Genomic DNA, 57,671 nt, shown 5'->3' on the forward strand with positions numbered 1-57,671 from the left:
AGGAGCTGTCCTTAGTACGAGAGGACCGGGATGGACGGACCGCTGGTGTATCAGCTGCACCGCCAGGTGCATAAGGCTGGGTAGCCACGTCCGGAAGGGATAAACGCTGAAGGCATCTAAGCGTGAAGCCCCCCTCAAGATGAGATATCCCTCCTTTATGGAGTAAGACCCCTTGGAGAGTACGAGGTTAGATAGGCACAAGGTGTAAGCACGGTAACGTGTTCAGCTGATGTGTACTAATAGGTCGAGGGCTTATCCAAAAAGCAAAGGTTAGAGACGGATCTAAGAGATTTCAGTGTTCGGTTTTGAAGGTACAATTTTTTATTGCATTTTTAAACGAAAAGCAAAATTTATAAAAAACTTATAAATCAAATCTTAAAAGACGGACAAATGCCCGTCTTTTTTGTTTTTTTGTATTTATTTGTAAAAAATTATGCTATACTAAATGAGGATATTTAAATAATTTTCAATCGGTTTTATGTTAAATAACTTATTCTTTTTTACGTGAGGTGAGCGAATGGAATCTAAGATCCTGCTTGAAAGTGGTAACAATGAGTTAGAAGTACTTGAGTTTAAAATCGATGATCACTGCTATGGCATCAATGTTGCTAAGATTAAAGAAATTATCGTTTATCAGGAAGTGACGCCGGTTCCCAACGCCCACCCTAGTATAGAAGGCATATTTATGCCCCGTGATACTATGATCACTGCAATTGATCTTAGGAACTGTCTGCAGCGCGGAGCTTCAAAGGCCGGTGGATTATTTATTATCACAAACTTTAATAAGCTGGATATCGCTTTCCATGTAGATTCTGTTGTTGGTATCCACAGAGTATCATGGGCAGATATTATAAAACCAAATGCTACTATCTCAAAAGCTGAAGAGAGTATATCTACAGGTATTATCAAATTTGAGAATCAGCTTATAATTATTCTCGATTTTGAGAAGATTGTATCTGATATCAATCCAAATACCGGTCTTAATATGGATGCTCTCGGAGATATCGGATCACGTCCTCGTAACGAGGTTCCTATTGTTCTTGCTGAGGATTCACAGCTTCTTAATAAGCTTATTGTTGATTCTCTTAACAAGGCAGGATATAACAATGTAAGACATTTCGAAAACGGAAAGCTTGCTTACGATTATATCAAGGCTTGCAAGGATAGAAATGAGCTTGATAAGATCAAATGTATCATAACTGATATTGAGATGCCTATCATGGATGGTCACAGGCTTACTAAGCTGGTTAAGAGCGATGATGCTACCAAGGACATACCGCTTATCATTTTCTCATCCCTTGTTAATGAGGAAATGCGTAGAAAGGGAGAATCCCTTGGAGCTGACAGACAGTTATCAAAACCTGAGATTGGAAATCTCGTATCTGTAATTGATGAACTAGTTAATGCAACGGATGGCTGATATTAACTGATCCCAACTCCCTTTGCTAACTCAGTTATGAAAACATGTTTTCAATGACTGCTGTGGTAAAGGGAGATTTTTTTATTAGACGGGGTGAGAATTATGGAGAAGAGCCTTTCAGAATATATAAATGATAGTGATAAACTGGTCATCGGAATTGGCCGTGAGTGGGATTGGATATCTAAGGGGATTCAACGGGACTTAAGATATCAGGGGTTGAAAGAATACTGTGAGGAAGAAGCTAACAACTGGCTATGGCCCATAGTTGAGTTTGAGTACGGCTATTATAATAATGATGAGAGAATAGATGAAGCATATAAGGCTTTGAGGAGTCTTATAGGTAATAAGAGTTATTTCCTGGTTTCTGATCTTTTCCTTCAGGATGCGCTTTTGAACGGCTTTGAAGAAGAAAACTGTGTATACCCCTGCGGAAATTACAGATATCTTCAAAGCGGAGACCCGGAAGATGAGCTTATAGAAGTTACTAAATCAGAGGATTTCCAGGGAATAGTATCAAGGATACACAAGATAATTACTGAAAGAAATGGTCAGTTGGGAGAGGAAGAAACCTTTTATAAGCCATTTTTTGACGGAAAATTATTATATCTTAACCAAAAACGCGAAGAATATAGTAAAATTAAATATAACGAGAGAGCATATTTATATAATTGGGATAAATATCAGAAATATCTTTCAAATACCCTGGGAAAGAACCTGCTGATTCTTGAGCTGGGTGTTTCCCTTGATTATCCCACTGTTATCAGATGGCCTTTTGAAAAAGTTACATTTATAAATAAAAAGGCTCATCTTATCAGAGTGCACGAAAAGCTTTATCATCATACCCCCGAAATAAAAGTAAAAACGGATTCGATACAGATGAATTCGGTTAATTATATTTTGCAGGAGAGAGAAGGGCTATGAATTCGAACAACGAGGAGTATCTCGACAGTCTATTGAATTCCGCTCAAAAATCGAATAGCAACAACCCTCAATCTGCACTCAGCAGAATGTCTTCTATGCATAACACCTCGGGTTCACAGAGTGGATCTGGGGATATTAGTGCGCTTGTAAATAATTCAAACGGTAATCAGGATCTTGATGAAATAGGAAGTCTTTTAAGTAAACTTGATTCTGATGAAATCGTAGATGATAAGCTGGCAGCTCTTTTGGATGACATTGAAGAGCCTACAGACCCCGGTATACCTAAGTTTAGAGTTGGCGATGCTCCTTCAATAGAGGATGTAAGAGATCCGGAGGAGATTGCTCTTGATGAAGCCATAGCCGATGCTGAGAGAATGGATGCCGAGATGCAAAGCGGCAAATTTGACGGAATGCCGGCCAATACAGGAGCGCCTCTTGTTGATACTTCGGAGGGAGATGACGCTCTTTTAGAGATGGCTCCGGAGGTTTCGCTTCCGGAGGATAATCAGGTAGTTCTGGAAAATGAGGCAGGATCTGATGCAGATCAGACACCTGAGGAAATATTAACAGATCTTTTGGATGACATGCCTGATGGCGGGCTTACGAATCCTGAAGGAGAGGCTTTACAGGAGAGCCTTAGCGACGTCCTCGACAATATGAAGGATGAAGCTGATGAAGAACCTGCGCCTGACCTTTCCATTGATATGCCTGAGGAGGCACCGCAGGAAACAGCAGAACAGATTACAGAGACTTCTTCTGCAGAAGATGACATAAATCTTGATGAATTATCACTTGATGATCTTGAAAGCCAGATGGATGAAATAGCCGGATCGGGAGAAGCACAAGAAGCTGCTTCAGAAGCGGCACCTGAGGCAGATGTATCCGGTGCTGTAACAGAGGATGCCATAGAAGAACTGGATATGTCAGGGTTTACTATGGATGGCGGTGAACCGGAAGAACATGATACCAATGGCTCTGATCAGGCTCCGGCAGATGAAGCGTCTGCAGAAGCAGCAGAAGATGCTCCTCCTATTGAAATACCGCTTGATTCGTTTTTGGAATCCGATGAGCAGGGTGAAGCAGAAAAAAAGGAAGAAACATCAGAGTCTTTGGATGCCATATCAGAAGAAGATTTTAACCTGGAATCACTTGAAGCCAGCCTTGACAATCTTCTTGGGTCAGAAGAAGGAGATTCGGGTTCTACTGAAGGTGAAGTAGCAGCTCTCGCAGAAGTGGCTGAAGAAAATGCTGCTTCCGGAGATGAAGCCGGTGGCGATGAAGTATCAATGCAGGATCTTGATGCTCTTATGAATTCTCTTGCCAATGATGAGATCGAGGATATTGAGAGCACGGCTGCGCAGGACGAAGAAACCGGCCATGCTGAAGAATCGGAGATTCCCAAGGAAGATATCCTGGATGCTTTGACAGAGGACGGATTTGGCGATGAAGGTGCAGGAGAGCCATCTCTTGATGAGCTTGCCTCAATTCCTGAAAAAGGTGCCGATGAATCCGATGATGGAGATGAAGCACCTGCCAAGGGTAAGAAAAAGAAAGGCAAAAAAGAAGGTAAAGAGAAAAAGCCGGGATTATTGGCCAGACTGTTCCAGGCTCTTACAAAAGAAGATGAAGAGACCGAAAATGAAGGCCTTGCCAGCCTGACCGATGAGAACCAGCAGGTTCTTGATGAGCTTGGTGAAGGCGGAGCTCCTAAAGGCAAGAAAAAGAAAGAAAAGAAAGAGAAGAAGCCTAAGGAGAAAAAGCCTAAGAAGGAGAAACCACCGAAGGAGAAGAAGCCTCCGAAACCCAAGAAGGAGAAAAAACCAAAACCTCCTAAGGATCCCGGAGTTCCGGAAAAGGCAATATCACCCAAGAAGATTGCAATATCAGGAATATTTGCAGCGAGCCTTGGTATTCTTGTCATGATACCTGCTCTTGTACTTCCTGACAGAATAGCCTCTGAGAGAGCTGAAACAGCGTATACTCACAAAGAATATACAACTGCTTATAAGATGCTCTATGGCAAGGATATGAACGAAAACGAGACTGTGATCTATGAGCAGTCAAGAGTTCTGGCCTGGGCTCAGAGATATCTTGACGGGTACGATAATTACACAGCCATGAACATGAAGGAAGAAGCCCTTGATATGCTGCTTATGGCTAAGCGCAACAAGAGCAAGCTTTTGGAAGAGGCTGAAAAGTATAGTGTTGAAATTGAAGTTAATAGCGTGTACGATAGTATAGAATCGTTGCTTGCGGAGAGTTATGGCCTGTCAGAGGCTGATGTTGAAGAGATTAACTCAATCAAGAAGGATAGAGATTATACTATCAGGCTCATGGAGATAGTTGGAACTTTTGAATCATAACTACTGCGTGGCATCGATACCGGGGAAGGGAGAAGATGCCAAGTGGTTGCAATTATCGACTATGATGCAGGTAACATAAAGAGTGTTGAGAAGGTTTTCCAGTATCTTGGAGCCGACACAGCAGTTACCAGAGATCCTGAAGTTATCTTCAGGGCAGACCGCGTTGTTCTTCCGGGAGTAGGTGCATTTGGCGATGCCATGAACCGAATCAGGGAGTACGGTCTTGAAAACATAATTAATGAAGTTGTTAAAAAGGAAGTGCCCTTTTTGGGAATATGCCTGGGTCAGCAGCTTTTATTTGAGTCCAGTAAGGAGTCAGATGGAGTTCGCGGCCTGGGCATTTTGCGTGGAGAGATAATAGATATTCCGGACAGAGATACAGAGGGTAATTACTACAAGATTCCGCAGATAGGCTGGAATAACCTTAAGATAAGAGAAGGAGCAAGACTATATAAAGGTATCTCGGGAGAACCCTATGTTTACTTTGTTCATTCATATTATCTGAAGGCTGCTGACAGATCAATTGTTGCAGCAACTACGGATTATTCAGTTACTATAGACGCCTCTGTGGAGTGCGGAAATGTCTTTGCCTGCCAGTTCCATCCGGAAAAGAGTGCGGATGTCGGAATGCAGATACTGGATAACTTTTTACATATATAGGAGCAAACAGGATGCTTACAAAGAGAATCATTCCCTGTCTGGATGTAAATAACGGCAGGGTTGTCAAAGGAATAAATTTCGTGAATTTAAAAGATGCGGGAGATCCGGTTTCTGTTGGTGAAGCTTATTCAAAGGCAGGGGCAGATGAGCTTGTTTTCCTTGATATCACAGCTTCAAACGAGAGAAGAGCAACAGTTGCCGATATGGTAAGGGAAGTGGCCAAAAAGGTATTTATTCCCTTTACAGTTGGCGGAGGAATCAGAACCGTAGATGACGTCAGAGCAATCCTCAGAGAGGGTGCAGATAAGGTGGCTGTGAATTCAGCAGCTATCGACCGACCTGAACTCATTGCAGAAGCTGCTGAGAAGTTCGGAAGTCAGTGCGTTGTTCTTGCGATAGATGCCAAGAAACGTGAGGATGGAAGCGGCTGGAGCGTATATAAGTTCGGCGGAAGAATAGATATGGGACTTGATGCTGTAGAATGGGCCAAAAAAGGAGTTGAACTGGGGGCAGGAGAGATACTTCTTACAAGCATGGACTGCGACGGCACCAAGAACGGATATGATATAGAGCTCACAAGGGCTGTTGCTGATGCGGTTTCCGTACCTGTAATAGCTTCCGGCGGAGCAGGGGAGCTGTCTCACTTCTATGATGCACTTACAGAAGGCGGAGCAGATGCGGCTCTTGCGGCTTCTCTTTTCCATTATAAAGAGCTTGAGATTAATCAGGTAAAAGAGTATCTGAAAGGGAAAGGAGTTCCGGTAAGATGGGGATGATAACCGGCGATTGGCTTGAAGCAGTAGGAGACGAGTTTAAAAAGCCATATTATAAGAACTTATACGAATTTGTGAAAAAGGAATACAGCACACAGGTGGTATATCCTCCGTCAGAGGATATCTTTAATGCTCTCCATTTCACAGCTCTTAAGGATGTGAAGGTGCTGATCCTTGGACAGGACCCATATCACGAACCGGGGCAGGCTCACGGCCTGTCTTTTTCGGTACTTCCGGGCAAAGCAGATACGCCTCCTTCACTTCAGAACATATACAAGGAACTAAGTGATGATCTGGGATGCTATATTCCCAATAACGGTTATCTTAAGAAATGGGCTGATCAGGGTGTTCTGATGCTTAACACAGTTCTGACAGTAAGAGCTCACGCTGCCAATTCCCATCAGGGGAAGGGCTGGGAACAGTTTACGGATGCAATTATTCAGGCCGTCAACAAGAAAGATGAGCCTGTGGTCTATATGCTATGGGGAAGACCTGCTCAGATGAAGAGGTCCATGCTGGATAACCCCAAGCATTTGGTGCTCACAGCGCCTCATCCAAGTCCTTTGTCGGCATACAGAGGATTCTTTGGCTGCAAGCATTTCAGCAAAGCCAACGAATTTTTGAAGGCGAACGGTATAACGCCAATTGACTGGCAGATTGAAAATATTTAAGTTTACTCTTGCAATATAGTGCGCTGACGTGTTAAAGTTTGAGGTAAGTTTTTATTGTTAGAGTACCGGAGGATCATTATGAAAAAACCTTTTGTAACCCTGGAAAAAGTCCAGGAGATCGTTAAAACCTACCCAACACCTTTCCATATCTATGATGAGGAGGGCTTTTCCCAAAACGCCAAGGCAGTATATGATGCTTTTTCCTGGAATAAGGGATTTAAGGAATATTTCGCTGTAAAGGCAACACCGAATCCAAGACTTATGGAGATATTAAAGAGCTTTGGATGTGGTTTTGACTGTTCTTCAATGACAGAGCTCATGCTCAGTAATGCAATCGGAGCAAGCGGAGAGGACATAATGTTCTCATCCAATGACACTCCTCCGGAGGAATTTGTTTATGCGGACAAGCTGGGCGCTATCATAAATCTTGATGATTTTACTCACATCGATTTTCTTGAAAAAACCATAGGCAAGATTCCTGAGACTATCTCATGCAGATACAATCCAGGCGGAGTATTCACCATGGCCAATCAGATCATGGATAACCCCGGAGATTCCAAGTATGGTATGACCAAGGAGCAGTTATTTGATGCATTCAAGATACTCAAAGAGAAAGGTGCAAAGAGATTCGGCATCCATGCTTTTCTTGCCAGCAATACCGTAACAAATGACTATTATCCCGAGCTTGCAGGACAGCTCTTTGAACTTGCCGTAGAGCTGCAGAACAAGACCGGCGCCAAAGTTGCGTTTATCAATCTCTCCGGCGGTGTTGGAGTTGCATATCGTCCGGATCAGGAGAGCAATGATATTGCAGCAATCGGAAGAGGCGTTCACGAGCAGTATGATAAGATCCTTGTTCCGGCAGGAATGGGTGATGTAGCTATCTTCACAGAGATGGGAAGATATATGATGGCTCCATACGGAGGACTGGTAACTAAGGCTATTCACGAGAAGCACATATATAAGGAATATATCGGTGTTGACGCATGTGCTGTTAACCTCATGAGACCGGCTATGTACGGCGCATATCACCACATTACCGTTTTAGGCAAAGAGGATGCACCTCTCGACCATGTATATGATGTTACAGGATCTCTTTGCGAGAACAACGATAAATTTGCAATTGAGAGACAGCTCCCCAAGATCGACAAGGGAGACTATCTGTTCATACATGACACCGGAGCCCACGGATATTCTATGGGCTACAATTACAACGGCAAGCTTAAGAGCGCTGAGCTTCTTCTCAGGAAGGATGGAAGCGTAGAGCTTATAAGACGTGCCGAGACTCCTAGAGATTATTTTGCGACCTTTGACGGACTCAAGGTTTATGATAAGTTAAAAGAAATCATGGATAGCGAAGGCGTTTAAAAGGGTGTAAAAGCTATGATGGACGCTCTGATACAGGAATTTACCGAATATCTTAAAGGTGTCAAGAAGACCTCTGAGAACACTGTGATCTCATATAAAAGAGATCTTGAGAGAATGCTCTCATATATGGAGAGAAGGGGAATTACTGACGTTAAGGATATTACTCAGGATCGCCTGCTGGACTATGCAGGGAGCCTTCATGATGAACATTTTGCTGCTTCATCCATTACAAGGCATTATACTTCAATAAAAGCTTTTTTCCGTTATATGTTGGAAAATGGCAATATTGAGGATAACCCTGCTGAAACGTTAAAAAGTCCACAGATTGAGAAGAAGGGGCCAAGGGTTCTTACAACTGTTGAGATTGAGGATCTTTTAAGCCAGAAATTCTCTAATGATGCAAAGGGCATGAGGGATAAGGCTATTTTAGAGCTTATGTATGCCACCGGACTCAAGACGTCTGAAGTTATAGGGCTGAAGCTATCCAACGTCGACTTAAGTCTTAGCTGTATCAGAATAACCGGAAGCGGAAGGAATGCAAAAGAAAGGCTGGTGCCATACGGCAAAAAAGCCAAGGATGCTCTTAGCAGCTATCTGCTTAAGGCAAGAGGAGAGCTGCTTACTGAGAATGAGGACGATGAGACAGTGTTCCTTAATTGCAGCGGGCTGCCCATGAGCAGGCAGGGGTTATGGAAGCTTATCAAGACTTATGTTAAAAAAGCAGGTATCAATTCGGATATTACACCATTTACATTAAGACATTCATTTGCGGTGCATCTTGTGGACAATGGAGCGGATGTATCATCGGTTCAGGAACTGATGGGGTACTCTGAGAGCAATACCATTTCCAGATACATCAAAAAGAGAGATGACTCAAAGGACCCATTTGCCTGGGCAAGGATTCGAAATTAAAAAGAAGCCAACAAACTATATTAAGTTTGTTGGCTTTTATTATACTTGAATGATCAGGATCTGACGGTTACGCAAGTTCTGCAATTTCAAGAAGGAGTCTCTCTGTGTCCTCCCATCCAAGGCAGGGATCAGTGATTGATTTGCCGTAGATGCCTTCGCCGATCTTCTGGCAGCCTTCTTCGATGTAACTCTCGATCATTACGCCCTTGACGAGATTCTTGATGTCAGAGTTGAGATTTCTTGAATGGAGTACCTCTTTTACAATTCTTATCTGTTCTTTGAACTGTTTGTTTGAATTGTTGTGGTTGGCATCAATGATGGCAGCCGGGTTAACAATTTCTCTCTGCTCGTAGAGCTTAAGAAGTAGGCTAAGATCCTCATAGTGGTAGTTTGGAAGTGACTGACCGTGCTTATTGTTGGAGCCTCTGAGTACACAGTGAGCAAGAGGATTGCCGTTGGTATTGACTTCATAACCTCTGTAAACAAAGGTGTGTGGCTGCTGAGCAGCATATACGGAATTAAGCATTACGCTTAAGGTTCCGCTGGTTGGATTCTTCATTCCGGCAGGAACATCAAAGCCGCTGGCGGTCATTCTGTGCTCCTGGTCCTCGACGCTTCTGGCACCGATAGCCACATAGGAGAGGATATCAGCGACGTAACCCCAGTTCTCGGGGTAGAGCATTTCGTCTGCGGCTGTAAGACCGGACTCCTCGATGGCCTTGATCTGCATGTGTCTCATAGCTACGAGACCTGCTCTGAAATCAGTCTTGCCTTCAGGATCAGGCTGTGATGTGATTCCCTTGTAGCCGTCACCTGTTGTACGAGGTTTGTTGGTATATATTCTGGGGATAAGGATAAGCTTGTCCTTAACTTTCTCATTGACTTTGCCAAGACGTGATACATAATCGCAGACAGCATCTTCATTGTCGGCAGAGCATGGACCTACGACAACAAGAAACTTGTCACTCTTACCTGTGAAGACGTCAGCAATCATGGCATCTCTTTCTTTTTTGAGGGCTGTGAGCTCCTTGCCAAGAGGGTACTCCTGTCTGATCTCTTCAGGAGTAGGGAGCTTCTGTATATATTCAAAAGACATTTCTATTCCTCCGATTCTAAATAGTCCGTGTTTCACTATAGCACTTTAAACTGGAAAAGTAAATAGTGATCTTACCTTTTTATTTAAAGCATCATAATCTTTGTTTTTAACAAGTGCTTCAACGATTTCCCTGTCCTGTACCGAACACTCCGGAATAGGAAGCTGTTCAAGGCAGGAGCGCAGTACTTTGAAGTTTCTGAACCTGTTTTTGTAGTAGAAACTGATTATATCAGAATTAAGTACAGCCATGATATATGCCGGGCTGTATCCATCTATTTCCGGAATCATGATATTGGCACTGTTAAGAGAAAGTAGCCCATCCACATCCATGGCGACTATCGGTTCATCAGCAATGAAGCGGTAAAAGAGCTTGCCCTTTGCACGATAAAATCTTTCGGGGGCGCATTGCTGGAATCTCTCCGGCGCAAATTGTATGTAGCGCCTGGCAGCTGAAATAGAGTACTTCTCAATATCTTTTCCCGTAACAATAGGTTCATAGCCCGGAAGCGGCATGTCTGATATCAGAGTCTTATTGGAGCCGGTGACTATTCCAAGTGCAAATTCTGCATTGCCCTTTAAAGTAAAGTGAGGAACAGACTCAATCTTCCTGATAAGAGAGTAGTCTTTATCATCACAAAGGATGTGAAAACTGCTGGGCCTTAGTCTTTCTGAAGCAGCTTCAAAGCTTTTTTTTATGATGAGCTCAGATTTTACTGTTTTTGAAAAAGAGACTTTCGTAGTATCTTCCTGGTTCTTGGAGCATTTCTTTTTCAACGTCAGAATAATGCATGGGCACTGTACTTTATCAAATACTTCTCCAAGATAGCTTATAGAGCAGATCTGTGCTTTATCAAGCATGAGAGAACGGATTGCAGCGTGCATCCTGACATCCAGGATGGATTCCGGAAGGAGAAAAGACATCACTCCGTTATCAGAAAGCATTTGAAGGCTCTTTTCTATAAATAATGAAAATGATTCGGGGGTACCTGTTCCGTTATAGGAAACAAAGTGCTCTTTTAAGACTTTCTGCTCATCCTTTGGGTACACATAACCCCAGGGAGGATTACCGATTATATAGTCAAAAGATTCTTTTGAAAAAAATTTCAATGAATCCTGCAACATAATATTCTGTTTGATTGTATCTAAAGTAGAAGAGGTCCTGATGGAGTATTTCAGGACTAAATTGATCCTTGCTATGGCTACTGCCATCGGGTCGATGTCCGAGCCATAAACGTTCTCGGGTGGAAACTCATCCGGCAGCCGCAGGAGAAAATTACCTGTGCCACAGGAAGGGTCAATTATCTTCACACCAAAAGGCATGGTTTCAGGGAGCGCCTCATGGACAATCCTGTCCACCACGAAGAAAGGAGTATAGTAGGAACCGGTGGATTTCTTTTCCCCAAGACGGCGGAGCGAAATATAGAGCATTCCCAAAGTATCCTCCCCCTCAACGAACATCAGAGGATACTCGTCCAAAAGACTTATGGGAAGGGGTGACGGCTCTTTTCCCAAAAGGGAACATGCAACGCCCGCCGGGATGTCTTTTGCTTTACAAAAAGAACGTGCATAGGTGGAGATGATATCCCAAACAGGGATCTGAGTGCTCTCGAGATTCCTTATAAGGGATTTTATTATTGGATAATTTGGAGATGAGCTGTCGATGTAGGACCCCGGCAAATAGTTACTGTTTATTCTGGTCTTGTTGCGACGGCTTTTTAGATAAACGGAATCATCCAGTTTTTTATGGACTTCCATTATTTTTTCTTTTGAAAATATATAGGGAGATTTGGAGATGCATGGAAGTTTTCCAAGTTTGACCCAGTTCTTGACTGTGGCCTTAGAAATTCCCAGAATCTCAGAGACCTCCGATAAGTTGAAGTTTTCGTTAAGTGCTGCATTTTTGTTCATATTTACATTATTAATTGGAAAATACCAAAATGCAAGTGCAAAACCAAAGCTGATGCTGTATAATGCAATAGTTTGAGTGCATTTTTAAATAAAAAAATATAAGTGTAGGGAATGGAAATTTATGAAAAAGAAAGATGGCGGAAAACTGATAATAATTATAGCTTTGGCTGCAGTAATTACTTTGGCTCTTGTTTTGGGATACAGGTTCCTGAAATTTACAAACGGACCGGCTGCAAACAAGATGAAAGATATTGTCAGATACACATTTGGACTTGGTGATGATTCTGATCTTAATAAGGAACCTTACGAGTATAAGCAGCAGAGCAGCAGAACGTATAAAGGTAAGAAACTCTATCAGAGCTGCGGATATATTTATAACGACAGTGGCGTGGTTCTTGCTGATTACCAGGTGGGAAACAGTTACGGACTTCAGATCTCTTTTGACATAGACAGAAAAAGAGGTGTGTTCATAAATGACTCTAAAGGTTACATAATAAATGCAGATCTTGGGATTGAGAAAACCATTGATAATTGTAACTATATCACTATCTGCTACGAAGGTGATTATGTCTGCTACAGTCAGGAAGGAACTCTGTATATTTATGACGTTATGACAAGAGAGGAGAGTCGTATAACTGACGAGGAAACGGCAGGATTCAATCCTACATTATCGCCGGATGGAAGAACTGTTCTCTTTACAAGTTTAAAAAAGGGTACCGATGTATTGTATATCGGCGGACTTGACAGGGATGTTACCGAGATTGCAACTGCAGATGAAAATACATCATTTTATACAAGAGCAGTCTCTGATGATGGTTTGACCTGCTATTATGAGTGCAGATATGGCGATGAAGATGGAATTTATGTTTATCACGACGGTAAAATGAAAAGGATAAGCACCAGAAGAACAAGTTCATGCTACTTTGACAGAGAGTGCAAGAAGATCCTCGTTTCAGATGATAAGGAAGCTTTCTATTATGACACTTCTCTTAAGGAGAGAGTCGTACTTGTTGATAAAGGGTATAGCAGGTATATAAACATCTTTGGTACAGACTTTTGTCAGTCAGATATTTTTGAGGGAATGTATATTGTTGATACAAACAGCTTCTCGGATGTGGCTATGATATCCACCGGTGAAGAAGTATATGCTCTTCAGGGTGATAAGCCAAAGGCTGTTTTGCTTGCAGAAGATGTCATTTTTCCAAGATATGGCATAACAGCTGAGGGACCTGTATGTATTTACAAAGACGATGAGAAACTGATGAAATCTGTAAATATTAACGGAGAGGCTGTTAAGACTGAAATTATTTCAGATGTATCAAGGATGGATAATCTTGTGATGACAGAGGATCTGTCAGCAGGCTATTATGATCAGGGCGAGAATAATGACGAGGGAGCGTATTCAGATTTTCTTTACAGCTTTAAAGTAGGCGAGGAACCTAAACGTATAAAAGAAATAGGAAATAATATATTTGAACCTGTAAGGTGGGATAAATTTACAAAAAAATGCTATTATATAAGTGGCGGAAACCTTTATTCCATGAATGGTGACGGAACCGATGAGAAGCTTATTGGGGAAGGATTTTCAAGCTTCACATTCTTCTTTGGAGGCGATGAAGTGCCTGTTGTTGAGGATGCAGATCGCGCTGAATACCTCATCATTGGTGGAGAGGTTTACAAGAAGTAAGGTATATTTTTCATGAAAAAACCATATGGGGGCATTACAAACGTATCTAAATATCTGTTGGAACAGTATGGCGATAAGGGTGTTCTGGTCAAAAGAGGCAGATCCATCCTTATGAATCAGATGTCCATGGAGCAGATCAGCGGTCGCAGGACAAGGAACTGCTCTGTGGTGGCTGTAGCCAGGGTCGTGGATTACTATCGTCAGACAATGAAGCTGCCCGGAATCCCCGAGGATATCCATGTGCTTTACAGATTTGTCGAGGAAGTGGCCCAGGCCTACGGCTATACCGATAAAAGAGGTACTATGCCGTTTTTTATCGCCGGAATTACCAGAGAGACTTTCAAGCAGTATGGCATTAAGGCCAGATGCAGGGGAGTATACGTCTGGAGCTTTGAAAAGCATGTGGTCAGAGAGATATCGGCCGGACGTCCTGTTATCATGAACATCGCCAGAGGGTTTTATAAGGACCACACAATAGTTGTGGCCGGCTACAGTATATGGAAGGTTGGGGACAAGCTTTATCCGATGCTGAGAGTTATTGACGGCTGGAAGAGTGGTATCCACTATATAGATTACGAGGCGTTTTCAACAGATATTTCACAGTCAATATTTGGTTCTTTTAACACAACCATCATTTCTTAAGAGGGCTTGAAATGAAAAAGAAAACCGGTATCATCCTGGCAGTAGTTCTTGTGTTTGCAGTAGCCGCCTGTGCTTGTGCATTTGTGATGTTGCGGCCAAAAAGTCCGGCCAATCCATCCAGGAGAGATGATGCGCAGATAGCAGGCGTATCAGGCGATGAAGATCTGGAAGCTGTTGTTGGACAAGACACCGGCAGCACAGATACCGTGACGAAAGCAGACGAAGCTAAGGAGAGTACTCCGGCGCTTACCGAAAGCGTTGTCCAGCAGAATGCGAACAAGCCTCTTAGTGATGACGTTGAAGTTGTCAGTGAGCTCAGCCTCAATGAGGCTGTTGTTATGGGGGACGGTGATATCGGCACCTTCTATGGCGATGAAGAGTTTAAGGACGTTGTACCGGTGGACATTAACTCTTTTTCCGCATCGGATATTCCATCCAAATACGATTCAAGAGATGTAGACGGCAAGAGATATGTGACGGCTGTTAAAGACCAGGGTTACTCATACCTTTGCTGGACCTATGCAGCTATGGGAGCTTGCGAAAGTGATATATTAAAGCACCATCCGGATATCGGATTCAATGATATAAACCTGTCAGAGAAGCATCTTGCTTACTATAACATGCATGAGGCTCCGGGATCTTTAGCCGGAGGAATAGACGGAGACTGGCGAGTATTTGTAAATGATGTAGGGGAACCCGATGCTTTTGTAGTTGATGCTGACACAGGATATATCGCGACCGGAGGTGTTACGAATTTTGTTATCAGCATACTCTCAGCATGGAAGGGGCCTGTTGATGACACAGGAGCAGATTCATTTAAGAGTCTGTACGGAAGCTATTATCTGTTTACAGACAATACGGATAAACCATCTGATGCGTATTCGGGGAATTACCACGTGCAAAGCGTTCTGCAGATGCCGTCAAATATCAATAACAATACTTTGATCAAACAGATGATAATGGAGCACGGCTCGGCGACAGTTGGCGTATGTGCAGATGGCAAGTTCTTTAAAGACCACAGCAGCACACTTTATTCAACATTTGGAGGAGAGACTCCAGCGACAGCCGATCATGAGGTTCTGATCATCGGATGGGACGATGACTACAGCGCATCCAATTTTAAGTATACTCCTGAGGGAGACGGAGCATGGCTTTGCAGAAACAGCTGGGGAGATGGCTCGGGACAGGGCGGATGCTTCTATCTGTCATATTATGACGAGACCACAGCCATCAGCAATGCAGCCTCTTATGATGTGGTGCTCAGGGATGAAGATGACTGGTATGACAACAACTATCAGGTTGGCGGATTCATAACCAACAATGTGAGTACACTTGATGATGCGTTAAACACTGCCAAAGCGTATTCTGCTTCTTCAAATCCTTATGGTGTGTTGTATACTGCACAGTCCGATGAGGAGCTTAAGGCAATAGGCATAATGGCATTTGACCTCTACCAGCAATATGAGATAAGCATTTACATTGATCCCGTAATAGAGGGCAATGATCTTACCTGCGGCGGAAAAGAGCCTGTTCTGACCCAAAAGGTATCTGCAATCAGCGGAGGATATCACACCTTTGAACTGGATGAGGCAATTGATCTGAAAGAAGGAGATAACTTCTTTGTACTTGTAAAGCCTCACACCAAGGGAAGACTTGCCTTTGAGAAAGCCGGTGAGACAATGAGTGATCCGTGCTATGATGAATGGGACAATCTCACCGGTAATATTGACAATAATTATACAGCAAGCGGACAAAGCTTTTATATATCAGATGACGGGAATTCAATGATAAGGCAGGATGATAAGGACTTCTTTGTCAAGGCTTATACCGTTAACAAGTAAAAAAGGACATTAAAAAAGAAGACTTAAGGTCTTCTTTTTTAATGGTTTCACAAGATTTTTTTGGGAGGAGGGCAGTTTAATGGGGAGTTAAACTGCCCAGGTATGAAAAAAGTTTTGTTGGGGGAGTGAGAATTTTGTTCTCACAATGTATATCGGAGAATGAAGCTTTTACTTTATAGTTAATTATAAATAAATATATACGAAATTACGACAATAAATTTGTGCACAATGTAGGAACAAGCGTTTGAAATATGTGAAAAAGTATGTTATATTGTGTTTAGATTAAAGAAAGGCACAAGATATATGAATAAGAACGAAAAAGAATTGGAACAGATCAGTACAACAGACAAATTAAAAGCTTTAAAGGCTCTTAAAGAAGCCGGACTTCGCGTTGAACTTAGCAGCAGTGGGGTCCCTACAGTTGTCTGTGTTTCACCTCTTGATATCGATAAGGAAATAAAGAATGTACGTAAGGTCCTTCAGGGCCTTCGCTACAACGGAAGCTTCGGAGTAAGAGGACCCAGGAAGACAGATCAGATATCCGGAGAAGATGTAACTGAAAAGAAAGAAGAAGGAGAAGCAATCCCCGCATAACAACCTTCCGCAATAAAAAGGCACCTGCAAGCAGGTGCCATGATTTTGGGAGGAGGGGTCGATTAGTGGGGAGCCAATCGACCCGGTATGAAAAAAGTTTTGTTGGGGGAGTCAGAAGTTTGTTACTTCTGATATGTTAATATCTTACTTGCTAAATTTGGACAAATTATGGACGATTTATAAAGAAAGCATAAAGTAATTCGAAATAATAAATAATTGTCTAACGAAATTGAGTATATAGTATAATTGATTATAGAAACTATAATGATATCTATTGCGAGGGGATTTGTATGGACAGGTTTTCTGCAAGAGACATGGGGTTTTCATTAAGTCAGATTTCTTCGGGAGATTGCGCTGCAGCCGCCGCCAGAGCCGCTGCCGCTGATCTTATCTTTAAGATTGGTTATGAAAATGTAACGGTAAACCATTCACATGGTGCTTCAAGGACCTATATGTTGCAGCGCCTTGATGAGCGTTGCAATGCTGATCAGTCTGAATTTGTGGCGTTGATGGAAGGTGGTATGGCACCTGATATCAGAGAAAGAGCCAACATTCACGTATGTGTTTCCAAAATAAAGGATATAAGAGAAACAGCAGATAATTCACATATCGATCTTCGGTATCCAAATCTCTTTTTACGGGGCGGAGAAGGTATAGGAACTGCGGTTGCAGATATGGCCGGTATTAAGAAAGGACAGCCGCTTATCGAGAAGGAATCAAGGGCGCTGATCTTTGATGCTGTGGCAGATGTGTGTGATGCTTCAGACGGCAATCAGCTTCTGATGATAACTGTTTCCTGTCCGGAAGGTATGATGATCGCAGCCAAGCAGTCAATGGGCCAGAATGGATTTGTCGGCGGAATAACAATAAGAGGAAGCTATGGACATATTCCTCCGATACATATGAGAGAGATTTCAGATTCTATAGATGCTCAGATTCATTACCAGACTAAACAGGGAATCAAGTCGATTCTTGTGAGCCCCGGCAAATACTGTGCAGAGCAGATAGCACAGAGCCTTCATGTTGACCTCAAGACCAGCATCCTGTGCTATAATTTCCCGGGACAGGCAATAGATGAGGCTGTCGCTGAAGGCGTTGAGAACCTGCTGCTTGTAGGAAATGTCGGTAAGCTTGTCAAACTGGCTGCCGGTATCATGAATACCAATTCTACGGCTTCGGACGCAAGAAAAGAGATCTTTGCCGCACATACAGCTCTGGTTGGAGGAACATCAGCTCAGGCCAAAACACTTATGGGCTGTACAACCGTAGATGAAATGCTTGCTCTTTTGGACAACTGGGGGCTTCGTGACAGGGTTATGCAGAGTATAATGGGGCAGATAGAGATTTCAGTGCGAAGAAGATGTCATGGCAAACTTCGATTCGGAGTTGCTCTTTTCTCCGAACAGTTTGGGCTTTTGGGACAGACATCGGATACAAGAAATGTTCTTGTAAAGGTTTCACAGGAACAATATGCATTGTCACTTAAGATGAAATAAGATAGACTATTTATATAATTAGTTATTTAATCTGCAAGGTTAGGAGATGACAGCTAATGAAAAACATCCTGTTTGTGGCTTCAGAAGGAGTACCTTTTATTAAGACAGGCGGACTTGCCGATGTAGTGGGATCACTCCCCAAGAATATCGACAAGAGATACTTTGATGTAAGGGTTATTTTGCCTTTATATAAGTGCATCAATCAGCAGATGAAGGACAAAATGGAGTATGTCTCCAATTTCTACATGGACTTCCACTGGAAGAATGAGTATGTAGGAATCTTCAAGGCTGAGGTTGACGGCATTAAATATTACTTTATCGACAATGAGTTTTATTTCAACGGAATGAAACCTTATTGTGATGATGTTATCTTTGAAATTGAGAAGTTTGCTTACTTCTCCAAGGCAGCATTATCAATTCTTCCTGCAATAGATTTCAGACCTGACATCATTCATTGCCATGACTGGCAGACAGGACTTATACCTGTTTATCTCAAGGAAAGATTCCAGGGAAGTGAGTTCTACAGGGGTATTAAGGCGGTTATGACAATCCATAACCTCAAGTTCCAGGGTAAATGGGATATCAAGAAGGTTCAGGAGATCACCGGACTTCCTGATTATTATTTTACACCTGACAAACTTGGACTTTACAAGGATGCCAACCTCTTAAAGGGTGGTATCGTTTATGCAGATGCCATAACAACAGTAAGTAAGGCATATGCTGAGGAGATCAAGACAGAGTTCTACGGTGAAGAGCTTGACGGACTCTTAAGAGCAAGGGCTAATGACCTGAGAGGTATCGTAAACGGTATCGATTACGATGAATTCAATCCTGAGACAGATCAGTACATACCTTACAGGTATAATGCTATCAACTTCCGTAAGGAGAAGATCAAGAATAAACGCGCTCTTCAGAAAGAGCTTGGCCTTAAGGAAGATGACAAGATGATGATGATCGGTATTGTTTCAAGACTGACCGATCAGAAGGGATTTGATCTCATCAACTACGTTCTTGATGAACTGTGCCAGGATGCAATACAGCTTGTAGTTCTCGGAACAGGAACAGAACAGTATGAGAACTCCTTCAGACATTTCGACTGGAAGTACAATGACAAGGTTTCTGCCAATATCTATTATTCAGAGCCTATGTCACACAAGATATATGCTGCGTCAGATGTATTTCTGATGCCGTCACTGTTTGAGCCCTGCGGACTTTCTCAGCTTATGGCGCTCAGATATGGTACAATACCGATTGTAAGACAGACAGGCGGTCTTATTGATACCGTAGAGCCTTACAATAAGTTCGAAGGAACAGGAACCGGATTCGGATTCCTTAATTACAATGCTCATGAGATGCTTGGTACCATCCGTGAAGCTGAACATGTTTACTATGATCAGAAGCGCGAGTGGAATAAGATGATCGACAGAGCCATGGCAGTTGACTTCTCTTGGAAGGTTTCTGCTGAAAAATATCAGGAGATGTACGATTGGCTCAGGCCATAATAAGTTTTTCTCAAATGGATAGTTATTCAAACAAAGAAAACTCTAAAAAGGGACTATTTGTACAGGCCGGGATTCTTGCTATTGCAGGCGTGATATCAAGAATTATCGGCCTGCTTTACAGAAGCCCACTCACAGCCATTATCGGAGATGAAGGTAATGGCTATTATTCGACGGCTTATAATTTCTACGGAATTGTTCTTCTTATATCTTCTTATAGCATACCGTCAGCTATATCCAAGATTCTTTCAGGTAAGATAGCAGTACAGGAATACAGAAATGCGCACAAGATATTCAGAAGCGCTCTTATTTATGTTGCCATTGTGGGACTTCTCGGAGGACTTCTTTTGTTCTTCGGGGCGGATTTCCTGGTAGTAGGACGAAGCGCTACAGTACTTCGATTCTTTGCGCCTACTATATTTTTCTTTGGCTTTCTGGGAGTTCTAAGAGGCTATTTCCAGGCTCACAGAACAATGGTACCTACATCTATCTCTCAGCTTATAGAGCAGGTGTTTAACGCTATTGTAAGTATCACAGGCGCTGTTATACTTACAGGAATGGCAGGCAACGATGATCCGTCTAAAAGAGCTGTGTACGGTGCTATAGGAAGTGCTCTTGGTACAGGGTCCGGAGTACTTGTTGCTCTTATCTTCATGTTTCTTGTATATCGCTTTAACAGCAGCAATATTCATAGAAGAATAGAAGAAGATACTCATGAAGACATGGGGTATCGCACAGCGTTCAAGCTTATTCTTATGGTTGTTACACCATTTATTCTGAGTACTTTCATATACAATGTATCAACAACTCTGAATTCAACGCTGTTTACCAGGATACTTATAAACATTAAGGGAATGGAAGACAGTGCAGTTGCATATCAGTACGGTATATTTTCCAGTAAGGCTATGGTTATAACGAATCTTCCGATAGCGCTTGCCAGCGCAGCTGCAGCAGCTATGATACCGGAGATCTCAGCTACTCTGGCCAAGGATGGAATAGAGGAGGCTGCGAATACCGTATCCAGAGTGACGAAGGTAATACTCATGATCTCGATTCCGTGTTCAGTAGGTCTTTTTGCGCTTGCCAAGCCTGTTATGATGATATTGTTTCCTCAGAGAGAATCTCTTGATGAAGCTTCGCTGCTCCTTATGTTCCTTGCAATTACAGTCGTACTCTATTCATTGTCAACTGTGACCAATGCAGTTCTGCAGGGAATAGGCAAGATATATGTACCTGTAATAAACGCTTTTATATCTTTGCTCATTCAGGGGGCGATACTTGCATTTCTTCTGTTGTACACGGATCTTAATGACATTGCACTGTGTATTGTAACTATTACATATTCATTTATGATGTGCGTGCTCAATAATTTCTTTATGAAGAGAAGCCTGGAGATTACCTATGATATTAAAAAGACCTATGTACTTCCGATAATTTCGGCAGCTGTTATGGGTGGAGCAGCTTTTGGTATACACTATCTGTTTTCACTCTTATTTGGGCTTTTTGTGGGAAGTGCGTATTTCACAAATCTGTTTGCATCTATCATTGCAATCATAGTTGCAATCATAATTTATTTTGTCGTTTTGATAAAATCAGGAGGAGCTTCTGAAGATGACATAAGACGGTTTCCAAAAGGAGCCTCTATTGTTCGAATACTGAAGAAAACAAAAATATTATAGTTTCTTAATAATTATTTTAAAAATTACAAAAAAATGCCCGATTATGATGGTTTTTATGATTGGTAAAATATTAAAATGAGTTGTGGGAAAAATTCACAAAATTTTCACAACTCATTTTTTCTTATGTAGGGAGGGCATTTTATGTTAAGAAAATGCAACAGATTACTGTCATTTCTCCTGACCTTTGCGCTTGTTATCACGACATTCGGTAGTGATTTTGCAAATGCAAAGGTTTTTGCTGTTGAAGAGGAGAGTGTTGTTGAGAACACGACAGAGAACACAGAAGAGGTTTTGCCAGAAATCTTTGAGGAGGTTGAAGTACCTCAGGAGATTGTGGTAGAGAACACTGAAATAGAAAATGCTGAGGTAGTAGATGCTGCTGCAGAAGCAGAGGTAGAGAATGAGAATACCGAGGCAATAGTTACAGAAGAAGCTGAAAATACTGAGGAGGTTGAAACTCTCGCTTCTGAAGAAACTGTAGAAGTTGCTGAAGCTGTAGAAACTGTTGAAACCGAAGAAGAGGCGACAGAAGCAGCGGAATTAACAGAAGAAGAAAAGGCAAAAGCAAAAGCTTTGAAGCTTCTTGAAGAAGAAACAGAGGAAGTAGAAGAGGAAGAAGTAGAAGCAGAAGAAAAAGAGTTTGCTGCATCTACAGAGATCGACAATCTTGTGATTTCTCTTTATGCTGATCCCGGGGTTCTTCCTGCTGATGCAGAGCTTAGAGTAGAGAAGGTCAGCTATGCTCAGGAAGAAGAGATCAAAGAGCTTATCGATGATGAACTCGGTGAGGAAAAAGAAGTAACAGAAACATTCTCATATGATATCAATATCTATTCTCCCAGCGCAGACGGATACGTTCAGCCGGAAGATGGAACAGTTGAAGTGAGATTTGAAGAGGTTGCGGCTGCTGAAGATGACAGCCTTGAGCTCTCTGTTTTCCATGTAGATGATTCCATTTCAGATGCTACAGAGGTGGCTTCAGCTGGTAGCGAGGCTACGGATATCAGCTTCGATGCTGAGCATTTCTCGATTTATTCTGTTACAATTTACAGATGGGTTGACAGAAATGGTAATGGCCATGGCGATGTTGAATTTAATGCCGGCGTATATAAATACAATGAGGAAACTGGTGAAGCTGAACCATTAGACACAGAGAATTCTGTTCGCAAAGTTGTTGTTAATGCAGTTGACTTGGACAGATATGTATATGTTTCTGCTGCAGATACAGCTCCTGTAATCTTTGGCTATGCATTTGATGTTGCCAAGGTAGATGGTAAGGAAATAGCAAGTTTTTATAAGAGTAATACAAATGCTTATGCGCGTTTGAAGGATTCAGATGATTATGTAGAAATATCTGCTACAGCCGAGGAAGCTGTTCAATTCTTCTACAGAGCTGTAGAGAGTACTGAGTATGAGACCAAGAATCATATCGATCTTGGATTTACCAATGCAGAAATGCCTGAAGTAGCCAAGGCTGAGATCAGTTTTGGTGACGGATGGCATGACATGAATAACAAGCCTGTAGATGAGCCGGATCTTGCAGTTCAGGAAAAGAGATATATTCCAGACAGAACAATTTCTGCATCCGAGATCATTACTTTCAGAGTAACGCTTAAAAACGGAAACCAGTACGAGCATACTACAACCGAAGCTGAGAACAGGAATGCATATGAGAGATGCAAAAATGCTCATACATATTGTCAGAACAAATTCGGATTTGACTTCAAATTTGATTTTGTAAAAGACTTTGGCTATGGTGCTACAGTTTATTATCATAGCAATTTTGAAAATGATGTAGTTGAAGATGACGTAGTTGAGTGGACAAGTCAGGAGGAAGGACAGGCAAGCCAGTATACTATTCTTGCTTATGATGCTGAGAAGCTTAATCTTCCTGCAAATGATGCAAGATTCACTTTCCTTGGCTGGGATGAGGATCCTGATGTAGAGACACCTGCATATGCATTTGCTGATGGACAGTTCACTCCTTCTACAATGGATATCAATAATGGAGATACAGTAAATCTCTATGCTATTTGGAAGGATAATGCATATGAGGTAAAATTCTATCTCAGAAATGATAGCACAAGTACTTATGATCTTATTGACACACAGTATGTAATAGAAAATGAATTTGCTACAAAACCTGATCTCACACAGGAAGATTCAACATTCAAAGGATGGTATGAAAATACCGGTTTGAGCGGTAATCAATATGACTTTGCAACACCTGTTACAAAGAATACCAATCTTTATGCTAAGTGGATCAAAAACAGAGAAGAAATTTCATATTATATTCTGATTGGTGATCTTGTTGATCCTATTGAAGGACCACAGGATAAGGTATATTACTATCCTGAAAACAGTAATCCTATTTAGAAAGGTACCGCCAAGAACATAGACCTTATAGATGGACTTTATAAGGAATGGAGATATTACTATTGGTATAAGGCAAAGTTTAGTTATCCACAAGGACTTGATCAGAACGAGATTGACTATACAATTGAAGATTCTGCCATAGCAGGTATAAATGAATACCTCAACAAGTTTAATACAGGTTTGGAAGAAGATTCTCCGGATAGAATAACCTATGATGATGTTGTTTGGTATGTTTATAAGAGACAGGCTCTGAATACTCATATTGATGGATATGTTTCTGCACATATTACATATATCGCAAACGGTGGCGGAACAACTCCTGATGGCAAGACTACTGTTTTAACTGACAAGAAGATGCTTGGATCAACAGTATCAGTCAGAGACAATATGTTTACTGTGTCAGGCAATAACAGATTCCGTGGCTGGAATACTAAAGCGGATGGAACTGGAGAGTGGTATTATCCTGAAGCTCCTGAATTTGCACTTAACAGGAACCTTACACTTTATGCTCAATGGGGTGTAGATAAGGATTTCACAGTAAACTTCTACTATCAGAATGAGAATGGTGTTTATCCTGCGACTCCGAACAAGACATTCGTTCAGAATATTGTTGTTCCGGTTAATCCTTCAGAGACAGTAACTGTAACAGGAGCTGTAGATAGTACAACTGATCCAAGTGCTGATCTTTCACCTGTTTATGATGCTGCAACCAAAACTGTTTCTTACGCTGAGAAATTTGTTTCTGAGAAAATTGCTTACAAATACGACCAGACTGTTAACAGTCCTCTTGTGATCAGAAATGATGATGGTACATATATTATTGATGTTTACTATAACAGAAGCGATTTTGATGCAAGTGTAAAAGTTACAGCTTTAACTACAAGTTTTTACTATGATGGTAAGGCGCATGATTATCCTCGCTATACTGTAGATTATGTTGCTGACGGCTTTTCTGTTGAGGATGTAACTGTAGAAATAAACAACAAGAATAAATCAGTTACAAATGTAGCGGATAGCCCTGCACCGAACGTTAAGAATAATCTTGTTAAGCAGATCAAACTCAAAAATAATGAATCCGGTGTAGCTTACACTATCGATGTAAATGAGGATGGATCTGTCAGCCAGTCATCACCTTTCTATGGAAAGGTTACAGTAATCAACGGCCGTGTTGATGTTCGTCCCAGACCTCTTGAGATTAAGGTTGGTTATGCAGAGAAGAAGTTTGACGGTGATTATTTCCATGCTGATCAGTATGGCAAGAATGCTGATAAGACACTAGGAAGGGAGACAATAACATATACTGTTAAATATCTTCCGGATGAGGCGGATATTGATCTTACACTTGATGATGTTCTGGTTAATATTCCTAAGGATGTAATAACGGTAGAACAGAGCAAGATCAGTAATGAAGAGATCAGTATTTTAGGAGACAGGCTCAAAGTCCTTATCGATAATAAGAGTGTATCAAAAGACAATTTCATCATAACCATCAAGAAGGGTGATCTTAGAATCACACCTGTTGATAATAAGTGGCGCATTAAAGTTTCAATCAATGCTGATGCAGAGGGTGATGGTAATAAGAAGGTAGTTGTTTACAACGGAGTTACCCAGTCAGTTATCACAAATCTGAAGCTTACAGTTACTGACAGGGAAGGAAATGAGATCATTTATGATGATTCAATAGTTCCTGCTGAAGATGATGGCAGAACAAATATAGCTGAATATCTTTTAAGCCTTCTTCAGAAGATCAGAGGTTTCATGGTGCTTACGGTACATGCTTCAGATGAGTGGCAGGAGTTACCAGCTCAGACTATCACTCACGATGGCAAGAACTATACAGTAAGTGGCCTTAAGATTAAAGGCGGAGAAGGTGTTGATGTAGATACCTACCCTGTTACACTCAACTATGATGACATGGACATTACATTAGACGGTGTAAGCGTTAAGTCATCTCTTGCAGAGAACCAGCACGGTGATGAGATAATTGGAAGCCTTCAGGTCATTGAGAGAAATGTATATCTTTCATCGGAGAGTGCTTCAAAGGTTTATGACGGAACACCACTTACAAGACCTGTTGTTGCGGTTGATGTAGATGAAGCTAACAATAAGTATGACTTCGTAGCAGGTGAGGTTGTTGATCTTAGAGCAGATGGATCAATTACAGAGGTTGGTTCAGTAGAAAACAGGATCACATACACCAAGGTGGCTAATAAGTATAAGGACAGGAACTATATTGTTCATACTACAGAAGGTACACTTACAATTACCGGAACAGGCGGAGACAATCCTCCTTCAGAACCTACACCTCCACCAACAGAGCCTACACCTCCATCAGTAACACCACCAGCAGGACAGGTTCTCGGTGCTGTACGTGAAGTTCCAAGTGGTGACGGCGCAGCAGTTCTCGGTGCAAGAAGAGGACGTACAGAGGATACAACAAATACTCTGGGCAGAATTATTACAATAATTGTTGCTGCAGGTATTGGATTTATGATGATATTCATCAAAAGAAAGAAAAACGAAGAATAATTCCACTACATAAGAAAAGTAAAGACGTCTGAGTGTGAAAGCACTCAGGCGTCTTTGCGTTAATCACTGATAAGTTTTAAAGAAGATATATCCGGTGCAATAGCCATGGAATAGTTGGTATAATAGACAACAAACCCCGGCTTTGCGCCGTTTGGCTTTTTGACATCTTTTCTTTGGAGATAGTCTATTTCAACCTTCTCCTGATTCTTGCCTTTTGAATAGAAACCTGCAAGGGCAGCTGCTTCTTCGAAGGCTCTGTCCGGAACTTCTTTTCCTCCGGTTAAAAGAACTACATGGGAGCCGGGGATTTTCTTGGCATGGAACCACCAGTCTCCACCGTTAGCTGTTTTAAAGGTTAGTTCATCGTTCTGTATATTGTTCTTGCCGACATAAATATCAAAGCCATCACTTGATAAATAGTGGAATGGTGCGCTCTTAACTTTGTCGCCTCGGCCTTTTTTACCTGATACATGTGACTTAATATATCCGCTCTCGGCAAGCTCCTGTCTGATCTGCGAAAGGTCTGACTCTTTCTGGGCTATATCCAGAGAAGTAGCAATTGATTCAAGTTGCTCTATAGCTTCAGATACTTCCTTCATCTGCTCTTCAAGAGCTTCCTGAGTTCTCTTAAGCTTGGTATATTTATCAAAATATTTCTTGGCATTCTGATTCGGAGTAAGAGTCGGATCAAGAGGAATCGTTATATCTTTTCCTGTGTTGTAGTCGTTGACGGTGATTGACTTATCACCTTCCTTGGCACTGTAGCCGTAAGTGTTGAGGAGTTCTCCGTAAACTCTGTATTTGTCTTTCTTTTCAGAATCAGTCATCTGTTTGGACTGAAGATCATACTTGCGGACATTGCGCTCCAGTGCAGTCTGTACAATCTTTCTGAGATCAACGGATTTCTGACGGATTCTGGTGAAAGTGTTCTTTTCGGCGTAATACTGTTCAATCAGTTCTGAAATAGAACTGCATTCTTTTATATGCCAGTTACTCTCGGAATCTGAGAGCTCTTTACCAAAACCATAAAGAGTAAGCGGAATGGAAGAGTACTCTTTTGGGGCGTCACCATCATAATAAATTGCGGGACTGTAAGTACCTGACTTGATGCACTCAACGATGTCTCCAAAATGTCTGTAAATTGAAGAAGACTCTTTGGTATCAAGAGCAATTGCTGATTTGTCTGCGTCGATTCCGGCTCTGAAGCAGATCTCCTGAGCTATGATAGGAGATATTCCGGTATAGCTGGAGTAGATTGCCTTAAATATTGGCATTCCTTTGCTGAGAACCAGTGAAGAGAACTCATCAGCTGTGGTTTCGAGAGGATTGGCCTTATCCTGAGAGGGAATAAAGTAAGTCCTTCCGGGAAGAACCTCTCTTACTGAACTCACAGATGCAGGAATATGCTTGATTGAGTCGATTATAAGGTCATTTTCATCGGTAAAGATTATGTTGCTGTATTTGCCCATAATCTCAATAATGAGGGTTTTATGGCGCAAATCGCCCATTTCATCAAGATGCTCAACTTCAAAGCGGATTACTCTTTCAAGTCCTCCGGGTTGTGTAACGGAGATGATCCTGCCGTTCTGGATGTGCTTTCTAAGGAGCATACAGAAGTTGGGAGCAGTCATGGGTGATGCCTTGTTCTCATCTGTCAGATAAACCAGCGGAAGAGTAGCGTCAGCAGAGAGAACAAGCCTTGTCTGCTTGATACCGAATTGGTCTGCGGCTTCAAAAGAGAGCTTGACTGTGATAAAAAGCTCATCGCTCTCAGTCTGTGCAATCTTATATATACGCCCTCCGACTAGAAGGTCGGAGAAGTCTTTTGTCAGGTTTGCAATTGTAATTCCGTCAAATGCCATTTTAAATATTTCCTTTTCAAATAATAAATGCATGACTATTATACAGTAAAATAGCATATTTGGTTGAGATTTTTTGAAATTGCTGATATAGTATTTTAGTATACATTTTGGAGGATTAGCTATGGAAAACGAAAAGAAGATAATGCTCTCCGGCATACAGCCAAGCGGAGATTTACATTTGGGTAACTACCTTGGAGCCATTAAGAACTGGGCTGACAGGGTTAATGATTTTGAGTGCTACTATTTCATGGCAGATATGCACACCATTACAGTAAGACAGGATCCCAAGGAACTCAGAAGACGTTCTCTTGAGATGCTTGCTCTTTATATTGCATGCGGACTTGATCCTGAGAAGAATACTCTTTTCCTTCAGTCACATGTTCCGGCTCATGCGCAGCTCGGATGGGTTCTCGACTGCTATACAATGTTTGGTGAGCTCTCACGTATGACTCAGTTCAAGGACAAATCTGAGAAGCACAAGGATAACATCAACGCAGGACTTTTCACATATCCATCGCTTATGGCTGCTGATATCCTTCTGTACCAGCCTCACTATGTACCTGTAGGAGAGGATCAGAAGCAGCACGTTGAGCTTACAAGAAATATTGCAGAGCGTTTCAACAACATCTACGGCGATGTGTTCAGAATCCCTGAACCATACATTGCCAAGACGGGTGCTCGTATTTATGGACTTACAACTCCCGGATCCAAGATGAGTAAGTCAGAGCCGAACGGATGCGTATTCCTCATGGATGAGCCTGATGTTGTTATGAAGAAGTTTAAGAGAGCAGTAACAGACTCTGATACAGAGAACTGCGTACGCTATGACAAAGAGAATAAGCCCGGTGTTGCTAACCTTATGAATATCTACTCAACCATCACTGGCAAGACCTTTGAGGAGATTGAAAAAGAGTTCGAAGGACAGGGCTACGGTGCATTCAAGCCTGCAGTAGGAGAGGCTGTTCTTGAGACACTTAATCCGATTCGTGAAGAGGCTAAGAGGCTTATTGCTGATAAGGCATATCTTGAAAGCGTATATAAAGAGGGCGCTGAGAGAGCATCTTATATTGCAAACAAGACACTTCGTAAGGTTTATAAGAAAATCGGATTCTATCAGCTTTAATAATATCTTTACATTAAATACAAGACGCCACTTTCAAATTTGAAAGTGGCGTCTTTTTAAAGGGTTAGGAGTTGAAATGAAAAACAGAATTGCTGTTTATATGGATTAAAGGCAGCTCTGATATGCAGCCTTAGCACCCTCTGTGTGGATCTTCTTGAGATCTGCAACAACAGTATCTGTAAGACCTTCAATTTTGTTAAGGTCCTGATCCCACATCTTTTCATTGCCAAGGACAGCCTTGACAAGGTCTTCCTCGGAATCATTTCTATGGTCATAGAAGAACTCAAGAGCCCATCTGTCATCGTTAACAGTGTAGGTATTACCTGCTGGTCTCTTGCATACAAGTCCTGCATCTGTGAGTTCCTGAACATCGTTTGAATAGAATGCAATGTATGCTGCCAGTGACATTGTAAGACAAACAGGGAGTTTGCCGTTCTTGTCAATATACTGAAGGAATGAAGGCATGTTTCTTGCCTTCCACTTACTTGTTGAGTTAAGTGAGATTGACATGAGTTCGTGGTTTACAAAAGGATTGTTGAATCTGTCCTTAACAGCAGCAGCGAACTGATTGAGGTCATTCTCATCAAGGTGATCTACAAGAGTAGGAATAACCTCTTCATTAAGCATCTTGTTCATGAAGCCTGCAACAGCGTCATCCTGCATGCAGTCACGTACGATGTCAAAACCTGCAAGATATGCACCGAGTACAAAACCTGTGTGTGCGCCGTTGAGAATACGAACCTTGCGGTGTTTATAAGGCATTACATCGGGAACTACGTGGACATTTACACCTGCCTTCTTAAACGGAAGTCTGTCCTCAAGGCCTTCAGGTCCTTCGATGATCCAGACTCCGAAGATTTCACCTACATCAATGAGTTCATCATGATATCCGTTCTCAGCTTCAAGCTTCTCTACTTCCTTGGGATCACGGATCCTTCCGGGAACAATTCTGTCTACAAGAGTAGAGCAGAAGATATTTTCATTATTTACCCAGTTTTTAAACTCATCTTCAAGTTTCCACTGGTCAATGTACTGATTGACGCACTTTAAAAGCTCTTTGCCGTTATTGTCAATAAGCTCGCAGGAGAGAACAACGATTCCCTTCTTGCCTGCCTTAAATCTTCTGTAAAGTACCTGTGTGAGCTTGCCGGGGAAGCTTGCAGCCGGCAGATCTTCAAAATTACATGAAGGATCATAGGCAATACCTGCCTCTGTAGTATTTGACGCGATAATATCAAGGTCATCGCTTTCTGCGATCTCCATAATTCTGTCATAATCGCTCTTATCGTAAGGATTGAGACAGCAGTCACAGGCTGAAATAACTCTTTTTGCATCAACCTTCTGACCGTTTTCGCTTCCTCTTAAGTAGAGTGTATAAAGACCTTCCTGCTTATTTACAAGCTCTGTAAGTCCCTGAGAAATAGGCTGGATGAGAGCAACCTTACCGTTAAATCCGGCCTTTTCATTACTGATATCAAAGAAATAATCAACGAATGCACGCATAAAATTGCCTTCACCGAACTGAAGAACTCTGATAGGTGCATTCTCTAATACGTACCCCTTGTACCCCGAAGCCTTTAGTACATCATAGTTTAATAACTCCATAATCGCCTCCTGAAATGTAACCGCTTACAAATATAAACGTGTAATATATTTTCTAAATATTGTTATAACAAATTATGTAAGCGTTTACAATAGCAAAATTTTAATTATTTTCAAAAAAGAGTATTTAAGCGCGGTTACGGATTTCGTTGACATTGACCTTAAATTTGCGTTATATTATAATAACTTGTGTAAATTTATAACCCAAATATAAGGGGGAATCTAACCTATGGTCTGCAGTATGACTGGTTTTGGCAGAAGTGAGGTCACAGAAGGTCAGCGCAAGTATATAGTTGAGCTTAAGTCTGTTAATAATCGTTACCTTGATATCAACATTAAGATGCCCAAGAAGTTCAATGCTTTTGAATCAGCTATAAGAGCTGAACTCAAGAACTTCATGAAGCGTGGCAAGGTCGATGTCTTTATAAGTTATGAGGATTTTTCAGAATCAGAATCCAGAGTCAAATACAATAAAGCTATCGCTGAAGAGTACTTTAATTATTTAAAAGAGATGGCGGATGATTTCGGACTTGATAATGATGTGCGTATTTCAGTACTCTCAAGATTTCCGGAAGTATTTACTATGGAAGAAGAGGAACTTGACGAAGAGGAAGTCTGGAGCGGAATCAAGAAAGCACTTGATGAGGCCGGCAAGCAGTTTTTGGAGTCAAGGACAAGAGAGGGCGAGTTCCTTTCCAAGGATTTAAACACCAAGCTTGACGGTATGTTCGAAAATGTAGAATATATCACCGAGAGATCACCTGAGATCATTACTGAGTACAAGGCTAAACTCAGAGAGAAGATAGCCGATCTTTTAGAGGACAAGCAGGTTGATGAGAACAGACTGGCGATGGAAGTTACCATCTATGCTGACAAGGTTTGTGTGGATGAGGAACTGACAAGGCTTCGCAGCCACATCCTCGCTACCAAGGAAGCTCTGATGACAGGCGATGACAAGGACGGAATAGGAAGAAAGCTTGATTTCCTTGCCCAGGAGATGAACAGAGAAGCCAACACAATCCTTTCCAAGTCTACCGATCTCAAGATTTCAGACAGAGGAATTGCGCTTAAGACTGATATTGAGAAGGTCAGAGAACAAATACAAAACATCGAGTAAGTGAAGGTTATACATGAATAGAAAAGGCATAATTATTGTTGTTTCCGGATTTTCAGGTGCAGGTAAGGGAACGCTGATGAAGGAGCTCACTAAGAAATATGACAACTACGCTCTTTCAGTATCAGCCACAACGAGAGACCCAAGACCCGGAGAAGTCAACGGAAGAGAGTATTTCTTTGTCAGCAACGAGGAATTTGAGAAGCTCATTGAGGAAAATGGCCTCATAGAGCATGCAGGTTACGTAGATCACTACTACGGAACCCCCAGAAAGTTTGTAGAAGATAAGCTTTCTCAGGGAATAGATGTTATACTGGAAATAGAGATTCAGGGCGCTCTTCAGATAAAAGAGCAGTATCCTGACGCAGTACTTTTATTTGTTATGCCGCCTTCAGCCGCTGAACTTGAAAAGAGACTCAGAGGACGCGGTACGGAGACCGAAGAGGTTATCCTTCAGAGACTGAAGAGAGCCAAGGAAGAGTCCGTAGGAATAGAGAAGTACGATTACCTTGTTATCAATGATGACCTTGAGAAGTGTACCGAGAGGCTTCATAATATAATAGAAGCAGCTCACGGAACACCTCAGAGAAATCTTGATTTTATAGAAACTATCAGAACTGAGCTTAATGGGTTTACTTAAACCTTTAGCTTGTATATGCGGATGAATCCGCAGGAAAGGAATAAAATGATACACCCTTCTTATGTAGATCTTATGAACGTAGTAAACAAGGAAGTTGAAGAGGGCGAGCAGCCTGTAATCAATTCCAGATATTCAGTAGTTATGGCTACTGCAAAGAGAGCAAGACAGATCATCGCCGGCGACGAGCCAATGGTCAAGGTTAAGGACAAGCAGAAGCCTCTTTCAATCGCAGTTGATGAGATGAACCAGGCACAGCTTCGTATTCTTACAGATGAGGAGAAAGCAGCTCTTCTTTCTGAGAATGAGGAGACAGCCGTAGCTGAGGAGCCTACAGAGAACGAATAATATGAAAATACTTTTTGTTTCGCTGGGATGCGACAAAAACAGAGTTGATACCGAGGTTATGCTTGGAATGCTCCAAACCCGAGGGTTCAGCTTTACAGATGATGAAGATGAAGCAAAAGCAGCAGTTGTAAACACCTGCTGCTTTATAAATGATGCCAAACAGGAGAGCATTGATACAATTCTTGAGCTTGCCGAGAGAAGGAAAGATGGCAGACTTGAGGCTCTTATTGTCACAGGATGTCTTGGCCAGAGATACAAGGACGAGATACAGAAGGAGATACCTGAAGTTGATGCTATTCTTGGCGTTACATCCATGGACAAGATTGTTGATGCCATAGAAGCTACCCTTAAGAGGAATAAGCTCTTTTCCCACAAGAATTACTTTGAGGATATTGATAAACCTGCAAAGGGCGGCTATAAGAGAGTTATCACAACCGGCGGACTGTTCGATTATCTCAAGATTGCAGAAGGATGCGATAAACACTGCACTTACTGCATCATCCCTAAGGTAAGAGGAAGATATCGAAGTATCCCGATGGATGACCTTCTTATTGAGGCCAAAGAGCTTGCAGAGGGCGGAGTAACCGAGCTATTGGTTGTCGCTCAGGAGACCACGATCTATGGTACAGACCTGTACGGAAGAAAGATGCTTCCGGAGCTTTTAAGAAAGCTTTGTAAGATAGAGGGCTTTAAGTGGATAAGAGTATTATACTGTTATCCTGAGGAGATAGATGATGAGCTTATCAAGGTGATGAAAGAAGAGCCTAAGATATGCCATTATCTTGATATCCCGATCCAGTCGGGATCTGATCGGATCTTAAAGCTCATGGGCAGAAGGACTAACAGTGCTGAGATAAGAGCGCTTGTTAAACACCTTCGCGAAGAGATTCCGGATATCTGCATCAGGACAACGCTGATAAGCGGATTCCCGGGAGAGACGGCTGAGGATCACAAGCAGACCGAGAGCCTTGTAAGTGATCTTAAGTTCGACAGATTAGGGGTATTTACTTATTCTCAGGAAGAGGACACACCGGCTGCAACAATGCCGGATCAGGTTACTGAGAGAGTAAAGAACACACGCAGGAACAAGCTTATGCGGTTACAGCAGAAGATCGCATTTGAAGCTGCGGAGGATATGGTAGGAAAAACTGTTACAGCAGTTGTGGAAGGCAGGATCACAGATGCTGATGATGACGATGGCCTTTCATATGTAGCAAGAACTTACAAGGATGCACCGGATATCGATGGATATCTTTTTATTACAGGAGTGCAGAGGGAGCTGATGACGGGGGATTATGTAGATGTCCTTATTACCGGCTCGAACGAATATGATTTGATAGGAGAGCTGAAAGATGAATTTACCAAATAAGTTAACTGTAGCAAGAGTAATTCTTATTCCGTTTTTTGTGTTTTTCCTTTTGAATGATTCAATGAACCCATACTTTAAATGGGTTGCACTTGCGCTTTTTATTATCGCAAGTTTAACTGACCTTCTCGACGGCAAGATTGCCAGAAAGTACAACCTTGTAACAGATTTTGGAAAATTCATGGATCCTTTGGCCGATAAGCTTTTGGTTTGCAGTGCAATGATCGGTCTTATCGAGCTTGGAAGGATTGAGGCATGGATCGTAATCGTGATCATCGCCAGAGAATTCATTATCAGTGGATTCAGACTTATTGCAGCAGATAATGGAAGGGTTATCGCAGCAAGCTATTGGGGGAAATTTAAGACAACATTCCAGATGTTTATGGTAATCCTTATGATTGCCAATCTGGCAATTTCACCATTGCCGCTTATAACACAGATCATCAAGTGGATAGCACTTGTCCTTACTATCGTTTCACTTGTGGACTACCTTATCAAGAATAAGGATGTAATGAGCGGTCCGTTCTAACGATATTTAGGAGTATTAATGAGTAGTAAAGAAGTAAAAGAAGAAGTTAAGATCAGATACGACGAATCAGGTCTTGACGAGAGAATTATCAGAGCAGTCACGGATATGGGATTTGAGTACATGTCACCTATTCAGGCTGCTGCAATCCCTGTGATGATGGAGGGAGTAGACATCATCGGCCAGGCCCAGACCGGAACGGGCAAGACAGCTGCATTTGGAATACCGCTTCTTCAGAAGGTGGATCCTGACAACAAGCATCTTCAGGCTGTTGTTTTATGCCCTACAAGAGAGCTTGCTATGCAGGCAGCTGACGATATCAGAGATTTTGCCAAGTATATGTCGGGAGTCAAAGTGCTTCCTGTATACGGCGGACAGGATATTTCAAGACAGATAAAGGCACTTTCTGCAGGTGTTCAGATTGTTGTGGGAACACCGGGACGTGTCATGGACCATATGAGAAGGCATACCATGAAGATGAAAGATGTCAGAGTACTCGTACTTGATGAGGCAGACGAGATGCTCGACATGGGCTTTAGAGAGGATATCGAGACTATCCTTCAGGGAATGCCGGCGGAGCGTCAGACAGCTCTTTTCTCAGCAACAATGCCAAAGCCTATCCTCGAGATCACCAAGAAATATCAGAAAGAGGATGCAAAGTTCATCAAGATGACTCCCAAGGAGATCACTGTGGCAGCCATCGAACAGGCATATTACAGAGTTCCTCAGAAGATGAAGGAAGAGGTGCTCACAAGGCTTATGGATTACTATAATCCCGCAAGAAGCCTTATTTTCTGCAATACCAAGAGGATGGTTGATCAGCTTTCAGAGAGCCTCAAGGGTAAGGGATATTTGTGCGACGGACTTCACGGAGACCTTTCACAGAACCAGCGCGACACCGTAATGAATCTCTTCAGAAGCGGAAGGATCAACATTCTTATCGCTACCGATGTGGCAGCAAGAGGAATTGATGTAAGCGGAGTTGAGGCTGTATTCAACTTCGATATACCTGAAGATATTGAGTATTACGTTCACAGAATCGGACGTACCGGAAGAGCCGGCAAGAGCGGAAAGAGCTTTACTCTTGTAGGCGGCAGAGAGATGTACAAGCTTCGAGAGATTGAGAAGATCTGCCACACCACAATCGAGGAGAGAAAAGTTCCCGGTGCCAAGGAGATAACAAGAGTTAAATCCCAGAAGGTATTTGCTGAGGTCATCGATATTATCGAGAATGGCGATATAACTCAGGTTCTTGAGTATGTTAACAGCAAGGTTGAAGAGGGCGAGTACACTGCAGAGCAGCTGGCGGCCGGATTCATGAAACTCAAGATGGGCGCTGATATTCAGGATTTAGTCCTCTTTGAAAAGAAAGAATCAAAGCGTGACAGATACAGAAGAACCGGAGAGAGACTGACAAGGCGCGAATCGGACGGCAAGAGGCGCGGAAGATCAGATGATGACAGAAAGTCCTCCCGTGGCAGACGCTCTGACAAGAAAGACAGATTTGAAAAGACCGAGAAGAGGTTTGACAAGAAGTCCGATAAGAAGATTGTTGCCGGAAAATCCGTAAGAAAGTCCGAGAGAAGACCGGATAAGAGAGCCGAAAAGCCTGTTGAAAACAAGCTCGATATCGGCGATCTTAATGAGCTCAAGGACATCTACAGAAAGAAAGAGAGCAAGTCTCCGGACAAGACTCGCAAGACTTCTTCTGACAGACCTGCAAGAAAGCGTTCATCTGATGCTTTTGAAAATGTGGGACGCATAAACATCAAGGGTGAAGGTTCAACCAAGGCATGGTATGTGGGCCAGGACGAAGATACAATGAATATATCAAAGTCCAAAAAGAAATCTGTAAAGGCTCAGAATAAAAAGCGCAGTCTTGATTACCTTCAGGATATGAGCGACCTTGTAATGGAGAGCTTCGGAAAGAGGAAAAACAGAGAGAACGGGGAGAAGAAATGACAAATACTGGGGGTCGTAAGCGTAACCGACTTAGAGCTAAAGTCTTTAATATGGTCAGTACCGGTGTTGTTGATCAGCCAATCAACAAACTATACGACATCCTGAGTATTGTTGCCCTGATACTCAATCTTTTTGCGGCTTTCGCAATAACATTTGATTATATGGAGGAGCACTATAAAGGGCTCCTCCTTGCTATTGAAGCTGTAACCACATTTTTCTTTGCTGTGGATTATGTGCTTCGTCTTTTTACAGCAAAAGAGCTGTATCCAAAACTTTCAGAAAAAGATTCAATAATAAAATACATCTTTTCATTTGCCGGTATGGTAGATCTGTTATCATTCCTGCCATATTATATGCCGGTATTCTTCCCTGCGGGAACTACAGTGTTCAGGCTCTTCAGAGTGGCCAGGATATTAAGGCTCTTTAGAATCAATTCATACTATGATCAGCTGAATGTTATCACAGAGGTTTTGTCTTCAAAAAAGCAACAGCTTACAGCATCAGTTTTTATCATATTGATACTAATGATGGCTTCAAGTCTTTGCATGTATAGTGTTGAGCATGAAGCTCAGCCTGATGTATTCCAGAATGCTTTTTCGGGAATATGGTGGTCGGTATCTACACTTTTAACTGTTGGATATGGCGATATATACCCTGTGACTATTGCAGGTAAGATTTTGGGAATTCTGATAAGCTTCCTGGGAGTTGGTATGGTTGCCATACCTACAGGTATCATAAGCGCCGGATTCGTTGAGCAATATCAGAAGCTTAAGACGGCAGGACAGTTTGCTGAGGAAGAGAATATCCACTTTATCAGGGTTGACCTGAGTAAAGATGATTCCTGGAATGACAAGAAGATTTCTGAGATAGGTATTCCGAGGGATATGATAATAGTTTCTATTCAGAGAGGAACTGACACCATAATCCCGAGGGGAGATGTAGTTCTCAGGGAAGGCGATATTGTTGCTCTCTGTGCTGAAAAGGCAAAAGACTTACAGCCTATTGAACTTAGAGAGATCACTATAAATGAGGGCCATTCCTGGAATGGAGTTGCTATAAAAGACCTGGATATTTCAAGGCAGAGTCATATCTTCCTTATCAGAAGGAATGGACAGGCTATCATACCACGTGGCAGTGTTGTCATAAATGCAGGAGATGTCGTTCTTTTATACGATAAATATAAGAGAGTGATTATCTAAAAACGACAATTATGTCACAAATATATGATAATAAGTTGAGGTGATATTGTGAGTGGGTGTAATTTGGGAAGCTTACAGGATATAGAATTAAAAAAGAAAGTACTGAGCGAAACGGAGCTTTTTGTACTTGACATGGATGGCACTTTTTATCTTGGAGACGAGATACTTGATGGAGCACTTGATTTCCTTGATGCTGTAAAAAGAGCCGGTAAGAGATATATCTTTTTTACAAATAACTCGTCTGTATCTTCTGAGAACTATATTGAGAAGTTAAAAAGGATGAACTGTCACATTTCTAAGGATATGATCATGACAAGCGGAGATGTGATGATAAGATTTTTAAAGTCTAAGTACCCTGACAAGAGTGTTTATCTTCTTGGAACTCCTGAGCTTGAAAAGAGCTTCAGAGAGGCAGGGATAAATCTCTTTGAATCAGAGAGAGATGAAAAGGCTGCCATGAGCCATGCTATCTGCGAGAGCATACCGGACATCGTGGTTGTTGCCTTTGATAAGACTTTAAACTATGAAAAGCTGTCAAACGCCTGTGTTTATATTATGAAGGGGGCCAAGTTCCTGGCAACGCACCTTGATATTAACTGCCCGGTGAAAGAAGGCTTTATTCCTGACTGCGGAGCTATGTGCGCTGCAATTGAGCTCTCAACCAAGGTAAGTCCCAAGTTTGTCGGAAAGCCCTTTAAAGAGACTGTTGATATGGTTGTTGATGCGACAGGAGTGGATGCTTCAAAGATTTCTTTTGTCGGAGACCGCATATATACTGATGTTGCCACAGGAGTTAACAACGGAGCCATGGGAGTTTTGGTACTGACGGGAGAGTGCAAACTAAGTGAGGTTCCGGATTCAGACGTACAGCCTGACGTGATTTTTGACTCCATTAAGGAAATGGGAGAGCTCCTCGGCGAAATCTGATATTTGTGGGGAGTGTAATGAAAATGAAAAGAAATGTTTTAAGAACGGCTTGGGGACTTGTTTTAGCTATAATTTGTTTTGTGTCATTTTCGGTGGAGGCTTCGGCAGATATAGGTGCGAAGCCTTCAATTGAGATTATACTTAAAAATGCACCTGATGATTACTATATTGCTCTTCTTGAGAACTATGATCTTGAGATAGATGAAAGCGCCACTGAGATAAGAAACTTTGATCCTCAGAAGGAAACCATAGAGGAATACCTTGAATCCTTCAATTATGAAGGCTGGTACTATTTTATGATCATGGGGCATCATCATAATTATGAAACGGCCAATGACAAGCATATCCATATTTTTTCTTATTCAGTGCCAAGAAATCCCAGGATACTTGTAGTATCTACAGATGGCAGTGTGACTGTAAGTGATGTATTTGATACCAGGGAATTTAATGCAACAATCACTTATGATTACAAGACAAAAAGCATAACTGAGCATTATGTATGGAAGCGTGCAAAGAGAGTCTTAACGATAATAATAATGTTTATACTTACTCTTTTCTTCGAGTGGCTTGCCCTCAAGATGTTAAGCCTTCCTGAGAATAAGAGAAATCTCCTTTCAATCTTAATTGTTAATGCACTTACCAATATTCCTTTTAATATTTTTATGGTATATTTCCTGGGAAGAGCCGGCTGGCCAGGTCTTTTCGTTGGAGCATTCTTCGAAATAATCATAATGATCGTTGAGGCGATTGTTTACAGTTTTGCTCTGGTTACCAAAAATGGAAAGCCTGAACCAATATGCTTCTTATATGGTATTGTGGCCAATATTTTCAGCGTATTTATGGGTATTGTCGTATATATTATTTATTTTATGCTGCTAGACTTTATTCATTATAGATTCGGATGATATGGACTTATGCAAACAAATGTTCTATAATGATTTCAGACGAAAAAGTTTGTGGGGGATATTCCTGTGATTGCTTATGTTAACGGCATTTTAGAGAGTATTGAAGAGGGACTTGCCATAGTCGATGTTGGCGGAGTCGGGATGAATGTATTTATCTCAGGCTCAACAATGGACAGAATGCCCGGAATCGGCGAGGCTGTCAAGCTCTATACATATACATCGGTAAAAGAGGATTCTTTTACTTTGTACGGATTTCTATCAAGGGATGAGCTTTCATTATTTAAGATGCTTATCTCTGTCAACGGAATAGGTCCCAAGGGAGGCCTTTCCATTCTGTCGGTCATGACACCGGATGATCTCAGATTTGCAATTATGGCGGGAGATGCAGGAACTATCTCCAAGGCTCCGGGAGTCGGTAAGAAGACTGCCGAGAGGATAACGCTTGAGCTTCGTGACAAGATCAAGGCAACGGAAGATGATATGCTTCGAAGTTCATCTGCCGTTACGCTTGATGATCTTACAGGTGAGGCTTCATCAGCAAGAGATGAGGCAGTTGCTGCACTTGTGGCTCTTGGCTACAACTCATCCGATGCTATGAAGGCTGTCAGGAAGGTTCTTGCTGAGAATGACTCTGCTTCCGGTGATACTGAGATGCTGCTTAAACTCGCGCTTAAGGAGATGTTAGCAATATAGGGATGAAAGTTCAAATGATGATGTGCTGGCACAAATCATCATTTGAATTTGCAGACCGAACGGAAATGAGGAAAGAAGATACGCGAGGAACGAGCGGATCGATTTCTGAATTTCCGTAGGATTGTGAGAGCAACGCGGAACAATCCTATATCGCTATCAGATGAGGAATTATTTATGGAAAAAAGAAAGATTGTAACTACTGCCAGAGGGATGGATGCGGAATTTAGTCCTGAGGATGTCAAGATTGAAGGCTCCCTTCGTCCCAAGACATTAGATAACTACATAGGTCAGAAGAAGATCAAGGAGAGCCTTAAGATTTACATCGAGGCTGCCAAGGGAAGAGGCGAGAGCCTTGACCATCTGCTTTTTTACGGACCTCCCGGACTTGGTAAGACTACACTTGCCGGTATTATTGCTAATGAAATGGGCGTTGGAATTAAGATCACATCCGGCCCTGCCATTGAGAAACCCGGAGATATGGCTGCTATCCTCAATAATCTTAAGGAAGGCGATGTTCTCTTTGTAGATGAGATCCACAGACTTAACAGACAGGTAGAGGAAGTTCTTTATCCTGCAATGGAGGATTTCTGCATAGATATCATGATTGGTAAGGGACCTACAGCCAGGTCCATAAGGCTCGATCTTCCTCACTTTACCCTTATTGGTGCTACCACCAGGGCCGGAATGCTCTCGGCGCCTTTAAGGGACAGGTTTGGAATGATCCACCGTATGGAGTATTACGATATTGATGAGCTCTGCAGTATTATCCTTCAGTCCGCAAGGGTCCTTGATGTTGAAGTGGATAATGCAGGAGCAATCGAGATGGCAAGAAGGAGCCGTGGAACTCCGCGTCTTGCCAACAGAGTGCTGAAGCGTGTAAGAGACTTTGCGCAGGTAAGGTTTGACGGCAGGATAACAGAGGATGTTGCCATAACAGCCCTTGACCTTATGGACGTCGATAAGATGGGACTTGATCACACCGACAGAAACCTTCTGCTTACCATGATAAACAAGTTTTCAGGAGGCCCTGTGGGACTTGATACACTTGCAGCTGCAATAGGAGAAGATTCCGGAACAATTGAGGATGTATATGAACCGTATCTGATCAAGAACGGGTTCCTTAACAGGACTCCCAGAGGACGTGTAGTTACAGAAGCTGCATATCATCATTTAGGGCTTGAAATGCCGAGTGATGCTGAATTATAATTGAAATGATATTATGATTGTTTAGTTATTATGAAATCAAATTACTCAGAGACATGAGGGAGAGACTATGGCATCCAAGACAGATACCGAAGTTTTGATCGGGGGCAAGGTTTTTACATTAAGCGGTTATGAAAGTGAGGAGTACCTTCAGAAGGTTGCTTCTTACATCAACAATAAGATTGCTGAATACAACAAGATCGAAGGCTTTAAGAGACAGCCCATCGATACTCAGAATGTTCTGTTACAGCTCAATATCGCCGACGACTACTTCAAGTCCAAGAAGCAGATAGAGCTTATGGAAGAGCAGCTCTCTGAGAAAGAGAAAGAACTCTATGACCTCAAGCATGAGCTTATTGCTACACAGATCAAGCTTGAGAACACTGAGAAGAATAGTAAGAACCTTCAGACCAAGTTAGATGATTCCTCCAAGAAGATCATTCAGCTTGAAACTCAGGTGAAGGGAAGCAAGAAGTAAGGATTTTAAGGCTGTCTCATGACGGCCTTTTTTTAAGCATATGAAGAGAGTAGAACTTCTTTCACCGGCAGGTGGATACGAAACAATGGTGGGAGCATTCAATGCGGGTGCTGATGCCGTTTATCTGGGCGGATCCAAATTCGGCGCAAGAGCCTATGCTGACAATTTTGATAGGGATCAGGTTCTTGATGCTATTTCCTATGCCCATCTCCATGATAAAAAAATATATATGACTGTTAACACACTGGTCAAAGAAAACGAATATGGCCAGCTTTATGATTTTATGCTGCCTTATGCCGAAAGGGGACTGGATGGAGTTATTGTTCAGGACCTGGGTGTAATGCGACTTATAAGGCAGGAATTTCCGGGAATAGAGCTCCATGCCAGCACTCAGCAGACAGTAACAGGCATCTATGGTGCCAAGCTTCTTAAGGAAAGAGGCTGCACCAGAGTTGTTCCGGCCAGAGAACTCAGTCTTTCCGAGATGAAGGCAATAAGAGAAAAAGCTGACATAGAAGTTGAAGCCTTTATTCACGGTGCTATGTGTTACTGCTATTCAGGAGTCTGCCTTTTTAGCAGTGTTGTCGGAGGCAGGAGCGGTAACAGAGGAAGATGTGCTCAGCCTTGCAGGCTTCCGTATAAAGCGGCAGGCAAGGGAGGAGAGCAATATCCGCTGAGTCTTAAGGATATGAGCACGATTGCTATTATTCCGGAGCTTATCGAGGCTGGAATAGACTCTTTTAAGATCGAAGGCAGAATGAAGAAGCCGGAGTACTCTGCAGGAGTTACGGCACTTTACAGGAAGTATATTGATAAATATTATGCTGATCCAAGAGGAGATTACAGCGTATCCAAAGAGGATATGGAGATTTTAAGGAACCTTTATCAGAGGACAGGCATCAGTGACGGATATTATCACAGACACAATGATAAGGCCATGGTCACTATTTCATCGCCTGCTTACAATGCCACTTCTGAGGATATCCTTGCCGAGGTTCATGATAAATATCTTACTTCTTCGCTTAAGCTTAAGTGCGACATCTACTGTGAACTTAAAGTGGGGGAGAAGGCAAGAATAGCCATGTCACTTCCCTTTGGAGATGAAGTGATCTATGAGGAATGCTTTGGCAACGAGGTTCAGTCTGCATCAAAGAGACCTTTGGATGAAGACAGCGTGAGGAAACAGCTCCTTAAGCTTGGCGGAACAGATTTTGAGTGTGAAAATCTTGAGATCACAATTGACGATAATGGAAGCGGGACCGGAATATTTATCGCTGTCAGTGAGCTCAATGAACTCAGGAGAAGCCTTATTCAGAAGGTATCCGAGAAGCTCTCGTTACTTACCTGTAATGCTGATAAAACTATTTCCTATGAGCATGTAAGCCACTATACGGACCTTGATTCATACAAAAATACTCAGACCACAAGGGGACCGGTCCACATTCTGTGTACCACTGCTGAACAGTTTGCGATTGTGAAGGAGAGGGCCGAGAACAATAAGGATATCGGCAGAATATATTTAGACAGTAATGTCTTTTTATCTTCCGATGCTGAAACGCTGGTTAGCAATTCCCTTGAACTTGAGCTAATTGTGGCGCTTCCCTTTGTGACAAGACAGGAGGACTTCGACGGCTGTCTTGAAATACAGAGAGTATTGGACAAAATTCATGAATCACACTTTGACGGAGTTCTTGTGAGAAACCTTGAACAGCTTGGATATCTCAGAGATAAGGGCTATAAGGGAAGAGTTATTGCGGATTACAGCGTATATACCTGGAACAAAGAAGCTGCTGCTGAGCTTATCGATACAGGTGATCCTCAGGGCGGATTTAAGGTCAGTGAGATTACAACGCCTTATGAGCTGAACTTTAGTGAAGCAAGAGATATGGTCAAAGAGCTTAAGAAGTATGCAGAGATTCCGGTATCTTACAATTTATACGGCCACATACCAATGATGGTGAGTGCCGGCTGTATCAAGAAGACAACAGGAAATTGCAGCGGTAGGGTTCATGAACTTCATTCTGAGAACACGACTATTATTGACAGACTTGGAAATACTCTGCCTGTAAGCTGCAATTGCAGGCATTGTTACAACGTGATCTGGAATGTTCATCCGACATCACTTCATGGCAGATTGCATAAGATCATGGACGATGGCTTGTTTGATCATTACAGGATCGATTTTACTATAGAAAGTGCAAAGAGATGCGCAGAGGTACTGGACTATTACACGGATATTATGGCCGGTGCCGATGTCAGTGATATCTTTGCAAATGGTAGTTTTACCACAGGACATTTTAAACGCGGAGCAGAATAAACTTAAATGGAATTATACGTAACAGAAATATCGAAATATGTTATAGATATTTTTATGCTTGTTTACGTCATTGAAGCCTTTCTGGTTTACAGATACAAGACGGAAAAGAAGAGAAAAGGTCTATACATCAGACAGATAATCTGTATGTTTGCCATGCAGATTTCATGTTTTATCCAGATAATAGCCAGAACAGGCAAGCCGGTCTATCTGTTTTTCTTTGCATTTCAGATCATAATTTTTGCCTCGGTACTGATGCTTTTTTATGTCATTTATCCCGAAGGTAACAGACTTCTTATCAACAACACCTGTCTGCTGCTTATGATCGGAATGATCATTTTGACAAGGCTGTCTTACGACAAGGCGGTCAAGCAGTTCTTTATTGTCACTGCATCCTTTATAATCGGATTCTTTATCCCGGAGGTGATCCTGAGATTTGATTATCTCAAAAAGCTTACCTGGATTTATGCGGGAGCTGGAATAGTAGCTATAGGAGCAGTACTTCTCTATGGTGCTGTGACCAATGGTTCCAAGATTTCTTTTACCCTTGCAGGTATAACATTTCAGCCTTCGGAAGCGGTTAAGGTGTTGTTTCTGTTCTTTATGGCAGGAGCACTTTTAGAAGCTGAGAGTCTTTGGCAGCTTCTGCTTGCTTCAATTGTTGCTGCAGGACATGTGATCATACTTGTGCTTTCAAAGGATCTTGGAAGTGCACTGATATTCTTTGTTGTTTATCTTGCGCTCATTTACATTTCAACTGAGAACATAGGCTATCTTGCCATAGGACTTGGATTTGGTGCAGTAGCAAGCATGGTGGCATACAAGCTCTTTTCCCATATAAGACTGAGAGTCCATGCATGGCTTGATCCCTTCGGAGATATTGAGACTTCCGGATATCAGCTCTCACAGTCTTTGTTTGGAATAAGCTCAGGCGGATGGTTCGGCCTTGGACTCTATGGAGGGTCGCCGAGATCAATACCTTATGTTGAACAGGACTTCATTTTCTCTGCAATTGCTGAGGAAATGGGGGTAATCTATGCTATTTTAATGGCGCTTGTATGTGTAAGCACATTTTGCATGCTGATGTATGAAGGTTACTTTATCAGGGACAAATACTATCGCATGATCATCTGTGGAATAGGTGTTGCGTACATATTTCAGACATTTCTTACTATCGGCGGAGGTGCCAAGTTTATTCCTCTGACCGGTGTTACACTTCCTCTTGTCAGTTATGGCGGAACCTCGGTGCTTGTTACCATTGTTATGATAATGATAGCTGAAGGCGTCTGTATGATCAGAACCGATGAGAGATATGAAGCTATGGAGCGAAGAAAGCGTAAATTGCAGCAGGAAAGAAGACTAAATGGAAGCAGAACAGAAGATTAAGAAAAAAAGAATACGCTCATATCCCATATTGGTCATTACTGCATTCTATGCTCTGATTTTCTGCGTTATGCTGGGATATATAGGCTATTACTCATATTCGAACAGACAGGTGCTGATGAATAACAGCTATAACACAAGACAGCAGATACTCCTTGACCAGAACCTTAGAGGTCAGATCGTATCAAGAAACGGAGATGTACTTGCATACTCCGAGGTCGATGCAAACGGCAAAGATGCAAGAGTATATCCGTATGGCAAAGAGTTTGCTCATGTTGTAGGATACTCAACCAACGGAAAGGCAGGAATAGAGGCGCTGGCTAACTATTACCTGATAAATACCAGCATTGATCTGGCTGATAAGGTGGCTCTTGATACACAGGGAAGTAAATATCCCGGTGATACCTGCATCACTACGCTTGATGTCAACCTGCAGGAAGTTGCTTATAACGCCCTTTCTGCCAGAAAAGGAGCCGTAGTCGTATCGAATCCCAAGACGGGAGAAATTCTGGCAATGGTGTCCAAACCTGACTTTGATCCCAATACGATAAAGAATGATTGGGAGAGCCTTCTGGCTGACAAATCGACTGATGCCAAGCTTCTTAACAGAGCGACTCAGGGAATGTACCCACCGGGATCTACATTCAAGATCATTACCACACTGGCATATCTGAAGGAACATCCTCAGGATTATACAAACTATAAGTTTAGCTGCAATGGAAGATTTTCTACGGATGGAGAGAGCATTTCATGCTTCCACGGTGAGACTCACGGCAGTGTCGATCTTACGAAATCTTTTGCGGAATCATGTAATTCATCTTTTGCAAATATCGGCGTACATCTGGACAGAAAGGTCTTTTCAGAGACAATTAACCAGCTCTTGTTTAACCAGGAACTTCCGATGGAGGTTCTCTATGCTAAGAGCAAAGCATCTATAGATGCTAATACCAGCGTGGGTGATGTAATGCAGCTGTCCATCGGACAAGGGGCAACTTCAGTTTCGCCTATGCATATGAATATGATAACCTGTGCGATTGCCAACGAGGGAGTTCTGATGAAGCCCTATATGGTGGATAGTATTAAAAGTGTAGATGGCAAGACTGTTAAGGAATATGAGCCGTCTGCTTATAAGAGACTTATGACAGCGGTTCAGGCTGATACGTTAAAAGGTATGATGAAAGAGGTTGTTGAAACCGGAACAGCAAGCAAATTAAAAGGCCTTTCCTACACGGCGGCAGGAAAGACCGGTTCTGCTGAATTTACCAATACTACAACCGATTCTCATGCGTGGTTTACAGGATTTGCACCGGCTGACGATCCGGAGATCTGCGTTACCATCATAGTTGAAAACGCAGGTAGCGGAGGAAGCTTCGCAGTGCCGATTGCAAAGAGAATCTTTGATGCGTATTTCGGTGTTGAGTGACCTGATCAGAAAACAGATACTATAGACAACTGTTTGCTGGTAGAAAGGTCTATAAGTGAATTGTCGTTCATTTTGATGAGAGGGCGTGAGAGCGCCTTCTCATTTATTAATATGACTTCGCCTATCTGACCGTTGTTTAGCTGTACGTTAAAGCCAAGCTGTGAGTTGGCAATGTGAGACAGGATTGCTTTGATTGCAGCGAAATCGTATTTAACAAAGCCTTCGTTTTCATAATTGGCTATGATCTGGAAGGGGTTGAGCTTCTGACGATAGGATCTGGGAGAAGTCATGGCCTCATAGGTATCGATTATGGCTATATATTTGGCAAAGCGATCAATCTCATTAGCCTCAAGTGCCTTGGGGTAACCAGATCCGTCGCATCTCTCGTGGTGCTGGAGTGTTGCATTTAAAATATGCTCATCAAATGAGCCATAGCTCTTTAAAAAATCGTAGCCTATGGTCGTATGTCGCATGACAAGTCTGTATTCTTCTGAAGTTAATCGCTCAGGCTTCCAGAGTATCTGATAAGGAATACTCAGCTTGCCGATATCATAAACAAAAGCGCAGTTAATAAGCAGATTGATGTCATCGTTGGACAGACCAAGCCATGTACCGAACACTCCGGCTATGAGGGCAGAGTTCAGACAGTGAGCATGGGTCATGTCGTCTTCGCCCGGAAGCATGTTGTACAGGTAGTCAAGGAGAAGTTCTCCGCTCTTGGCGCAGACTATGATGTTGCGGTAAACCTCCATTAGCTGGTTAAGGTTGATGGGGGTTCTGTTTGTGACCGCACTGACTACCAGATTCTTGTATACAGGGAAATAAATCTTATATGTGGATTCGAAGGCCTTAAAACCTTCGCTGAGACGAACTTTCTCGAAATGTGTGGTTGCAAAGTCCACATCTTCCTTGACGGGGACAACCATGATGGATTGTCTTGCAAGTTTTTCGATGATTGTATCATTTATTTTTGTGTTTTTGGTGACAATGATCTCGTTCTTGTAATTTAGGACATCCTCAGCTACAACCATACCGGGTTTTAGCTCCATCCTCGCAACAGACTTCATATAACTCCTCCGATAAATGAAGTGTAAACAGAATTTAAAAATCGAAATCAATATGATAATATAAGTATATCTGTTTATAAGACGACATTCAATTTGTTTTTATGCAGAGTAACGATATTTGGGAGATGTTTTGGGGTATGAGGAAAAGAGGCTTTTGCCGATTTTATAAGAATCTCTACTGGGGAGATTCTGTCAAGAAGCATTCGCAGGTGAAGTGGAAACTATATCACGGTAGCGGACAGTTCACCATCTATATTGTCAAAAGAGCTGAATCTGACGGTGATCAGCTGGACATAATCCACTGTGCATTCCTACAACAACCATATTACCGAAGTAATCCTGCATATATATATGGAATAGCGGGCAGCCATGACGAGGCGCTGGATATTGTTCTTAAGATAACACAAGAAGCCTTGGAAGCCGGCTATGAGGGAAGATTGTTAGATTACCTCGACAGTCTCGATAAAAATAATTGATCAACCGGAGTGTTTTATGTTGCTTACTGGAGTTCTGACGGTTTTAAAAATAATAGGTATTGTTCTGCTTGTGATACTTGCAGTGATTCTTTTGCTGTTGCTGCTGGTTTTGTTTGTACCGATTTTCTATCGGATTGACGCTAATGTGCCTGAGACAGAGCTGGACAACGGATTCGATATGGAGAAGGTCTTTGCTAAAATATCTTTTTCCTGGCTGTTGTTTGTGATAAGAGGAGGGCTTGAATTTCCCAAGAATAAAGAGTTTACTCTTAAGATTTTCGGGATAAAGGTTCTTCCGAAGAAGGAGAAGCCTCAAAAGGAAGAGAAGGACAAAGGCAAGGAAGAGGCTAAGGACAAAAAAGAGGATAATCAGGCAGAAGATAATCTGACAGAGGATAAGACATCTGAGGAAAAGACAGAAGAATCGACAGAAGAAAAGCCTGAAGATGAAGAATCGGCAGATGATTCAGATGAGGAATCCGAAGAAGAACTTAAGACATTTTTAGATGTTTTATGGAATATTATAGATAAGGTTGACAATATTCTGAAAACACCAATAAATGTGTTTGAAAAAATCCAATATACAATATCTAGAGTTTGTGATAAGATAGATATGATCAAAAGCACACTTGAAAACGATATTTTCAAGAGGGCATTTGCACTGGTCAAGAAGAAACTGATCAAGGTAATAAGGATGATCCTTCCCGATAAATGTGACATAAAATTGTTACTTGGAACCGGAGATCCTGCACTTACCGCAGAGATTATGGGTGGATACGGAGCACTTTATCCATATCTCTACCGAAAGCTTAAATTCGAACCTGATTTTGAACGCAAGGTTGTTATGACAGATGCTCACATAAAAGGGCATATCACAATATTTACGATTGTCTACAGCGCCGCTGTTTGCTACTTCAACAAGGACGTTAAAAAGACAATCAGAAGATTTAAGAAGATAATCAATTCATAATCGATATATTTTGGAGGGGACAATGGCAGATAATAATTTTGGCGGAGTTGTAGAATCATTACTCAGCGGAATGAACTCAGTTATGAGCACTAAGACAGTAATCGGCGAGGCAACCAAGGTGGGGGATACTATCATTCTTCCTCTTGTAGATGTTTCATTTGGGGTTGGGGCAGGCTCAACTTTAGCCGATAAAAAGAATGGAGGATGCGGCGGATTTGGTGCCAAGATGTCACCGAGCGCTGTTCTCGTTATAAAGAACGGTTCAACCAAGCTTGTTAATATCAAGAATCAGGATGCTGTTACCAAGGTTCTTGATCTTGTACCCGATATCATGAACCGTTTCACAGCTAAAAACGAAGGAATCATGGATGATGAAGATGCAGTAAACATTGCTTTTCCTGAGGAAAAAGAGGAGAAGTAATACGTCCACAAGGTAGGGGGATTCCTTATGGAAGAAAAGAGAAATATTGAAGAAATAATTTTAAACGGGACACAGGATGAGCTTTCAGAGCTGCGCCTTTGGCTTTTCAAGGAAAGCGTTCGTTTGGAGAATCAGGAGAGTGCTCTTGCCGAAAAATATGAGGGCCTCTATCGTGATGAGATGGACTTCAAGGAAAGAATGGACAAAGCTGAGAGAAAGCTTGAGAACGCCACCAAGAAGCTCAACAATGATAAGGCTCTGTTTGAGCAGAGACTCAGGATTCTGAACAACGGATTTGATCAGCTCAATTCTGACAAGAAGAAACTTGAGGGCGAGTTTATCAGACTTGAGAGAGAAAAGTCATATCAGAGAGAGGATGAGTTTGACGCTATAGATATGCTCTTTAGAGGTGTAAACAGTCCGCTTACTCTCAAAAAGAGATACAAGGATCTGATGAAGATGTTCCATCCTGACAATGTCAGCGGAGATTCCTATATGGTACAGCTTATCAGTGAAGAATACAGGGCTCGCTGCAGTCATTATGACATGTCAATGTGATACATAAATATGTTTTGACAGTGAAATTTTAATATGATATTATTACCAAGTCATTGCAGAGTCTATGCAATGACTTGTGTGTTTAGTGGGGACTAAACGTCTGGCGTATCTGCCGGAATTTTCATTTTATGTATTATTTTTATTAACAAAACTTATTGACACAATCGAACATCTGTTTTATATTTATATTATCAAGACGAACGGATGTTCTAAAAGGAGGAAGTATGGAAAGAGAAGAAAAACAAAAAGCATTGGAAGCAGCCCTTGGTCAGATTGAGAAGCAGTTCGGAAAAGGCGCTGTTATGAAGCTGGGTGATTCCTCAGATACAATGAACATTGAGACTATCCCGACAGGATCTCTGAGCCTTGATATTGCACTTGGATTGGGCGGAATCCCTAAGGGAAGAATCGTTGAGATCTATGGACCCGAGTCCAGTGGTAAGACAACAGTTACACTTCACATGATCGCTGAAGTTCAGAAGAGGGGCGGTATTGCCGGATTTATTGATGCCGAGCATGCTCTTGACCCTGTATATGCCAAGAATATTGGTGTAGATATTGATAATCTGTATATTTCACAGCCTGATTCAGGTGAGCAGGCTCTTGAGATCACAGAGACTATGGTAAGATCCGGTGCCATTGACATCGTAGTAGTTGACTCAGTTGCAGCTCTTGTTCCCAAGGCTGAGATTGATGGAGATATGGGTGATTCCCATGTGGGTCTTCAGGCAAGACTTATGTCTCAGGCTCTCCGTAAGCTTACAGCTGTTATCAGCAAATCAAACTGCACAGTAGTATTCATCAACCAGCTTCGTGAGAAGGTTGGTGTAATGTTTGGTAATCCTGAGACAACAACCGGTGGTCGTGCACTTAAGTTCTACTCATCAGTTCGTATGGACGTTCGTCGTATCGAAGCTATCAAGCAGAATGGTGAGAACATCGGTAACAGAACAAGAGTTAAGGTTGTTAAGAATAAGATTGCTCCTCCTTTCAAGGAGGCTGAATTCGATATTATGTTCGGTAAGGGAATCTCAATGACCGGTGATGTTCTTGATCTTGCTGCAAACGCTGATATCGTGAACAAGTCAGGTGCTTGGTATCAGTACGAAGGTGAGAAGATCGGACAGGGCCGTGAGAACGCTAAGCTTTATCTTGAGAATAACCCTCAGGTACTTGCTGAGATCGATGCCAAGGTAAGAGCTCACTTCGGCCTTCCTGTAGAGGGTGCTGCAGCAGCCCCTAAGGCTGAGCCCGCAGAGAAGGAACCTGCCAAGAAAGGCAGAGCAGCTAAGGCTGAGTAATATTAGAATGATTTAAAAGACTTAAATCCCCTGATGGCATCATAGCTATCGGGGGATAGTTTTAAGAAGATTCACTGAAATTTGGAGCTTTAGTATGGTTATCACTGAGATTAAAGAACTTGATAAGAAGCGAAGTAAGATCTATATAGACGGTGAGTTTGCATTTGTTCTGTATAAAAGAGAACTGAGAGACTATAGCATAAGAGAAGGTCAGGAACTCACTGAAACCAATTATCAGGATATTATTGATGTAGTCCTTCCTAAGCGCTGTAAGTTGCGTGCTATGAATCTTCTTCAGAAGAAGGATTACACCGAGAAACAACTGCGGGACAAACTTTCAGAAGGGTTATATCCTGGTGACATAATTGATGACGCAATTCATTACGTCAAGGCTTATCATTATCTGGATGATGAGCGTTATGCCAGAGATTATATAACTTATCATATGTCAATAAGATCCAGAAATCGTATTATTCAGGATCTTACAGGCAAAGGTATCAGCAAGGATATCTTTATGCCTATAGTTGAAGAGCTGTATCTAGAAGAGGATGCTGATGTTGAACTGGAGCAGATTCGTAAACTCCTAGCTAAGAAGCATTATGACCCGGAGGAAACAGATTTTAAAGAAAAACAGAAGATAATGGCCTTTCTGATGAGAAGAGGCTTTCAGATGTCTGATATAAGAAGAGCAATGGATATAACTGATTAAAAGGAGAACTGATTCAAATTCTTGGATCAGTTCTTTTTATTAAGCGAAATGATTTGTCATAATATTGATGTATGCTATTACGTACATACATCTTAGGAGAGTTGTATAATACTGGATTATGGAATAATAACGCATCTTGTAAGGAATATTGCACATAGGGGTTTGAGGTAAAAAGCATATTTAATATTGAGGACAGGTTTTTATATGAAAACTTGTCCTTTTTTATTCTGATAATTATAAAATTTTTATTAAATTATGCACTTTTACTTTCGTCCGGAATATGTTAGATTAACTTGATGTATGCAATTTACAAGTGGAGATGAGGTATGAATAAGAAAGTCAGTATAATAATTCCAGCATATAACATTGAAGATTATATAGGGAAATGTCTTGATTCAATTCTTTCTCAGAACATAGATATGAATCTTTTGGAGATCATTGTCGTTGATGACGGATCTTCAGATAAGACCGGAGCTGTAATAGATGAGTATGCATCAAGAAATGCAAATATAAAGCCTATTCATAAGAAGAACGGCGGAGTATCAGCTGCCAGAAACGATGGGATCAAGGCTGCTACAGGCGATTATATCTTTTTCTTTGACGGAGATGATTTTCAGGAAAAAGAGACTTGCAGAGAGCTGGTAGAGATCATAGAAAGAGAATTTGCTGATGCTGTAATCTATGGCTACCACAGATTTAGAGATGGCGAGGTTTTTGAAACTAACTATCCTAAGTTTGATAAGACCGTTTATGAAAGCGACAGTATTATACGAGAAGTAATGCCTGCGTTTATAGGCCTTTCCAATGAGGATGTAAACAACTGGATAGCCGGTAAGCCCGATTCACTCTACGTTGAGAATCCTGCACTTTGGAGGATTCTTGTTAAGCGCAGCATTATTGTAGACAACAACCTCAAATTCGATACAACTCTTAAAGTTGGAGAGGATACCTGCTTTATTTCCGAGTACCTTAGCTGCTGTAACAAGGTCTTTGTACAGCAGAAGTGTTATTACTATCTGGTTACTCGTGAATCATCAGCTATATTCAGGTATGAAAAAGAGCCTCTTTCCAAGCTTGATGGCAAGAAGCGTCTTAATGATGCCAGAGAAAGGCTTGTTGACAGGATAAAGAATAGAAAAGGCGTAGATGTAACAGATACATTTGCCGGAACTATTGTAATGTCAGTGGTTGAGATGGCATTTCTTTTATCCAAGCACAATCCTACAGTATCACGAAAAGACAGATATAAGGGATACAAAACTTTTGTTGATGATAAGAGAGTAAGAAAGCTCATTGATGGCTTTGAGATAGGTCAGGGATCAATGGTCAAGAGGATGCCATTCATCTTCCTTAAGAAGGGATGGTTCCACTTATTGTTCCTTGCGGCAACGATGCTGCATGTCGTTGGATATGAGTTTAAAAGATAAGAAATAACTTTAGAAATGATGTAATTGTACCATGAAGATAAGAGAAACACTTAGCATTTCGATGCTTGCCTTACTGATCGGATTACTGGTAGTATTTTTCGGTCAGTATAAAATGAATTACTATTCTGATGAAATATGGACTTATGGCCTTGCCAATCATTTATCCGGTATCTATCCGGATGTTGAAGAAGGCGTTAAATATTCTGGATATGGACCATTTGAAACTTTTGTTAAAGTAAAGGATAACACCAGATTTAATCCTGTTAATGTATATAAGAATCAGGTACAGGATGTACATCCTCCGCTGTACTATTTTTTAATCAATACTGTGTGCTCGATTTTTCCGGATACATATAGTAAGTGGTATGGAATCGCTGTGAACCTGTTATGGTTGATTCCTATAATTGTTCTGTTGTATAAACTGGGGAAGAAAATAACCAGCAGCCCGGTTGCTGCATTTGGTATCGCGGCTGCTTACGGTACAACCATAATCTTTATGGATACCATGCTTTTTATCAGGATGTATGTGCAGTTCACTTTTTTTGTTATTGCTATTTCATATCTGATCAAGAGATATTGGGATGAGCATCTTGATAAAAGATTTTGCATAGAACTTTCATTGATCCTAATTTTTGGAATGCTGACACATTACTATTTCCTGATATATTTCTTTGGACTGCTTGTAATTTTTGGATTTAAACTACGCGCAGATAAAAAAGCAGATGAACTTAAGAAACTTGTTAAAACAGTGGTTATTTCAGCAGTCATCTACAGCGTTCTGTGGCTGCCTTTTTATGTTCATCTCTTTATCAGACATCGCGGAAGACAAGCATTTTATTATGCGCTTGTACCAAAGAAGATAATACGTGGTCCATTGTATATGCTTTCAGAGCTTAATATATATGCGTTAAATGGATTTGCTGTAATAATCATAATTGTGGCAGCTGTTCTCCTGGTGATCAGGAAAAAGAACAAAGAGAAAGTATTTAGCTATGAAATAGTTATGTTTATTGCAGCTGCTTTTTACACCTTTGTTGTTGGTACAATTGCTCCGTTTATGGATGTCAGATATCTTATGCCGATGGCATGGATATATGTTACATGCACTTATCTGGTAACCAGAAGCCTGGCAGAGCGTATAGTTAAAAAGAATATTATTGATTATGCTATAGTTGCGCTGTTTTTGGCTTTGAATATTATGAATTTCAGCCGCTATGGATGGATCATTCCCGCTGATTACTATGATGAAGAGCTTTTGGCAACCATGAAGAGCATGGAAGGATATGATGCATGCGTATATCTGGACGAGGAATGGAAGCCAATTCTGTTCTTTGAGGAATTACAGCACCCTCGCAGTTATACATTTGTTAATGATGATATAGCAAATGATGTTTTTGATTCTATGGAAGAAGGATACTTCCTGCTTACATGTGTAGAGCCTGAAGCGGAAGAGAAACTGATAGAGAATCTCGATGCTGAGTTGATCTACAGTTATTCCGGCAGAAGCTATTATTTTGTACATTGAATCAGCAGTTTATCTAAAGAGTAAAGGCAAATATGTCAGAGCAAAGGAAAATTAGTATCGGATCATTCAATTTATATATTGGTATTGCGATGGTCTGTGTCGTTCTGGCACATACCATTGGACTGTTTCCTTCAGATTCACTTTCAATAGTCTTCAGGGCTGTCTTTGAAGTGATCACCTATGTAGGGGTTGCAGGTTTTGCCATAATAGCCGGATACAAGCTAAGACTACCCGGTAATCTGAAGAAATACATAATCAGAACTTGTAAAGATTACCTTAAGCTGTATTATGCTTTCGGACTTATAACAGTACTACTTTTTGGTATTATTCATTTTCTGTGTTTTCGATATATACCGGGAACCATTAAAGAAATGGGCCTGATGGCAACAGGTTTTTTGTTTGCCGTATATCCTCCGATCCCAGTGGGAGATGTGACTATATATTCATGTGGACCTTTATACTTTATTGTTGCCTTTATCGTTGCAGAAGTGATAACAGTAACAATTCTTTGTCTTGCTAAGAGGTATAGTGGGATAATAATCGCAATAACCATGCTTTTGGGCAGCGTTCTTATGAATGTTCTTACGGGATGTCCTTTTGCGTTGTCATCAGCCATGTTATTTACAGGCTGTATTTACGCCGGATACCTTCTCAGGGAAAAGAGCTTTTTCGATAAGACAATGAATCCGGTAGCCGTTCTTATTACTACGGTGATAAGCGTAGGTATTTACCTGCTTAAGTATATTCCCGCACTTAAGAATTTTGAGTTTTTGCTTGCTACAATAGCCGGGATATTTGCAGGTACAATCCTGATCAATTACTGTATATTGCTATCAACTAAGAAGAACAGATTTACCTCCTTCATGAAAGAGATTGGAAGAGTAAGCTTCTTTGTATTGGGGGCCCATACTATAGAGTATTTTTCAATCCCATGGTATCTGATTGTTGAGAAGATGACCGGTATGCCCGCAGAACTTGGCGTTTTGGTGATATATAGCATCAGACTGATCATCATATTTGTGATAGTAAAGATCACTGTTCGCATATACAAAAGGATCCTATCAAAGAATAAAAAGAAATGAATGCAGTAAACACATGTTATGAAAAAGTGAATATGTGCGATGAATACAGTACTCTGCGAGACTTTATCCTTGGTAAGGCTGATATATACAGTAAAAAGACTGTATTCCAGTTTTGGGGCAAAGGTAGAGAACTGGTAAACATTACTTACGGTCAGCTGTCAAAGGACATCCACGCCCTTGGAACATATTTACTTAGCCGTGGATACAGGAAACAGCACATAGCCATTATCTCAGAGAATTCCTATGACTGGATACGACTGTTTTTTGCTATTTCCTTCAGCGGAAATATATGTGTGCCGATAGCAAGAGACCTGGGCGGGGCAATTGTGGCGGAAAATCTTAGAAATTCTGATTGTTCTTGCGTATTTTACTCAGAAAAGTGTGTAAAGCTTATTGATTCTATAAATGAGGATCATCCTGATTTAATGAATAATCTTTATCCTATGAATGATATTGGATCATACATAGATGATGGGCAGGAGCTGATAGATTCAGGTGATGAGTCTTTTGCTGAATACAAATGTGAACCAGATGATGTTGCAGCAATCTACTTCACTTCCGGTACAACAGGAAGCCAGAAATGTGTTCAGTTAACTCACGAAAATCTTGCTTTTAATATTTTGGCCGGTAGAGAG

The 57,671-nt window shown here is 41.6% G+C and carries 48 protein-coding genes and 1 rRNA gene (1 of these 49 running past the window's edge); 44 read left to right on the forward strand and 5 right to left on the reverse strand.

Annotation, left to right across the window (positions count from 1 at the left end):
- The 9 genes from G590_RS0110240 to G590_RS0110280 all read left to right on the forward strand — a co-directional run.
- Nucleotides 1-260 (forward strand): 23S ribosomal RNA (locus tag G590_RS0110240); the annotation flags it as partial.
- A 257-nt stretch (nucleotides 261-517) separates the two neighbouring features.
- Entirely contained in the window at nucleotides 518-1,420 is a 903-nt protein-coding gene (locus G590_RS0110245; protein WP_022765571.1) for a chemotaxis protein, read from the forward strand.
- A 102-nt stretch (nucleotides 1,421-1,522) separates the two neighbouring features.
- A complete protein-coding gene (locus G590_RS0110250; RefSeq protein ID WP_022765572.1) occupies nucleotides 1,523-2,341 on the forward strand; it encodes a hypothetical protein in 819 nt (272 codons plus the stop codon).
- On the forward strand, nucleotides 2,338-4,704 hold the full coding sequence (locus G590_RS0110255) for a hypothetical protein (RefSeq protein WP_155828748.1): 2,367 nt from the start codon (nucleotides 2,338-2,340) through the stop codon (nucleotides 4,702-4,704). Before G590_RS0110250 ends, G590_RS0110255 begins: the two co-directional genes overlap by 4 nt.
- A 42-nt stretch (nucleotides 4,705-4,746) precedes the next feature.
- On the forward strand, nucleotides 4,747-5,364 hold the full coding sequence (gene hisH, locus G590_RS0110260; protein ID WP_022765574.1) for an imidazole glycerol phosphate synthase subunit HisH: 618 nt from the start codon (nucleotides 4,747-4,749) through the stop codon (nucleotides 5,362-5,364).
- An 11-nt stretch (nucleotides 5,365-5,375) separates the two neighbouring features.
- A complete protein-coding gene (hisF, locus tag G590_RS0110265) occupies nucleotides 5,376-6,140 on the forward strand; it encodes an imidazole glycerol phosphate synthase subunit HisF (protein ID WP_022765575.1) in 765 nt (254 codons plus the stop codon).
- A complete protein-coding gene (locus G590_RS0110270) occupies nucleotides 6,131-6,808 on the forward strand; it encodes a uracil-DNA glycosylase (protein ID WP_022765576.1) in 678 nt (225 codons plus the stop codon). Before hisF ends, G590_RS0110270 begins: the two co-directional genes overlap by 10 nt.
- A gap of 75 nt (nucleotides 6,809-6,883) precedes the next feature.
- Nucleotides 6,884-8,176 (forward strand): diaminopimelate decarboxylase, encoded by a 1,293-nt coding sequence (locus tag G590_RS0110275; protein WP_026494074.1) that lies wholly within the window; start codon nucleotides 6,884-6,886, stop codon nucleotides 8,174-8,176.
- Nucleotides 8,177-8,191: 15 nt separating this feature from the next.
- The gene (locus tag G590_RS0110280) at nucleotides 8,192-9,088 is read left to right on the forward strand and encodes a tyrosine-type recombinase/integrase (RefSeq protein ID WP_022765578.1); all 897 of its coding nucleotides are present in this window, start codon (nucleotides 8,192-8,194) and stop codon (nucleotides 9,086-9,088) included.
- 67 nt (nucleotides 9,089-9,155) lie between these two features.
- On the opposite strand, the gene G590_RS0110285 is transcribed toward G590_RS0110280, so the two are convergent.
- Complete coding sequence (locus G590_RS0110285; RefSeq protein ID WP_022765579.1) at nucleotides 9,156-10,184, reverse strand: 3-deoxy-7-phosphoheptulonate synthase; 1,029 nt, start codon at nucleotides 10,182-10,184, stop codon at nucleotides 9,156-9,158.
- A gap of 45 nt (nucleotides 10,185-10,229) precedes the next feature.
- On the reverse strand, nucleotides 10,230-12,092 hold the full coding sequence (locus G590_RS0110290; RefSeq protein WP_022765580.1) for a TaqI-like C-terminal specificity domain-containing protein: 1,863 nt from the start codon (nucleotides 12,090-12,092) through the stop codon (nucleotides 10,230-10,232).
- A 121-nt stretch (nucleotides 12,093-12,213) separates the two neighbouring features.
- On the opposite strand from G590_RS0110290, the gene G590_RS0110295 reads away from it, so the two are divergent.
- From G590_RS0110295 to G590_RS0110335, 9 genes are all read left to right on the forward strand, one after another.
- On the forward strand, nucleotides 12,214-13,779 hold the full coding sequence (locus G590_RS0110295; RefSeq protein ID WP_022765581.1) for a TolB family protein: 1,566 nt from the start codon (nucleotides 12,214-12,216) through the stop codon (nucleotides 13,777-13,779).
- A 12-nt stretch (nucleotides 13,780-13,791) separates the two neighbouring features.
- The gene (locus tag G590_RS0110300) at nucleotides 13,792-14,421 is read left to right on the forward strand and encodes a C39 family peptidase (protein WP_022765582.1); all 630 of its coding nucleotides are present in this window, start codon (nucleotides 13,792-13,794) and stop codon (nucleotides 14,419-14,421) included.
- Nucleotides 14,422-14,432: 11 nt separating this feature from the next.
- On the forward strand, nucleotides 14,433-16,262 hold the full coding sequence (locus tag G590_RS0110305; protein ID WP_022765583.1) for a C1 family peptidase: 1,830 nt from the start codon (nucleotides 14,433-14,435) through the stop codon (nucleotides 16,260-16,262).
- A gap of 303 nt (nucleotides 16,263-16,565) precedes the next feature.
- On the forward strand, nucleotides 16,566-16,856 hold the full coding sequence (locus G590_RS0110310) for a hypothetical protein (RefSeq protein WP_022765584.1): 291 nt from the start codon (nucleotides 16,566-16,568) through the stop codon (nucleotides 16,854-16,856).
- Between the two features lie 290 nt (nucleotides 16,857-17,146).
- A complete protein-coding gene (cbiD, locus tag G590_RS0110315) occupies nucleotides 17,147-18,352 on the forward strand; it encodes a cobalt-precorrin-5B (C(1))-methyltransferase CbiD (RefSeq protein ID WP_022765585.1) in 1,206 nt (401 codons plus the stop codon).
- Nucleotides 18,353-18,408: 56 nt separating this feature from the next.
- Entirely contained in the window at nucleotides 18,409-19,854 is a 1,446-nt protein-coding gene (gene glgA / locus G590_RS0110320) for a glycogen synthase GlgA (RefSeq protein WP_022765586.1), read from the forward strand.
- 14 nt (nucleotides 19,855-19,868) lie between these two features.
- Entirely contained in the window at nucleotides 19,869-21,530 is a 1,662-nt protein-coding gene (locus G590_RS0110325; protein ID WP_026494076.1) for a putative polysaccharide biosynthesis protein, read from the forward strand.
- Between the two features lie 141 nt (nucleotides 21,531-21,671).
- The gene (locus G590_RS0110330) at nucleotides 21,672-23,906 is read left to right on the forward strand and encodes an InlB B-repeat-containing protein (RefSeq protein WP_022765588.1); all 2,235 of its coding nucleotides are present in this window, start codon (nucleotides 21,672-21,674) and stop codon (nucleotides 23,904-23,906) included.
- Between the two features lie 180 nt (nucleotides 23,907-24,086).
- On the forward strand, nucleotides 24,087-26,435 hold the full coding sequence (locus tag G590_RS0110335) for an InlB B-repeat-containing protein (RefSeq protein WP_022765589.1): 2,349 nt from the start codon (nucleotides 24,087-24,089) through the stop codon (nucleotides 26,433-26,435).
- 59 nt (nucleotides 26,436-26,494) lie between these two features.
- Here the strand turns inward: G590_RS0110335 and G590_RS0110340 are convergent, their stop codons facing one another.
- Nucleotides 26,495-28,297: an Rqc2 family fibronectin-binding protein gene (locus tag G590_RS0110340; RefSeq protein ID WP_022765590.1), complete on the reverse strand. Its 1,803-nt coding sequence runs from the start codon at nucleotides 28,295-28,297 to the stop codon at nucleotides 26,495-26,497.
- Nucleotides 28,298-28,418: 121 nt separating this feature from the next.
- On the opposite strand from G590_RS0110340, the gene trpS reads away from it, so the two are divergent.
- Nucleotides 28,419-29,420 carry a tryptophan--tRNA ligase gene (trpS, locus tag G590_RS0110345; protein ID WP_022765591.1) on the forward strand — a complete coding sequence of 334 codons (1,002 nt, stop codon included), beginning with the start codon at nucleotides 28,419-28,421 and terminating at the stop codon, nucleotides 29,418-29,420.
- A gap of 105 nt (nucleotides 29,421-29,525) precedes the next feature.
- Here the strand turns inward: trpS and G590_RS0110350 are convergent, their stop codons facing one another.
- The gene (locus tag G590_RS0110350; RefSeq protein WP_022765592.1) at nucleotides 29,526-31,025 is read right to left on the reverse strand and encodes a tagaturonate reductase; all 1,500 of its coding nucleotides are present in this window, start codon (nucleotides 31,023-31,025) and stop codon (nucleotides 29,526-29,528) included.
- 226 nt (nucleotides 31,026-31,251) lie between these two features.
- Between G590_RS0110350 and G590_RS0110355 the strand changes: the two genes are divergently transcribed.
- The 15 genes from G590_RS0110355 to G590_RS0110425 all read left to right on the forward strand — a co-directional run bounded on the left by G590_RS0110355 (nucleotide 31,252) and on the right by G590_RS0110425 (nucleotide 47,500).
- Nucleotides 31,252-32,139 carry a YicC/YloC family endoribonuclease gene (locus G590_RS0110355; RefSeq protein WP_022765593.1) on the forward strand — a complete coding sequence of 296 codons (888 nt, stop codon included), beginning with the start codon at nucleotides 31,252-31,254 and terminating at the stop codon, nucleotides 32,137-32,139.
- Between the two features lie 13 nt (nucleotides 32,140-32,152).
- Entirely contained in the window at nucleotides 32,153-32,776 is a 624-nt protein-coding gene (gene gmk, locus G590_RS0110360; protein WP_022765594.1) for a guanylate kinase, read from the forward strand.
- A gap of 45 nt (nucleotides 32,777-32,821) precedes the next feature.
- On the forward strand, nucleotides 32,822-33,121 hold the full coding sequence (gene rpoZ, locus G590_RS0110365; RefSeq protein ID WP_022765595.1) for a DNA-directed RNA polymerase subunit omega: 300 nt from the start codon (nucleotides 32,822-32,824) through the stop codon (nucleotides 33,119-33,121).
- A gap of 1 nt (nucleotide 33,122) precedes the next feature.
- Complete coding sequence (gene rimO / locus G590_RS0110370; RefSeq protein WP_022765596.1) at nucleotides 33,123-34,490, forward strand: 30S ribosomal protein S12 methylthiotransferase RimO; 1,368 nt, start codon at nucleotides 33,123-33,125, stop codon at nucleotides 34,488-34,490.
- Nucleotides 34,474-35,016 carry a CDP-diacylglycerol--glycerol-3-phosphate 3-phosphatidyltransferase gene (pgsA, locus tag G590_RS0110375; RefSeq protein WP_022765597.1) on the forward strand — a complete coding sequence of 181 codons (543 nt, stop codon included), beginning with the start codon at nucleotides 34,474-34,476 and terminating at the stop codon, nucleotides 35,014-35,016. Before rimO ends, pgsA begins: the two co-directional genes overlap by 17 nt.
- Before the next feature lie 18 nt (nucleotides 35,017-35,034).
- A complete protein-coding gene (locus G590_RS19130) occupies nucleotides 35,035-36,975 on the forward strand; it encodes a DEAD/DEAH box helicase (protein WP_022765598.1) in 1,941 nt (646 codons plus the stop codon).
- Nucleotides 36,972-38,174, forward strand: coding sequence for an ion transporter (locus G590_RS21915; protein ID WP_022765599.1), 1,203 nt, complete (start codon nucleotides 36,972-36,974; stop codon nucleotides 38,172-38,174). The genes G590_RS19130 and G590_RS21915 overlap by 4 nt, the downstream gene beginning before the upstream one ends.
- Before the next feature lie 48 nt (nucleotides 38,175-38,222).
- The gene (locus G590_RS0110390) at nucleotides 38,223-39,101 is read left to right on the forward strand and encodes an HAD-IIA family hydrolase (RefSeq protein ID WP_330361674.1); all 879 of its coding nucleotides are present in this window, start codon (nucleotides 38,223-38,225) and stop codon (nucleotides 39,099-39,101) included.
- A 23-nt stretch (nucleotides 39,102-39,124) separates the two neighbouring features.
- Nucleotides 39,125-40,006, forward strand: coding sequence for a hypothetical protein (locus G590_RS0110395; RefSeq protein ID WP_155828749.1), 882 nt, complete (start codon nucleotides 39,125-39,127; stop codon nucleotides 40,004-40,006).
- 66 nt (nucleotides 40,007-40,072) lie between these two features.
- Nucleotides 40,073-40,699, forward strand: coding sequence for a Holliday junction branch migration protein RuvA (gene ruvA / locus G590_RS0110400; RefSeq protein WP_022765602.1), 627 nt, complete (start codon nucleotides 40,073-40,075; stop codon nucleotides 40,697-40,699).
- A 174-nt stretch (nucleotides 40,700-40,873) separates the two neighbouring features.
- Nucleotides 40,874-41,905 (forward strand): Holliday junction branch migration DNA helicase RuvB, encoded by a 1,032-nt coding sequence (ruvB, locus tag G590_RS0110405; RefSeq protein WP_022765603.1) that lies wholly within the window; start codon nucleotides 40,874-40,876, stop codon nucleotides 41,903-41,905.
- Nucleotides 41,906-41,972: 67 nt separating this feature from the next.
- Nucleotides 41,973-42,380 (forward strand): cell division protein ZapA, encoded by a 408-nt coding sequence (locus G590_RS0110410; protein WP_022765604.1) that lies wholly within the window; start codon nucleotides 41,973-41,975, stop codon nucleotides 42,378-42,380.
- A 40-nt stretch (nucleotides 42,381-42,420) separates the two neighbouring features.
- Nucleotides 42,421-44,697: a U32 family peptidase gene (locus tag G590_RS0110415; protein WP_022765605.1), complete on the forward strand. Its 2,277-nt coding sequence runs from the start codon at nucleotides 42,421-42,423 to the stop codon at nucleotides 44,695-44,697.
- Nucleotides 44,698-44,703: 6 nt separating this feature from the next.
- Nucleotides 44,704-46,080, forward strand: coding sequence for an FtsW/RodA/SpoVE family cell cycle protein (locus tag G590_RS0110420; RefSeq protein WP_022765606.1), 1,377 nt, complete (start codon nucleotides 44,704-44,706; stop codon nucleotides 46,078-46,080).
- Nucleotides 46,058-47,500, forward strand: coding sequence for a peptidoglycan D,D-transpeptidase FtsI family protein (locus G590_RS0110425; protein ID WP_022765607.1), 1,443 nt, complete (start codon nucleotides 46,058-46,060; stop codon nucleotides 47,498-47,500). Before G590_RS0110420 ends, G590_RS0110425 begins: the two co-directional genes overlap by 23 nt.
- A gap of 5 nt (nucleotides 47,501-47,505) precedes the next feature.
- Here the strand turns inward: G590_RS0110425 and G590_RS19135 are convergent, their stop codons facing one another.
- The gene (locus G590_RS19135; protein WP_022765608.1) at nucleotides 47,506-48,567 is read right to left on the reverse strand and encodes an HD-GYP domain-containing protein; all 1,062 of its coding nucleotides are present in this window, start codon (nucleotides 48,565-48,567) and stop codon (nucleotides 47,506-47,508) included.
- Between the two features lie 137 nt (nucleotides 48,568-48,704).
- Here G590_RS19135 and G590_RS0110435 point away from each other — a divergent pair, with 137 nt between their 5' ends.
- The 10 genes from G590_RS0110435 to G590_RS0110480 form a co-directional block, all read left to right on the forward strand.
- A complete protein-coding gene (locus tag G590_RS0110435; RefSeq protein ID WP_022765609.1) occupies nucleotides 48,705-49,043 on the forward strand; it encodes a hypothetical protein in 339 nt (112 codons plus the stop codon).
- Between the two features lie 16 nt (nucleotides 49,044-49,059).
- The gene (locus tag G590_RS0110440; RefSeq protein WP_022765610.1) at nucleotides 49,060-50,013 is read left to right on the forward strand and encodes a DUF2953 domain-containing protein; all 954 of its coding nucleotides are present in this window, start codon (nucleotides 49,060-49,062) and stop codon (nucleotides 50,011-50,013) included.
- Nucleotides 50,014-50,035: 22 nt separating this feature from the next.
- Nucleotides 50,036-50,434, forward strand: a complete 399-nt coding sequence (locus G590_RS0110445) for a GerW family sporulation protein (RefSeq protein ID WP_022765611.1) — start codon at nucleotides 50,036-50,038, stop codon at nucleotides 50,432-50,434.
- A 27-nt stretch (nucleotides 50,435-50,461) separates the two neighbouring features.
- Nucleotides 50,462-50,992 (forward strand): hypothetical protein, encoded by a 531-nt coding sequence (locus tag G590_RS0110450; protein ID WP_022765612.1) that lies wholly within the window; start codon nucleotides 50,462-50,464, stop codon nucleotides 50,990-50,992.
- A gap of 224 nt (nucleotides 50,993-51,216) precedes the next feature.
- Complete coding sequence (gene recA / locus G590_RS0110455; protein WP_022765613.1) at nucleotides 51,217-52,293, forward strand: recombinase RecA; 1,077 nt, start codon at nucleotides 51,217-51,219, stop codon at nucleotides 52,291-52,293.
- Between the two features lie 94 nt (nucleotides 52,294-52,387).
- Complete coding sequence (locus tag G590_RS0110460; RefSeq protein WP_022765614.1) at nucleotides 52,388-53,002, forward strand: regulatory protein RecX; 615 nt, start codon at nucleotides 52,388-52,390, stop codon at nucleotides 53,000-53,002.
- Nucleotides 53,003-53,328: 326 nt separating this feature from the next.
- Nucleotides 53,329-54,429, forward strand: coding sequence for a glycosyltransferase family 2 protein (locus tag G590_RS20625; protein WP_022765615.1), 1,101 nt, complete (start codon nucleotides 53,329-53,331; stop codon nucleotides 54,427-54,429).
- Nucleotides 54,430-54,460: 31 nt separating this feature from the next.
- Nucleotides 54,461-55,954 carry an ArnT family glycosyltransferase gene (locus tag G590_RS0110470; protein WP_155828750.1) on the forward strand — a complete coding sequence of 498 codons (1,494 nt, stop codon included), beginning with the start codon at nucleotides 54,461-54,463 and terminating at the stop codon, nucleotides 55,952-55,954.
- Nucleotides 55,955-55,986: 32 nt separating this feature from the next.
- Nucleotides 55,987-57,036: an acyltransferase family protein gene (locus G590_RS0110475; protein WP_022765617.1), complete on the forward strand. Its 1,050-nt coding sequence runs from the start codon at nucleotides 55,987-55,989 to the stop codon at nucleotides 57,034-57,036.
- Nucleotides 57,033-57,671, forward strand: the 5' portion of a protein-coding gene (locus G590_RS0110480) for an AMP-binding protein (protein WP_022765618.1). Its footprint extends 1,017 nt past the window's final position; 639 of the gene's 1,656 nt are visible here — the first part of the coding sequence; it begins with the start codon at nucleotides 57,033-57,035; its stop codon lies off the right edge, out of view. The genes G590_RS0110475 and G590_RS0110480 overlap by 4 nt, the downstream gene beginning before the upstream one ends.

The sequence above is a fragment of the Butyrivibrio sp. XPD2006 genome (assembly GCF_000420865.1).
In the GTDB taxonomy this organism is placed as follows: domain Bacteria; phylum Bacillota; class Clostridia; order Lachnospirales; family Lachnospiraceae; genus Butyrivibrio.

Excerpts from the sequence above, each read along its gene's own strand:
- recA (WP_022765613.1), top strand. The coding sequence starts at position 51,217 with ATGGAAAGAGAAGAAAAACAAAAAGCATTGGAAGCAGCCCTTGGTCAG.
- G590_RS0110305 (WP_022765583.1), top strand. The coding sequence starts at position 14,433 with ATGAAAAAGAAAACCGGTATCATCCTGGCAGTAGTTCTTGTGTTTGCA.
- ruvB (WP_022765603.1), top strand. The coding sequence starts at position 40,874 with ATGGAAAAAAGAAAGATTGTAACTACTGCCAGAGGGATGGATGCGGAA.
- G590_RS0110250 (WP_022765572.1), top strand. The coding sequence starts at position 1,523 with ATGGAGAAGAGCCTTTCAGAATATATAAATGATAGTGATAAACTGGTC.
- G590_RS0110280 (WP_022765578.1), top strand. The coding sequence starts at position 8,192 with ATGATGGACGCTCTGATACAGGAATTTACCGAATATCTTAAAGGTGTC.
- G590_RS0110355 (WP_022765593.1), top strand. The coding sequence starts at position 31,252 with ATGGTCTGCAGTATGACTGGTTTTGGCAGAAGTGAGGTCACAGAAGGT.
- trpS (WP_022765591.1), top strand. The coding sequence starts at position 28,419 with ATGGAAAACGAAAAGAAGATAATGCTCTCCGGCATACAGCCAAGCGGA.
- G590_RS0110445 (WP_022765611.1), top strand. The coding sequence starts at position 50,036 with ATGGCAGATAATAATTTTGGCGGAGTTGTAGAATCATTACTCAGCGGA.
- G590_RS0110255 (WP_155828748.1), top strand. The coding sequence starts at position 2,338 with ATGAATTCGAACAACGAGGAGTATCTCGACAGTCTATTGAATTCCGCT.
- rpoZ (WP_022765595.1), top strand. The coding sequence starts at position 32,822 with ATGATACACCCTTCTTATGTAGATCTTATGAACGTAGTAAACAAGGAA.
- glgA (WP_022765586.1), top strand. The coding sequence starts at position 18,409 with ATGAAAAACATCCTGTTTGTGGCTTCAGAAGGAGTACCTTTTATTAAG.
- G590_RS0110435 (WP_022765609.1), top strand. The coding sequence starts at position 48,705 with ATGAGGAAAAGAGGCTTTTGCCGATTTTATAAGAATCTCTACTGGGGA.
- G590_RS0110470 (WP_155828750.1), top strand. The coding sequence starts at position 54,461 with ATGAAGATAAGAGAAACACTTAGCATTTCGATGCTTGCCTTACTGATC.
- G590_RS0110475 (WP_022765617.1), top strand. The coding sequence starts at position 55,987 with ATGTCAGAGCAAAGGAAAATTAGTATCGGATCATTCAATTTATATATT.
- G590_RS0110285 (WP_022765579.1), bottom strand. The coding sequence starts at position 10,184 with ATGTCTTTTGAATATATACAGAAGCTCCCTACTCCTGAAGAGATCAGA.
- G590_RS0110300 (WP_022765582.1), top strand. The coding sequence starts at position 13,792 with ATGAAAAAACCATATGGGGGCATTACAAACGTATCTAAATATCTGTTG.
- G590_RS0110350 (WP_022765592.1), bottom strand. The coding sequence starts at position 31,025 with ATGGAGTTATTAAACTATGATGTACTAAAGGCTTCGGGGTACAAGGGG.
- G590_RS0110290 (WP_022765580.1), bottom strand. The coding sequence starts at position 12,092 with ATGAACAAAAATGCAGCACTTAACGAAAACTTCAACTTATCGGAGGTC.
- G590_RS19130 (WP_022765598.1), top strand. The coding sequence starts at position 35,035 with ATGAGTAGTAAAGAAGTAAAAGAAGAAGTTAAGATCAGATACGACGAA.
- G590_RS0110450 (WP_022765612.1), top strand. The coding sequence starts at position 50,462 with ATGGAAGAAAAGAGAAATATTGAAGAAATAATTTTAAACGGGACACAG.
- G590_RS0110325 (WP_026494076.1), top strand. The coding sequence starts at position 19,869 with ATGGATAGTTATTCAAACAAAGAAAACTCTAAAAAGGGACTATTTGTA.
- G590_RS0110420 (WP_022765606.1), top strand. The coding sequence starts at position 44,704 with ATGGAATTATACGTAACAGAAATATCGAAATATGTTATAGATATTTTT.
- G590_RS0110460 (WP_022765614.1), top strand. The coding sequence starts at position 52,388 with ATGGTTATCACTGAGATTAAAGAACTTGATAAGAAGCGAAGTAAGATC.
- G590_RS0110270 (WP_022765576.1), top strand. The coding sequence starts at position 6,131 with ATGGGGATGATAACCGGCGATTGGCTTGAAGCAGTAGGAGACGAGTTT.
- G590_RS21915 (WP_022765599.1), top strand. The coding sequence starts at position 36,972 with ATGACAAATACTGGGGGTCGTAAGCGTAACCGACTTAGAGCTAAAGTC.
- G590_RS0110295 (WP_022765581.1), top strand. The coding sequence starts at position 12,214 with ATGAAAAAGAAAGATGGCGGAAAACTGATAATAATTATAGCTTTGGCT.
- G590_RS20625 (WP_022765615.1), top strand. The coding sequence starts at position 53,329 with ATGAATAAGAAAGTCAGTATAATAATTCCAGCATATAACATTGAAGAT.
- cbiD (WP_022765585.1), top strand. The coding sequence starts at position 17,147 with ATGGACAGGTTTTCTGCAAGAGACATGGGGTTTTCATTAAGTCAGATT.
- pgsA (WP_022765597.1), top strand. The coding sequence starts at position 34,474 with ATGAATTTACCAAATAAGTTAACTGTAGCAAGAGTAATTCTTATTCCG.
- G590_RS0110310 (WP_022765584.1), top strand. The coding sequence starts at position 16,566 with ATGAATAAGAACGAAAAAGAATTGGAACAGATCAGTACAACAGACAAA.
- G590_RS0110340 (WP_022765590.1), bottom strand. The coding sequence starts at position 28,297 with ATGGCATTTGACGGAATTACAATTGCAAACCTGACAAAAGACTTCTCC.
- G590_RS0110395 (WP_155828749.1), top strand. The coding sequence starts at position 39,125 with ATGAAAAGAAATGTTTTAAGAACGGCTTGGGGACTTGTTTTAGCTATA.
- gmk (WP_022765594.1), top strand. The coding sequence starts at position 32,153 with ATGAATAGAAAAGGCATAATTATTGTTGTTTCCGGATTTTCAGGTGCA.
- G590_RS19135 (WP_022765608.1), bottom strand. The coding sequence starts at position 48,567 with ATGAAGTCTGTTGCGAGGATGGAGCTAAAACCCGGTATGGTTGTAGCT.
- G590_RS0110245 (WP_022765571.1), top strand. The coding sequence starts at position 518 with ATGGAATCTAAGATCCTGCTTGAAAGTGGTAACAATGAGTTAGAAGTA.
- G590_RS0110330 (WP_022765588.1), top strand. The coding sequence starts at position 21,672 with ATGTTAAGAAAATGCAACAGATTACTGTCATTTCTCCTGACCTTTGCG.
- rimO (WP_022765596.1), top strand. The coding sequence starts at position 33,123 with ATGAAAATACTTTTTGTTTCGCTGGGATGCGACAAAAACAGAGTTGAT.
- G590_RS0110425 (WP_022765607.1), top strand. The coding sequence starts at position 46,058 with ATGGAAGCAGAACAGAAGATTAAGAAAAAAAGAATACGCTCATATCCC.
- G590_RS0110415 (WP_022765605.1), top strand. The coding sequence starts at position 42,421 with ATGAAGAGAGTAGAACTTCTTTCACCGGCAGGTGGATACGAAACAATG.
- hisF (WP_022765575.1), top strand. The coding sequence starts at position 5,376 with ATGCTTACAAAGAGAATCATTCCCTGTCTGGATGTAAATAACGGCAGG.
- G590_RS0110410 (WP_022765604.1), top strand. The coding sequence starts at position 41,973 with ATGGCATCCAAGACAGATACCGAAGTTTTGATCGGGGGCAAGGTTTTT.
- G590_RS0110440 (WP_022765610.1), top strand. The coding sequence starts at position 49,060 with ATGTTGCTTACTGGAGTTCTGACGGTTTTAAAAATAATAGGTATTGTT.